At 68.1% G+C, this 55,635-nt stretch carries 55 protein-coding genes and 2 tRNA genes (1 of these 57 cut by a window edge); 23 read left to right on the forward strand and 34 right to left on the reverse strand.

Annotated features, from left to right (window positions below; all coding sequences use genetic code 11):
• Window positions 1-67, forward strand: the 3' portion of a protein-coding gene (locus ACH45N_RS08950; protein WP_397393044.1) for an aldo/keto reductase. 923 nt of this gene lie to the left of the window's left edge; 67 of the gene's 990 nt are visible here — the last part of the coding sequence; its start codon lies beyond the left edge, outside the window; the stop codon is at window positions 65-67.
• A 45-nt stretch (window positions 68-112) separates the two neighbouring features.
• Here ACH45N_RS08950 and ACH45N_RS08955 read toward each other — a convergent pair whose 3' ends face one another.
• From ACH45N_RS08955 to ACH45N_RS08975, 5 genes are all read right to left on the reverse strand, one after another.
• Window positions 113-751 (reverse strand): LysE family translocator, encoded by a 639-nt coding sequence (locus tag ACH45N_RS08955; RefSeq protein ID WP_397393837.1) that lies wholly within the window; start codon window positions 749-751, stop codon window positions 113-115.
• A gap of 752 nt (window positions 752-1,503) precedes the next feature.
• Entirely contained in the window at window positions 1,504-2,736 is a 1,233-nt protein-coding gene (locus ACH45N_RS08960) for an RES family NAD+ phosphorylase (RefSeq protein ID WP_397393045.1), read from the reverse strand.
• Window positions 2,737-2,925: 189 nt separating this feature from the next.
• A complete protein-coding gene (locus ACH45N_RS08965) occupies window positions 2,926-3,480 on the reverse strand; it encodes a hypothetical protein (RefSeq protein WP_397393046.1) in 555 nt (184 codons plus the stop codon).
• A 1,361-nt stretch (window positions 3,481-4,841) separates the two neighbouring features.
• Window positions 4,842-5,045 carry an alpha/beta hydrolase family protein gene (locus ACH45N_RS08970; RefSeq protein WP_397393047.1) on the reverse strand — a complete coding sequence of 68 codons (204 nt, stop codon included), beginning with the start codon at window positions 5,043-5,045 and terminating at the stop codon, window positions 4,842-4,844.
• Window positions 5,046-5,326: 281 nt separating this feature from the next.
• A complete protein-coding gene (locus ACH45N_RS08975; protein WP_397393048.1) occupies window positions 5,327-6,430 on the reverse strand; it encodes a HigA family addiction module antitoxin in 1,104 nt (367 codons plus the stop codon).
• On the opposite strand from ACH45N_RS08975, the gene ACH45N_RS08980 reads away from it, so the two are divergent.
• The 6 genes from ACH45N_RS08980 (at window position 6,411) to ACH45N_RS09005 (ending at window position 14,432) form a co-directional block, all read left to right on the forward strand.
• A complete protein-coding gene (locus ACH45N_RS08980) occupies window positions 6,411-6,737 on the forward strand; it encodes a hypothetical protein (RefSeq protein ID WP_397393049.1) in 327 nt (108 codons plus the stop codon). The two genes, ACH45N_RS08975 and ACH45N_RS08980, sit on opposite strands and share 20 nt — an antisense overlap.
• A 173-nt stretch (window positions 6,738-6,910) precedes the next feature.
• On the forward strand, window positions 6,911-7,348 hold the full coding sequence (locus ACH45N_RS08985; protein WP_397393050.1) for a multiubiquitin domain-containing protein: 438 nt from the start codon (window positions 6,911-6,913) through the stop codon (window positions 7,346-7,348).
• On the forward strand, window positions 7,345-7,725 hold the full coding sequence (locus ACH45N_RS08990; protein WP_397393051.1) for a hypothetical protein: 381 nt from the start codon (window positions 7,345-7,347) through the stop codon (window positions 7,723-7,725). Before ACH45N_RS08985 ends, ACH45N_RS08990 begins: the two co-directional genes overlap by 4 nt.
• A gap of 19 nt (window positions 7,726-7,744) precedes the next feature.
• Window positions 7,745-9,205 carry a ThiF family adenylyltransferase gene (locus tag ACH45N_RS08995; protein WP_397393052.1) on the forward strand — a complete coding sequence of 487 codons (1,461 nt, stop codon included), beginning with the start codon at window positions 7,745-7,747 and terminating at the stop codon, window positions 9,203-9,205.
• A 321-nt stretch (window positions 9,206-9,526) separates the two neighbouring features.
• Entirely contained in the window at window positions 9,527-12,571 is a 3,045-nt protein-coding gene (locus ACH45N_RS09000) for a DEAD/DEAH box helicase (RefSeq protein ID WP_397393054.1), read from the forward strand.
• A gap of 421 nt (window positions 12,572-12,992) precedes the next feature.
• Window positions 12,993-14,432, forward strand: a complete 1,440-nt coding sequence (locus ACH45N_RS09005; protein WP_397393056.1) for a hypothetical protein — start codon at window positions 12,993-12,995, stop codon at window positions 14,430-14,432.
• A gap of 116 nt (window positions 14,433-14,548) precedes the next feature.
• On the opposite strand, the gene ACH45N_RS09010 is transcribed toward ACH45N_RS09005, so the two are convergent.
• Entirely contained in the window at window positions 14,549-15,904 is a 1,356-nt protein-coding gene (locus ACH45N_RS09010; protein WP_397393058.1) for a hypothetical protein, read from the reverse strand.
• 203 nt (window positions 15,905-16,107) lie between these two features.
• Entirely contained in the window at window positions 16,108-16,941 is an 834-nt protein-coding gene (locus ACH45N_RS09015) for a phosphotransferase (RefSeq protein ID WP_397393060.1), read from the reverse strand.
• Window positions 16,942-16,976: 35 nt separating this feature from the next.
• Here ACH45N_RS09015 and ACH45N_RS09020 point away from each other — a divergent pair, with 35 nt between their 5' ends.
• Window positions 16,977-17,699 carry an ATP-binding cassette domain-containing protein gene (locus tag ACH45N_RS09020; RefSeq protein ID WP_397393062.1) on the forward strand — a complete coding sequence of 241 codons (723 nt, stop codon included), beginning with the start codon at window positions 16,977-16,979 and terminating at the stop codon, window positions 17,697-17,699.
• 2 nt (window positions 17,700-17,701) lie between these two features.
• Here the strand turns inward: ACH45N_RS09020 and ACH45N_RS09025 are convergent, their stop codons facing one another.
• A complete protein-coding gene (locus tag ACH45N_RS09025; RefSeq protein WP_397393064.1) occupies window positions 17,702-18,532 on the reverse strand; it encodes a radical SAM protein in 831 nt (276 codons plus the stop codon).
• A gap of 303 nt (window positions 18,533-18,835) precedes the next feature.
• On the reverse strand, window positions 18,836-19,957 hold the full coding sequence (locus tag ACH45N_RS09030; protein ID WP_397393065.1) for an HAD family hydrolase: 1,122 nt from the start codon (window positions 19,955-19,957) through the stop codon (window positions 18,836-18,838).
• Between the two features lie 507 nt (window positions 19,958-20,464).
• Between ACH45N_RS09030 and ACH45N_RS09035 the strand changes: the two genes are divergently transcribed.
• Window positions 20,465-21,673 carry a tetratricopeptide repeat protein gene (locus ACH45N_RS09035; RefSeq protein WP_397393066.1) on the forward strand — a complete coding sequence of 403 codons (1,209 nt, stop codon included), beginning with the start codon at window positions 20,465-20,467 and terminating at the stop codon, window positions 21,671-21,673.
• Between the two features lie 23 nt (window positions 21,674-21,696).
• On the opposite strand, the gene ACH45N_RS09040 is transcribed toward ACH45N_RS09035, so the two are convergent.
• Window positions 21,697-22,230: a flavoprotein gene (locus tag ACH45N_RS09040; RefSeq protein WP_397393067.1), complete on the reverse strand. Its 534-nt coding sequence runs from the start codon at window positions 22,228-22,230 to the stop codon at window positions 21,697-21,699.
• A 201-nt stretch (window positions 22,231-22,431) separates the two neighbouring features.
• Window positions 22,432-22,773 (reverse strand): divalent-cation tolerance protein CutA, encoded by a 342-nt coding sequence (gene cutA, locus ACH45N_RS09045; protein WP_397393068.1) that lies wholly within the window; start codon window positions 22,771-22,773, stop codon window positions 22,432-22,434.
• A gap of 264 nt (window positions 22,774-23,037) precedes the next feature.
• On the opposite strand from cutA, the gene ACH45N_RS09050 reads away from it, so the two are divergent.
• Window positions 23,038-23,520 carry a hypothetical protein gene (locus ACH45N_RS09050; RefSeq protein WP_397393069.1) on the forward strand — a complete coding sequence of 161 codons (483 nt, stop codon included), beginning with the start codon at window positions 23,038-23,040 and terminating at the stop codon, window positions 23,518-23,520.
• Window positions 23,521-23,670: 150 nt separating this feature from the next.
• Here ACH45N_RS09050 and ACH45N_RS09055 read toward each other — a convergent pair whose 3' ends face one another.
• The 5 genes from ACH45N_RS09055 to ACH45N_RS09075 all read right to left on the reverse strand — a co-directional run bounded on the left by ACH45N_RS09055 (window position 23,671) and on the right by ACH45N_RS09075 (window position 27,271).
• Window positions 23,671-24,471, reverse strand: a complete 801-nt coding sequence (locus ACH45N_RS09055; RefSeq protein ID WP_397393070.1) for a hypothetical protein — start codon at window positions 24,469-24,471, stop codon at window positions 23,671-23,673.
• Window positions 24,468-25,076, reverse strand: a complete 609-nt coding sequence (locus ACH45N_RS09060; protein ID WP_397393071.1) for a hypothetical protein — start codon at window positions 25,074-25,076, stop codon at window positions 24,468-24,470. The genes ACH45N_RS09055 and ACH45N_RS09060 overlap by 4 nt, the downstream gene beginning before the upstream one ends.
• A gap of 55 nt (window positions 25,077-25,131) precedes the next feature.
• Window positions 25,132-25,896: a hypothetical protein gene (locus ACH45N_RS09065; protein WP_397393072.1), complete on the reverse strand. Its 765-nt coding sequence runs from the start codon at window positions 25,894-25,896 to the stop codon at window positions 25,132-25,134.
• Window positions 25,871-26,377 (reverse strand): hypothetical protein, encoded by a 507-nt coding sequence (locus ACH45N_RS09070; protein WP_397393073.1) that lies wholly within the window; start codon window positions 26,375-26,377, stop codon window positions 25,871-25,873. The genes ACH45N_RS09065 and ACH45N_RS09070 overlap by 26 nt, the downstream gene beginning before the upstream one ends.
• An 87-nt stretch (window positions 26,378-26,464) precedes the next feature.
• Window positions 26,465-27,271, reverse strand: coding sequence for a hypothetical protein (locus tag ACH45N_RS09075; protein WP_397393074.1), 807 nt, complete (start codon window positions 27,269-27,271; stop codon window positions 26,465-26,467).
• A gap of 186 nt (window positions 27,272-27,457) precedes the next feature.
• Here ACH45N_RS09075 and ACH45N_RS09080 point away from each other — a divergent pair, with 186 nt between their 5' ends.
• A complete protein-coding gene (locus tag ACH45N_RS09080; protein ID WP_397393075.1) occupies window positions 27,458-27,964 on the forward strand; it encodes a hypothetical protein in 507 nt (168 codons plus the stop codon).
• A gap of 33 nt (window positions 27,965-27,997) precedes the next feature.
• Window positions 27,998-28,252, forward strand: coding sequence for a hypothetical protein (locus tag ACH45N_RS09085; protein WP_397393076.1), 255 nt, complete (start codon window positions 27,998-28,000; stop codon window positions 28,250-28,252).
• Between the two features lie 769 nt (window positions 28,253-29,021).
• Here ACH45N_RS09085 and ACH45N_RS09090 read toward each other — a convergent pair.
• From ACH45N_RS09090 to ACH45N_RS09115, 6 genes are all read right to left on the reverse strand, one after another.
• Window positions 29,022-29,441, reverse strand: a complete 420-nt coding sequence (locus ACH45N_RS09090; protein WP_397393077.1) for a helix-turn-helix domain-containing protein — start codon at window positions 29,439-29,441, stop codon at window positions 29,022-29,024.
• A 62-nt stretch (window positions 29,442-29,503) separates the two neighbouring features.
• A complete protein-coding gene (locus ACH45N_RS09095; protein ID WP_397393078.1) occupies window positions 29,504-30,286 on the reverse strand; it encodes a tyrosine-type recombinase/integrase in 783 nt (260 codons plus the stop codon).
• Between the two features lie 91 nt (window positions 30,287-30,377).
• Complete coding sequence (locus tag ACH45N_RS09100; RefSeq protein ID WP_397393079.1) at window positions 30,378-30,896, reverse strand: hypothetical protein; 519 nt, start codon at window positions 30,894-30,896, stop codon at window positions 30,378-30,380.
• A gap of 191 nt (window positions 30,897-31,087) precedes the next feature.
• Window positions 31,088-31,158 (reverse strand) — tRNA-Gly (locus tag ACH45N_RS09105).
• A 148-nt stretch (window positions 31,159-31,306) separates the two neighbouring features.
• Window positions 31,307-31,675 (reverse strand): nuclear transport factor 2 family protein, encoded by a 369-nt coding sequence (locus ACH45N_RS09110; protein ID WP_397393080.1) that lies wholly within the window; start codon window positions 31,673-31,675, stop codon window positions 31,307-31,309.
• A gap of 12 nt (window positions 31,676-31,687) precedes the next feature.
• The gene (locus ACH45N_RS09115; protein WP_397393081.1) at window positions 31,688-32,608 is read right to left on the reverse strand and encodes a LysR family transcriptional regulator; all 921 of its coding nucleotides are present in this window, start codon (window positions 32,606-32,608) and stop codon (window positions 31,688-31,690) included.
• A gap of 70 nt (window positions 32,609-32,678) precedes the next feature.
• Between ACH45N_RS09115 and ACH45N_RS09120 the strand changes: the two genes are divergently transcribed.
• A complete protein-coding gene (locus ACH45N_RS09120; protein WP_397393082.1) occupies window positions 32,679-33,602 on the forward strand; it encodes an EamA family transporter in 924 nt (307 codons plus the stop codon).
• Here the strand turns inward: ACH45N_RS09120 and ACH45N_RS09125 are convergent.
• The 4 genes from ACH45N_RS09125 to ACH45N_RS09140 all read right to left on the reverse strand — a co-directional run bounded on the left by ACH45N_RS09125 (window position 33,592) and on the right by ACH45N_RS09140 (window position 38,738).
• Window positions 33,592-34,515 (reverse strand): carbohydrate ABC transporter permease, encoded by a 924-nt coding sequence (locus ACH45N_RS09125; RefSeq protein WP_397393083.1) that lies wholly within the window; start codon window positions 34,513-34,515, stop codon window positions 33,592-33,594. The genes ACH45N_RS09120 and ACH45N_RS09125 overlap by 11 nt on opposite strands.
• 1 nt (window position 34,516) lies before the next feature.
• Window positions 34,517-35,404 carry a carbohydrate ABC transporter permease gene (locus tag ACH45N_RS09130; RefSeq protein ID WP_397393084.1) on the reverse strand — a complete coding sequence of 296 codons (888 nt, stop codon included), beginning with the start codon at window positions 35,402-35,404 and terminating at the stop codon, window positions 34,517-34,519.
• The gene (locus ACH45N_RS09135) at window positions 35,401-36,714 is read right to left on the reverse strand and encodes an extracellular solute-binding protein (protein ID WP_397393085.1); all 1,314 of its coding nucleotides are present in this window, start codon (window positions 36,712-36,714) and stop codon (window positions 35,401-35,403) included. The genes ACH45N_RS09130 and ACH45N_RS09135 overlap by 4 nt, the downstream gene beginning before the upstream one ends.
• 98 nt (window positions 36,715-36,812) lie before the next feature.
• Entirely contained in the window at window positions 36,813-38,738 is a 1,926-nt protein-coding gene (locus ACH45N_RS09140; protein ID WP_397393086.1) for a glycoside hydrolase family 127 protein, read from the reverse strand.
• 205 nt (window positions 38,739-38,943) lie between these two features.
• Here ACH45N_RS09140 and ACH45N_RS09145 point away from each other — a divergent pair, with 205 nt between their 5' ends.
• Window positions 38,944-39,999, forward strand: a complete 1,056-nt coding sequence (locus ACH45N_RS09145; protein ID WP_397393087.1) for a LacI family DNA-binding transcriptional regulator — start codon at window positions 38,944-38,946, stop codon at window positions 39,997-39,999.
• 450 nt (window positions 40,000-40,449) lie between these two features.
• On the opposite strand, the gene ACH45N_RS09150 is transcribed toward ACH45N_RS09145, so the two are convergent.
• On the reverse strand, window positions 40,450-40,929 hold the full coding sequence (locus tag ACH45N_RS09150; RefSeq protein WP_397393088.1) for a hypothetical protein: 480 nt from the start codon (window positions 40,927-40,929) through the stop codon (window positions 40,450-40,452).
• A 189-nt stretch (window positions 40,930-41,118) separates the two neighbouring features.
• Here ACH45N_RS09150 and ACH45N_RS09155 point away from each other — a divergent pair.
• Window positions 41,119-41,192 (forward strand) — tRNA-Pro (locus ACH45N_RS09155).
• A gap of 272 nt (window positions 41,193-41,464) precedes the next feature.
• On the opposite strand, the gene ACH45N_RS09160 is transcribed toward ACH45N_RS09155, so the two are convergent.
• Window positions 41,465-42,865 (reverse strand): TrkH family potassium uptake protein, encoded by a 1,401-nt coding sequence (locus ACH45N_RS09160; RefSeq protein ID WP_397393089.1) that lies wholly within the window; start codon window positions 42,863-42,865, stop codon window positions 41,465-41,467.
• Window positions 42,866-43,038: 173 nt separating this feature from the next.
• On the opposite strand from ACH45N_RS09160, the gene ACH45N_RS09165 reads away from it, so the two are divergent.
• From ACH45N_RS09165 to ACH45N_RS09185, 5 genes are all read left to right on the forward strand, one after another.
• On the forward strand, window positions 43,039-43,968 hold the full coding sequence (locus ACH45N_RS09165) for a DUF389 domain-containing protein (RefSeq protein ID WP_397393839.1): 930 nt from the start codon (window positions 43,039-43,041) through the stop codon (window positions 43,966-43,968).
• A gap of 77 nt (window positions 43,969-44,045) precedes the next feature.
• Window positions 44,046-45,992 carry an amino acid transporter gene (locus tag ACH45N_RS09170; RefSeq protein ID WP_397393090.1) on the forward strand — a complete coding sequence of 649 codons (1,947 nt, stop codon included), beginning with the start codon at window positions 44,046-44,048 and terminating at the stop codon, window positions 45,990-45,992.
• A gap of 214 nt (window positions 45,993-46,206) precedes the next feature.
• Window positions 46,207-46,773, forward strand: a complete 567-nt coding sequence (locus tag ACH45N_RS09175; protein ID WP_397393091.1) for a TetR/AcrR family transcriptional regulator — start codon at window positions 46,207-46,209, stop codon at window positions 46,771-46,773.
• Window positions 46,770-47,543 carry an ABC transporter ATP-binding protein gene (locus ACH45N_RS09180; RefSeq protein ID WP_397393092.1) on the forward strand — a complete coding sequence of 258 codons (774 nt, stop codon included), beginning with the start codon at window positions 46,770-46,772 and terminating at the stop codon, window positions 47,541-47,543. Before ACH45N_RS09175 ends, ACH45N_RS09180 begins: the two co-directional genes overlap by 4 nt.
• Complete coding sequence (locus ACH45N_RS09185) at window positions 47,540-48,331, forward strand: ABC transporter permease (RefSeq protein ID WP_397393093.1); 792 nt, start codon at window positions 47,540-47,542, stop codon at window positions 48,329-48,331. The genes ACH45N_RS09180 and ACH45N_RS09185 overlap by 4 nt, the downstream gene beginning before the upstream one ends.
• 12 nt (window positions 48,332-48,343) lie before the next feature.
• Here the strand turns inward: ACH45N_RS09185 and ACH45N_RS09190 are convergent, their stop codons facing one another.
• Window positions 48,344-48,976, reverse strand: a complete 633-nt coding sequence (locus ACH45N_RS09190; RefSeq protein ID WP_397393094.1) for a TetR/AcrR family transcriptional regulator — start codon at window positions 48,974-48,976, stop codon at window positions 48,344-48,346.
• Window positions 48,977-49,116: 140 nt separating this feature from the next.
• Here ACH45N_RS09190 and ACH45N_RS09195 point away from each other — a divergent pair, with 140 nt between their 5' ends.
• Entirely contained in the window at window positions 49,117-50,409 is a 1,293-nt protein-coding gene (locus tag ACH45N_RS09195) for a glycosyltransferase (RefSeq protein ID WP_397393095.1), read from the forward strand.
• A 306-nt stretch (window positions 50,410-50,715) separates the two neighbouring features.
• Here ACH45N_RS09195 and ACH45N_RS09200 read toward each other — a convergent pair whose 3' ends face one another.
• The 5 genes from ACH45N_RS09200 to ACH45N_RS09220 all read right to left on the reverse strand — a co-directional run bounded on the left by ACH45N_RS09200 (window position 50,716) and on the right by ACH45N_RS09220 (window position 54,098).
• On the reverse strand, window positions 50,716-51,171 hold the full coding sequence (locus tag ACH45N_RS09200) for a GyrI-like domain-containing protein (RefSeq protein WP_397393096.1): 456 nt from the start codon (window positions 51,169-51,171) through the stop codon (window positions 50,716-50,718).
• A gap of 326 nt (window positions 51,172-51,497) precedes the next feature.
• On the reverse strand, window positions 51,498-51,950 hold the full coding sequence (locus ACH45N_RS09205; RefSeq protein WP_397393097.1) for an Hsp20/alpha crystallin family protein: 453 nt from the start codon (window positions 51,948-51,950) through the stop codon (window positions 51,498-51,500).
• Between the two features lie 204 nt (window positions 51,951-52,154).
• A complete protein-coding gene (locus tag ACH45N_RS09210) occupies window positions 52,155-52,907 on the reverse strand; it encodes an SDR family NAD(P)-dependent oxidoreductase (RefSeq protein ID WP_397393098.1) in 753 nt (250 codons plus the stop codon).
• A gap of 22 nt (window positions 52,908-52,929) precedes the next feature.
• Window positions 52,930-53,796 (reverse strand): universal stress protein, encoded by an 867-nt coding sequence (locus tag ACH45N_RS09215; RefSeq protein ID WP_397393099.1) that lies wholly within the window; start codon window positions 53,794-53,796, stop codon window positions 52,930-52,932.
• 128 nt (window positions 53,797-53,924) lie between these two features.
• Window positions 53,925-54,098: a hypothetical protein gene (locus tag ACH45N_RS09220; RefSeq protein WP_397393100.1), complete on the reverse strand. Its 174-nt coding sequence runs from the start codon at window positions 54,096-54,098 to the stop codon at window positions 53,925-53,927.
• A gap of 167 nt (window positions 54,099-54,265) precedes the next feature.
• On the opposite strand from ACH45N_RS09220, the gene ACH45N_RS09225 reads away from it, so the two are divergent.
• A complete protein-coding gene (locus ACH45N_RS09225; RefSeq protein WP_397393101.1) occupies window positions 54,266-55,198 on the forward strand; it encodes a universal stress protein in 933 nt (310 codons plus the stop codon).
• Between the two features lie 31 nt (window positions 55,199-55,229).
• Window positions 55,230-55,556, forward strand: a complete 327-nt coding sequence (locus tag ACH45N_RS09230; protein ID WP_397393102.1) for a hypothetical protein — start codon at window positions 55,230-55,232, stop codon at window positions 55,554-55,556.
• Window positions 55,557-55,635 lie beyond the last annotated feature (79 nt).

The raw sequence follows: 55,635 nt of genomic DNA on the forward strand, positions 1-55,635 counted from the left end.
GGTGCCCGAGCAGCTCTGGAAGGAGCTGGCGGAGGACGGGCTGGTTGATGAGCGGTCGGTGGTTTGACCCAGCCTCACCCGTTCACACCTTTCGGGTCAGTACACGTAGCCGTCAGTGCTTGTTGCCGCTGGCCACCAGGACTCCGCCGAGGCCGACCATCATGACGCCGCCAGCGGCGCCCATCTGTGACAGCCGGCGCGGGTTGTGTCCGAGCCGCGTGCGAGCCGTGCCCGCGATCAGCGCCCAGATGCTGTCGCAGCACAAGGCGATCGCGGCGAACATGCAGCCGAGGACTGCGAGCTGCAAGGGCACCGAACCGGCGTCGCGGCTGACGAACTGGGGCAGTACCGCGACGAAGAACACGAGCGTCTTGGGGTTGGTGGCCGCCACGACGATGCCCTGCCAGAGCTGTCGACCGCTGCTGGGCGCATGCGTCGGACCCGTCGACAGCGCCGCGTGGTCGTGACGGTGCCGGATGGCTTGGACGCCGAGGTACATCAGGTACAGCGCTCCGGCGATCTTTACCGCGGTGAACACAACGATGGACTCGGCGATCAGTTGACCTAGCCCTAGCGTTACCAACGCCGTTGCGGGCAGCGTCCCGATGGCGTTGCCCAACACTGACAGCAGCCCACCGCGCCGCCCGTACGCCAGTGACCGACCGATGGTGAACAACACACTGGGACCAGGGATAGCGATGAGGACGAGAGCGGCGAGCGCGAACGCCCCCGCGTTGGCCAAAGGCAACATCAGCGGCTCCAACGGACGCGGGTCCCTGCACGGACGACACGGGCAGGCGCCGCTCACGATAACTCATCTGCCGGTCCGGCCCGGTCGCTACAGGGGTAGGGTGAGGCCGGGCAACTTCAGGCTTTCTGGCTCCGCCAGGCCGGGTTGGAACGTGGGCTTCCACACTCTGAGCGGGCGACGGGAATCGAACCCGCGTAATTGGTTTGGAAGCCTTGCCGGATGGCGTTCGGATGATGCGGGCCAACCGGCTGAAAATGGCCGCTGACCTGGTCTTATTGTAATGCTGGAGTGGGTCGGTGTGGGGTCGGGACTGGCCCTTATTGGCCCTAACTAGGGCCAGATTGGCGAGAGTTAGGGCCAATAAGGGCCAGTCGCGCACGTCCCGTGCACGACGCCGTCCCCCCGCTTCCTGGCTGCGGGCAATCACGTGCTGCTCGCTTCGGGGCGCTCCTTGATCGGGGACCTGCCGGTAGCCCGGAGCTTCGGTCTGGCCGACGAGTGGGTGATCGTCTCGAACAGTGTGGTAGCTGCCCGCCATCGACGAGCAGGCGCTGAATGGCTACGCGTTGACCAGGAGATCGCTCTGCCCCGGATCCGAAGCGGGTCGAAGTCTTCCCACAGGGTGAGGCTACGACGCGACGTCGAGCAGGGACCCAGCCGGTGACGCATTGATCGGCAACGTCCCCCAATTGAACTACAGATCGAATGCGGCTCGAGGGTGGGCCGCTCAGGTCGACAGCCCTTCACGCGTCTCATTCTGGCGTCCACAGTGCCCGGAGCGCGGGCTCAGATTCGACTCGCCGTCGTATCCGATAGACGTCGATGTCTTCCACCTTGAGGGTTAGTGGGACGTCGTCATGGTCGGGGGACGCGTGGTCAGTCGCGTCGTCGCGGCCGAAAAAGAGAACGTATGTTGGACGGCCGGTCTGCGCGCTGCGCATACGGATGCCGTCGATGTGTGGGTTCGGGAGCCACCGGACGAGTTCGGTGAGTACTTGGGTGGGGGCGTATTCGCGGTGCTCCCGGCCGTCCAAGCGAATCGGGCGTGTGATATCGGAGGCGAACGCCCGCAGGAAGCCGAAGTGGTTGCGTTCCTCCGCTCGGGACTGGTCGAACGCGCTAGGAAGGTCCAAGTTGTCAGGGTGAACGTCGAGTACAACGAGGCGGCGTGTCGCCCTGAAAGCTCCGACAATCGCCAGTTCACGCTGTTGCGCGTCGTGGGCGGCGATTTCAGCAACGGCCGTCTCCGGATCGCCTGATGCATAGAACATCGGTATGCCCGCTGGGCTCATCCGGTTTGCGCCCGCATGTTCTGACGGCGCAGCTCCGAGCTCTTGCGCTTTGGCCAACCTCTGCGCCTGGCTTAGGCGCCCGATCAGCCGTCCGCGGTACAGGGGTTCGCCGAGATCCAACCTGCGCACGAGTCGGTTGCTGTGCTGCCGGATCATCTGTTTGAAGTCTTCGACGAAGTAGGCCGCGGAGGGCCCGCCGTCAGGAAGACGGGTGTCACTTCCCTTCAGGAATATGAACCTAGACGTGTGCTGAACAAGGTCAGAGAACTGCCCCCAGCCGGCGGCGGGACTGAAGTGGTCAGATTCGCCATAAGGGCCGAGCCAATTGCGATCATTCCAGTCCGTAGAAGTGACTACGCTGGAAAACCGCTCCATAATCTCGTCCGATACATCTCCGGCGAAAACGTCGTCGAAATAGTTGCTCAGAATATCGCTCGTCTCGAACGCGGCGAACGGGTCGTGTGCGGGCTCCAAGTCGCGCCGCAGGATTGGCATCATCCTGTACAGAATTGCCTCAGCGGGCGCCTGATTGTCAGCATATTGACCGCAAACAAAGCAATGTCCAGCCGTGAGTTCCGTGACGAGGATACCTTGGAGATAGTCGTCGACTATGTGCGCTGTACACAGCACGTCGGTTATCTCGCCGAAGCCGCGCTCCTCCAACTCGTCCATCCAGCGCTTGACGAGACTCATGGACCAACTTTCCTGAGGCGTCCGTGTCGGTGGCAACTTGCGGCAGCTGCGCGCTGTGACCAGTTTCCGGGCTTCGATGAGTGGTGAGCTCTAGCCCCACCCGAATGGGCCGACGCACTATGGACCCGAGCACTGCCCAACCGCTGTAGCCCGGCGAGGACCGAAGCGTGCATCCCCCAAGACCGCGACCTACGCCGCGCTCGTACCCAGGTCACGACGCATCTCCGTCCGTAGGGTGGCAAGCTCGTCCCATGTTTGATTGATGGTCGCCCGGAGCTTGCCATGGTCGAGCGTTGTGGCACCGGCGCTCCGTATGGCCGCGGCAAGCGGTCCATAGATGTACCCCAGCTGCCTGTTCGTTGCTCGAACGTGGGGGAGCACGCTGTCAGGCACAAGCATCTGAGCGATCGCGTACTTGTGCCGGTACTCGGCTTTGACCGTGTCGACGTTCTCGAGAGCTTTCAGCAAGTTGACATCGACCGACTCCATCTCGTGATACAGGTCCTTCAGCCGCGCGAGATAGTGCCTAGCTGCCGCGTTGAATTCGACGTACACCTGACGCAGCTCCGAATCTCGGTCCTTGTCGCGGTGCGCGTTTAGTTCGAGCTGCCGCAGGAGTTTCTGATGCTCCCATGCCTCCCTGTTCGACGTTCGTACGGCGCGCTGAGATAACCAGCCGGATAGCACAGAGCCCGCGACCGCGACCACGGCGGTCAGCAGTCCGACAACCGTCGACCATTCCATCCTGTCACTCCTTCGCGCGGCCTACCGCCCTCATGCGGCTAGGCGGCCTACAGATCGAGCCACATCAGACTTGCGTCGTTGAGCAGTCCGTGATCCCGGGGCGGCATAGTAGCGGTGGCTGACCGAGCGTGGCCACAGGTCAGGGCGCGTCGCAAGGGCGCCGACGCTTTCGTCAAGTGCCCAACGCCCTGTGCGGCATGCTTCCTCACCCTTTATGCCCCAGGCCCAGCCCAACGGCCTGTCACACTGATCGGACCGGGCCCCGAGTGGACTGGGTGAAGTGCAGATTCACCCGAGCCTTTGTAGCGTCCTCGTGGACCCCGCCAGCCCGGTATCTGCAGCGTTGAAGGCGCGGATCCGAAGCTGTCCAGTTGGGGTGCCGGCTGGACCAGGACTGGACTGTCCGCCGCTGCTTGGGCTGCCCGCCCGGCCAGTTACCGGACGTCGGTAGTGCCTGCCACAGGTATCAGCGCCATGAGGCATTCCGGCGATGATGGCCTCTTCGCATGCCCCCGAGGAGGCTGTTCGCGTTTCCCAGAGGGGCCCATCGTCACGCCGCTCCAGTACTCGGCAGCGCGGACACGGGCGGCGAGCGGCCACGGCGACGCACTAGAACGCGACAACGCACGCGCGTGACTGGCCCGGCGGCGCGACGACCGTGGTGCGCGGCCAAGCGGATACACAGACGGGTCCCGCGGACCGCCCCGACGGAGGCCACACACCTACTGCACAAGCCGCGAGCGGTTCCGTCCGTACGAAACTTGGGTGGGAGTATGAGCGTCGACAAAGGTTCTGCCAGCTTCGGGGACAACGGGTCTCGTGCGCTCACGAAGCGGGGGCCCGCTGGGCGTCGCGCGGGGAGCGATAGCGCGTGTCCTCGGTGTGGGAGCCGAATCCCGGTCAGGGCGACCGGTAGGCCAGCGAGATGGTGCTCGCAGCGGTGCCGCCGCGCCGCATACGAGGAACGCCGCGCCGCGGCCGCCGGGGCCATCGCCGTCGAGGTCGTGGAGACCGTCACGACGACCGAGCATGGGATCGACGAGTGCGTCGGGCGGGTGCAGGCTTCTCCCGTCGCGGCACGCAGGGTACTTACCCACCTGACCAAGTTGCTGGCGGAGGATGGTCTGCGCGACCCGAGGTGGACGTCGACAGTGGACGCTGCGGTAATCCTGGTACGTGGGGTGGGGGCTGGTGCTCGAGGCTCCGCTCGCTTCCCTCCGCGGGGATACGTCAAGCCAAGTTGGTAGAGAGCTTCAGTCGCGATCCGGTGCCCCCAGCATGGTGCTCATACCGAAACGGTGCGGCACGTGTCACCTATTCGTGCAGCAGTCCCGAAACGCTCCAGTTCTGCGCCTGCGCGGTCACTGTTCGAGGTTCTCTTTCAGGAATTGGTCGACGATGTCCATGACGGGCTCGCCGAAGAACGCGCCCGCGCCGTGGCCGGCTCCCTCGAGCCGGTAGAACTCGATCCGGTGGCCTGCCGCCACCAGGGCGTCGCCGAGAACGACGCTCTGCTCGAACGGCACGACCTCGTCGTCACTGCCACGCATGATGTGGATCGTCATGCCTGCCCGGCTGCCAGGTCCATGGAATATCGGCACCCAGGACTGCGAGGCGGATCGGGCAACACCCGAACACTGACCCGGATGGTCCCGGCCGCACACCTCACCCCCTGAACGCGCCAAGGCTGCGGGCATTCGCCAACTCGAATAGGAGCCTGCGCCAGTAACGGCAGGTCACAAACGTGACCTGGAACCGCCTGACGAGTTTAGGGAGGGGATGGGACGCGATGATCGTTCCGGTACAGGCACACGGACAAGCAATCGCTCTCGGTGTAACACCGTCCTTACGCGAGTACCTCAGCGAGGTCAACCTTGTTGCGTAGCTTGGCGATCGGCCCGCCCCAAGTGCTGGTCCGGAAGGCCCACTGCCCTGCGACCACGCTGGGAGACACGCCAAGCGTGTCGGCGAGCGAGCGGATCGCCTCTGCTGTCGTTGTCGCGGAGAGGATGGCCTGGTAGTCCGGTGGAATTAGGTGGTTTTCAGCAAACGCGTTTGCGGCGGTCTCTTGCGAGTCCGCATCGTCGTTTGCCTTGAAGCCGTCATCTATAAAAGTGCTTCTCTTGGGGTGAAGAAGCACGTGAGCGATTTCATGCAGAATCGTAAACCACAGTCCGTCGAAAGACTTGTATCGGCTGGTCACCGCGATCATTGGCGTTCCGTGTATCCATCGTGAAACGCCGCTGATCCGCGTGTTTGGGATCTCTGGCACAAACACGAGAACGACGCCCGCGTCAAGCAGCAGACTCTGCGTTTCTTTGAATGCCCTCCCTGCGTCATGGACCGTGAGCCTGGGAATCATTGCAGCGGCGGCTCGCAGCCTTTCCGGATCATATGTTCGCGCGTTGGCGATGAGGCCAGCCGCGTGCAGTTCGGACAGCCGCAGCCAAAGCGCTGTTAAGTTCGGATCGATGGCATGGACTTGGCTTCTCTTGTAGGACGCTTGTGGCTCGAGCCAAGTTTTCGTGTACGCGCTCGGCGACGCTACCGAGAAGAAGGCGAGAAGTTTCGCCACGAGCTCGGCGCCTGAGTCTTCCGGATCGATCACGTTGCGGTCGACGAGAACTCGGCGAGGAAAGGCCTTCGCCCAGTCGACGAAACCTTCGAGAGCGTTGCGCTTCTCGTGCCGTGCCTCTTGCGCCTGATGCGCCGCTTCCAGTCGGAGCCAGGTTTCGGCAGATGTCCCAAGTACCTGTTCGAGGGTAACCGCGACATCGGGTGAAAGCGGGGCTGTTCCTTTGATGACGAGATTGATGTGCTTCGGGCTCAACCCGGTGCGCGCGGCTAGTTGCGCTTGGCTGATAGAGCGTGCGTCGAGCTCCCGTTGCAGCAAGCGACCAGGGCGAGGCGGGAAATCGAAGTGGGCGTCGGTGGCGGTGTACGTCGTCATGAGGTCCCGATCAGCTCCTGAGCCGGAGGATCGACTGGCCCTGAACGAGGAGATCTTGGATAAGGAGCGCTTGGGACAGGGCGTGATCGGGCAACGACGCCCGGTTCGCAAGGGCGTGCGGCGCACCATCGGGGCTGAGTGGCCGTGCGTGCATGTCAACCTCCTCGATCGAAAGGGTCAGATTTCCGGCGTCGACGTCGATTCGGACGCTTTGGAACGTAGCGAGGTGCTCGAGCCGGGGGGCCTGGGAGACGACGTGCAGAAGGTCCTCTGCGGCGTCGGCGTGCGCGCCGAGGGTAGCGCTTAGGCGCGCTCCGGTGAGACACCAGCCCTCGAGCCGAGGGTCTGACCACGCTAGTTGCAAGGCTTTACCTCTTTGGTAAACGGTACTTGTGGTACGGTGGGCTTTACCCGACAGGTACATGCTACCTGTATCCCATCTGGGAGCGGGAGCGACACGCTACAAGGAAGGAGGGCCAGATGGCCCCCTCAACCCCGACGGCCCTGCAGGTCGTCATCGATGACAAGACGTTCACCGTGCACGACGAGGACCAGGAAGCTTCCGCGCTTCTGCGACTCGCTGGTCGAGACCCGAAGGCCTTCGACCTCTTCCTCGTGAAGAACAACGGTGTCGAGGCCAGGATCGGTGACGGTCAGATCGTCAACCTCAAGGACGGCGCGCGGTTCGCCTCTCGCAAGAAGGTTCGATTCACCATCGACGGCGAATCCCATAGCTCATACGACGATGACCAGAGCGCAGCCGCCCTGCTTCGTCTGGCGGGCGTGGACCCTGCCGGCTACGACCTCGCCCGCATCCTGCCGTCTGGCGATACCGAACTGTTCCGCGACGAGCAGGTCGTCAGGATCAAGACCGGTGACGAGTTCGTCACCGCCAAGCACGTTGGCGGTGTCGCTTGAGCGGCACTGTCGTCCTGACCGGGGCGGCCCAGCAGTTCGTCGACGACATGACTGCTGTGGGTGCCCCGGCGCGGGCCGACGGCCCTCGGATTCTCTACGACGTGATGGCTGTGCACGGCGCACTTGCGGGGCAGATCGTGACCACCGGGGTGAGCGTGTCCGAGGTGCAGAGCTGGCCTGCCGTCCCGCCGCACTGGATCCACCTACCTGAGTCGGTCACGTTCACCCAGACGAACATGGATGGCACCGACTGCCCGCCCGGATGGAAGCGACACTCCCGCGAGTTCAACTACACCGACACGTCCGTGCCGCTGGCTCTCGCTTGGCTGAGGCACGTGCGCGGCTTCATATCCACGGCCATTCCGAAGGCTGCCTGATATGCGGTACTCCGTGGCCATGACGGGCGAGGTCGAAGCGACCATGCGGGATCACCTCCTCCGCGACGACGGACAGGAAGACGTGCTCATCGCGACCTACGTCCGTTCCACCGGCATTGAGCGCACGACGGCCCTCATCAAGTCGGTGATCTTCCCTCGTGAGGGCGAGCGCCACGTGCACGGCAACGCCTCCTTCACCAGCGGATACGTTCTGCGCGCATCGACGCAGGCACGTGCGCTTGGCCACGGAGTTGTGCTTCTCCACTCCCACCCACGCGGTAGCGGCTGGCAACAGCTCAGCGACATGGACCAGGAAACCGAGTCGGAGTACGAGCGCGTCGCACGCGGGATCGCGAAGATGCCACTCCTCGGCATGACGCTCGGCGGACGCGACATCTCCTGGTCGGCCCGCTTTTGGTTCGACCGAAGCGGGCCCACATGGGCGGAGTCAGTGCGGTCGGTCTCGCCGAAGCTCGCTGTCACCTGGAACGACGAGCTTCGTCGCATCCCCCGGGTGACGCGTTCACAGCAGCGCACGGTCTCATCGTGGGGCGAACGCACGCAGGCTTCGATCTCACGCCTGCGTGTCCTGGTCGTCGGCAGCGGCAGCGTCGGTCTCGACGTCGCGCAGCGCCTCGCCGCAACGGGCCTAGCGACGGTGGGCGTGATGGATTACGACGCGGTCGAGACGGTGAACCTGGATCGTATGATCGGCGCGACCCGTCTCGATGCCGCACTAGGACGGTCCAAGGTCGACGTTGCGGCGCGTCTGATGAAGTCGTCCGCGACTGCGGAGTCGTTCCAGGTTCGGCGCCACGAGCTCAGCATTACTGACCCCGTCGGCCTAAGTGCTGCACTCGACTACGACGTCATCTTCTCTTGCGTTGACGGACCCTGGCCGCGCGCGGCGCTCAACGCGATCGCCTATGCCGACCTCATCCCCGTCATTGATGGTGGGATCGCACTCGACACTCTCCCGGACGGGAGGATGCGCAACGGGATCTGGCGCGCGCACACCCTGGTGCCCGGCGGACCGTGCATGGTCTGCCTCGGACAGCTCGTCATGGGCGACATTTCCTTGGATAAGGAAGGGCTACTCAACGACCCGGAGTACATCGCTGGAGCTCATCGAGATGCGCCTTCCCGGCAGAACGTCGCCGCGCTCTCCGCGAGTGTCAGCGCCGCCTTGCTGGCACAGTTCGTCAGCCTGACCGCCCACCCGGGCGGCCGTGGCATCCCGGCACCACTGCGCTACATCCTGTCCACTCACTCTCTCGAGCACTCCCGGGCGAATACCGGCCTGCACTGTCCCTACGAGAACGCGACGGCCTCCGGCGACGCCCGTACTCCGATCGCCGAGCATCGTGAAGACTGGCGCACGGTCGTCCACGAGCGTGCGACCAAGAGGAACCCGCTCCGCCTGCGCGCCCTTGCGGCGGCCGAGGATCTCCTGCAGCACGCAATTTCCAGAATCAGATAGCGCTGTGGGGCTGAGGGGTTTGGGCAGCAAACTGTCCGAGCGATCGACGATCTGGCGGCGGACCACGGAAAGCACACCCTGTTAGGTCGTCGTCACACGCACCATCGCGCATACGAAGCCGCAGGCCAGGGCATGCAGCGGCCGGGCAGGAGTACGTCATCGCATCGACGATGCTCGGTCCGACGCGTCCGGTGTCACCTATCCACACGGCCGTCCCGCCTAGCGCACGGCTTGAGTGGCGCACACGATGAACGTGTGGCTGTCTACATATACCGATAGAGAGCGAAGTCACGACCGACCTCCGAAAGAACGGACGACAAGTTGGCTATCAACGGCGCGGCTGTCTTGCCTTTGTGGCCTCACCAGGACCGGGCGGTCGACACGTTCGAGCGCTACCTGGATGACACCGCCGCCGCTGCGGCCGGCTCGGCACTCGTCTCCATGCCAACGGGGACAGGAAAGACCGCCGTCATCGCCAGCCTCGTCACCACGGCCGGCGACCTAAGCCGCGACGTCATCGTCCTCACGCCCTGGAAGGGCTTGTCCAGCCAGTTGGCTGAAGACCTGTCGGCGCGCCAGTGGGCCAACCTAGGTGTCGACAAGCCAGCTGGTCTGGCGGTCCACCGCATCCCTTCAGCGAACAAGTGGTTCGACCTCCTCCAACAGAAGCCGCCGCACCGTCGCGTCTGGGTAGGTACCATTGCAAAGGTCCTGACGGCATGGAACCTCAAAGGTCGCAATGCTACGGACATGCAGGCGGCGTTCCGCAACGTCGGATTCGCTGTCGTAGACGAATGCCACTATCAACCGTCTGAGTTCTGGTCGCAGGCGATCCGGGCCATGAAGCTGAAGACCTGCCTACTTACCGCGACGGCGTTCCGCAACGACAACCGCTACTTCGAAATCGTGCCCAGTTACAACTACCGGTACGGCCACCGCGAGGCAGAGGCAGAACGCATCCTCCGCCGCCCCACGTTCGAGTCCCTGGGGCCAAGCTCCGATCACGCCGCCTTCGCCACCGCACTTCTCGCTGGCCTGGCGAAACACGGCGTCGGCCCGGAGGAGAAAGTCCTCATCCGCTGCGGGGACCACGAAGCCGTGCGAAACATTGTCGCGACCCTGAACGCGCGTGGCGAGACCGCCATCGGCTTCCATGACCGCTTCGACAAATCCGGGGACGCCAGCCTCCGGGTCTCGGTCCCTGCACCCCGCGATCGGCCACCCAGCCGGTTCTGGGTCCACCAGTACAAGCTCAGCGAAGGCTTCGACGATCCCAACCTCCGCGTGCTTGCCTTCCACAACGCCTTCCGCAACGACCGTTCCACCATCCAACAGATCGGGCGGATTCTGCGTAACCCCTCGCGCACGCCACCCGCACCCGCGCTCGTCTTCGCATCCAACGTCGACGATGTCTGCGGTACGTGGCAGCGCTACCTGGACTACGACCTGCACACACCTTCCGCAGCTGTTGCCACGTTCCCCTCGCTCGCGAGCGAGCTGCTCGAGGGACAACCACGCCACGTCTACTGGAGCGGTCAGTTCCGCCGCAATCTCGACCTGGGTTCATCGGATCTGTGGCGAGAGTTTGCGTACTCGACCAACGTCCGTGTGTGGCGGGACGAGCAGAAAGTCGAAAGCAACGCGCGCAAGCGCCTGACTCAGGAAAGCTTCGAGCTCCTCGTCGACTCCATCGCCCTTGAGTGGCGGCACGCGAGCCGGCTCGTCTACGACCCCGTCGCTCCCAACGATCTCCCCAACGCACGAGTCATCCCCTGGATCGCCCTGGCCAACTCCCCCGTACTGAAGAACGCCTCTCATATCGAGACACGCCTCGGCTACACAGCGCTGGTGTGGCACGACGGATTCGTCTTCCTCACCGACAGTGAGGGCGCCGCACCTCGTGCCCTCGTCGAAGCGTTCAGTCGGCCGGGGATAGCCAGTCTTCACCAGGCGCTACCCGCAGGTGCAACCGTCACCAGTGTGTCGCTAGTCAACTCCGACCTAGGACGAGACTCGATTCGGTCACGCAGCTTGCGGGCTCGCGACCTGGACAATGTGGCTTCCGAGATCGGCGAGTCGACGTACGCCTGGTCGAACGCTCAAGCCGTGGTGTCAGACGCCGGAGAGACGAGCGACGACGGCTCCGGGGGCGTCGCTCGCTATGTCGGCACCAAGAACAGTCGCATCCACGACCGTCACGCCTACTCCGGCTCCTTCGGGGACTACTACGCTTGGGTATGTGCCCGGGCAGCCGAGCTGAATGGCACTGCTGCCACGGCTCCCTCACTGGGCCGCTACGCGGCCGAAGCGACACCGCCCACCGACGCCAAGCCCCTGCATGTCCTCCTTGACCTTGACGCGGACTGGTTCGCCGACGACCCGACCGCCTTCGACTCGGGTGTGGTGGAAGAATCTGGTGGCGAAGTCGACGAAAGCGGACGCTTCGTGATCAAGGTAGCTGGCGCCACGATCGAGGCTTCAGTCGCCTGGGACAGCAGCCGGCGCCGGTACCGCATCTTGTCGCCCGAGCTTGATGCGAGCGCGCACAACGTTCCCGGAGGAAGTCGCCGCAGTTTGGTCGATTCCATCAACGTCAACCAGTCGTTCCGGGTGGCGACGCGTTCGGGTGCCGTCTACTCGCATGGATACTTCTGGGATCTCGCCAAGCGGCGTACCGGTGATGATGGGATCCTCGGGCTCCTCACCGCCGAGCAGGAACTGGCCAACGCCTACGAGGAGAAGGGAACCCCTGATTCGGGTGACGGTTGGCCGGTCGACTCTGTGTTCGGAATAATTGAGACCAAGCTCGTGCCGGACCAGTTTACAGCCGGTCCCCCTTTCCTCATCTGCACCGACCTGTACGCCGAAATTGCTGACTTCATCGCCTACGATGATTCCACAGTCGCCTTTATCCATGCTAAAGCCACCAAGAAAAAACAGGCGACCGGTGCTGTTGTCGGTAGCGAACTATCGGCTGCCGCATTCCATGAGGTCGCGAGCCAAGCAACTAAGAATCTGCGCTACCTGACACTCGGCAACACGGACTGTCCAAAGACCGAGTACTGGTCCAATCCATGGAAGGTCAAGGGCAGCCGTGGGGTCAGGCGGGTCCGCATTCCAGCGAAAGAACCCGGGTTAGCTAACCGCGCCCTTTGGGAGGAAATCAATCGGCGCATCCAGACCCACGCCTATCACCGCGAGGTGTGGGTCGTCGCGGGTGCATCATTGTCGAAGGCCAAGCTCAAAGAAGCGCTGGCCGACGAGCACCCAGAGCCACACACGGCGCAGGCCTACGTCCTACTCACCGGTCTGTGGAGTGCGGCCCAACAGTGCGGCATCCGCTTGCGCGTCTTCTGCTCGCCCTAAGATGAGAGGCGCCGGCTCGCCGACACAGGACGCGGCGACCGGCAGGCCAGGAGCGACGTCGTGGCTGTTCGTGCTCAACCACACGGAGGAGTCCGCGACCGTCGGCACGGAGCCGGCGCCGGTGACCGTGGCCGAGCTGTTCAGCTGCGAGGCCGTCACCGGCAGTCCGGGTCTGTTGCGGGCCCAGGGCCACCCGGGTGGTCGCCGACCGGCGACCACAAACGGTCGATGTGTTCGGCGCGTCGTCTCGCGAGGGTTGGCTTGCTGGCGTCGCATTCAGCGTAGGACGTGCTCGAGGAGCATGGCTTTGCCGACACGCGACCTGGCTGCACAACGCAGGGTTCACCCGCAGGGTTGCTGGCGACACCACGGTCCAGCCAACACAATCGACCAGTCGAGATAGTGGCGGAGGGCGACGTACATGGTGATCGAGCAGTTGGAATTCGGACAGGCTCTTGCGGGCCTACTTGTCGATGAAAGCGAGGAAACACCGTACGTCGGTGCAACCCTCACACTTGACGACGTTCGCGGCGTCCTTGTCGAGATCCCATTTTTCGCAGGCGACGAGACCGGCCAGTTCATGCACGTACAGGATTGGTTCGATTCCCGAACCCCACCTTCGAATCTCCTCTTCCAATCCGTTAAGGGTCCCATCTCGCTGTTCGACCTGCGCTGGAACGGGCATTCTTCGCCAAGTGGTCTCGCTGCAGGACGCGGGACATTCAGAGCGGGCGAGACCGTGCTCGGCCACCGCCTCGGCCCGCTCGCGGACCAACTCGAAATCCAGCAAGTCAGAAGTTGGCTTGACCAACTGAACGATTGGGCTGGATTGACGTCGATGACAACGAACTTCGCCAGCGACCCAGACAACCACACCAGCCGGGCGCACAGCTTTACCGTGAACCTCACGACTGATGAGCCGGTTACCTGGGAGCAGGGCGCAGCCACCTTGACCTTGAAGTCGACCTGGCGCTCCACGCGAGAAGACGACAGGCGTGGCCGCAGGCTCCTCGTAGTTGACGACGTGGTGCTTGACAGTTCGTTCCCCGAGCCGCGTCGGTTTGAAGACCACCTGGTTGAGCAGCGCAAGCTAACCAACCTTCTTGTGCTGCTCTACGGTGTGCGGATTGCATTGCGACGTCACCGACTCCGCGACGACCGTTTCGTCGACAATGCGGGCAGCGCGCAGTTCGTCGACCTACTTAGCGCGAGCACCATCCGCGAGCGTGCGCGTCCAATGCCCGAGGTGAAGGACAGGCCCATCGCCCATCTAGAACAGGTCGGACCTGACGGCCTGACAACATGGGCCGAGAACTACGAATCCTGGAAGCGGTTCATCCTCCCGGCCGTCAACACATTCGGGCGCCCAGATATGCTCGCCGAGGAAGTAGTAATGTCGACCTTCACAAGCATCGAGGCCGCAAGCCACAAGATCGGAAAACGCAGGGGCGAAGATTCCACGTACCGGCGCGGCCGTGTCACGACGGCGACCCACGCCTATCGGTGTCTCCACTTGCTTGGCATTAGCTGGCCAGTGCAGATCGCGAGCATCGAGGGCATGGCACAAGCGATCGCCAATAACTACAACACGATCAAGCATGCCGATCGAGGCGAGTTCCCCGATCCGCGCGAATCGATCCTCGTGAGCCAGATGAACCGGTGGATCATTCGCCTTCTCGCTGTGCACCTGACTGGCAAGGGCGACAGTGTTCTCGGCGACCACCGAAGTGGCACCACGAAGCTGTGGAAGCTCGAGCAAACCTTCGACACATACCAATTGCGCATCACGTCAGATGGCGTGTGGATGACCGGCGGTTCCACCGAGGCGGAGACCCTGCCCCGAGACCGAGGAGGGGCGTAAGGTGCACCAAACCGGAGGTCAGAGCACGCTGCGACCGTGGGCACCACGCTCTCGACAACCCGATGGTGATCACCCCATCTCATTTTTGGCACTTCTAGTGCTCCGCAGCCGCTGGATCATGGCTTTATGTGAATGTCACTGAACGGATCACGCCTCCACATCTGAGTTAATATCGATCCCTCAGATGCAGGAATGCGATTCCGCGGATCGGCTGCATCGACCAGCATTCTCGCGAGCCGGAAACACCCAGCCCGGACCTGATTCGGCACGCGGTCACTAGCGTCGACCGAAAGCGCCGCGTCGATCCGCTGACCAACACGTATCTTGTCGGAAGTATCCAAGCGGCCCTGATAGTCGCTCATCTTCACGTTAAAGGCGTGCCAGCGCACCGGGGCAAGTCCGCCCACAGCGTTGCGGAGAACGTCCTCACCGAACATAAACTCCATTGAGGCCGCGCGGCCGTTCACGTTCTCAGTTCCATGTCCCGACGGACCCAGCGTCGGATACTCGGCTACGTACGGCACTTCTGGGAGACACACAGCCACGACCTGCGGCGGGAGGCCGACATTCGACAGTTGCGCTGCAGCCTCGCGCCCCGCCGTGTCGTTGTCGAGCACGGCGATGATGCGGTTCATGATTCCCGCTGCAGCCATGCCCTTGGTGAGAGAAACGACGCGGTCGGTTCCGCCAGGAGGGCGCAAATCAAAGTCGAGAAACCTGAAGAGATGAGCCACCTCGGGCGCGGCAACCTCCAGCGACCGGCGCAAACGATGGGCATCACTTGAACCTTCGGTAACAACGATGACAGCTCCGTCGGCGGCAACAGAGGCGGACATCCGTGTGCGCGCCTCCCGATGAAGAGTCTCATCGGTCGCAAGCCAGCCGCCGAGCACGAGATCGGTGAGGTCGAGCCTGACCTCGGTAGCCGCGCGTGTCCGGCACAGCGAGAGCGCAAGCGCGAACCTCGGATCATCGAAAGCCTCTCGTAGCAGCTCCCATTGCTCGTATAGGAAGTAAGCCTCGGGCTGCTCTCGGAGATCAGGGTAGAAGCCCGCGCCAGCCGCGCGGCCAGAGCGGGTGGACAGCGCGGCCGTTATTGCAGCGCCGTCGGGATACGCTGCCGTGCCCCCCTGGCCTAGCGTGCGCAGGTCTCGCTGCTCGTCATCGTCGAAGAACGCCGTGCTCAGCCTGCGGACCCAATCGGACGAGAACCCTTGAAGCGCGAGACGCTTGCGCAGGGTTGGAGCCGTAGCCGAGTAGCCCATGAGGTCGCGGTACCACGATGCGGGCAACTCGTCAGGCTCTGGAGCGTCCGCGGTCCGGTTCTCGTATCCAGCCCAAGCCGCGAGCTTCGCGGCATCCACGAAGCGGTCCTCGTCGGCGAAAAGCAGCATCAGCTCGTCAGGCACGTAGTTCTTGCCCCATACCGGGATGGCCTGCCCGCCGACCTGAACACTCCACACCGATCCCACCCGCCAGACCCTAGCCGCCGGAGGAGCCGGGACAAATACCGAACACCGTTATTCGCCATGCCAGTACTGACAGTCAACGTGTCCGGATTCCGCTTGGCCTCGCGTACAAGACCCAACTGCACAGCTCCTGCCAGCCCGGGAGTCAGCGATGCCGACGGAGAACGCACGCTGGCGTGGTCCTGGCTGCTGCCCAGCAGGAGCCGCTACACCGCGAGGTGATCGCGGATGACCGTCTCCGCGTAGCACCGGATCGGGATGGCGATGGACGGGAACTCGCCGCTCTCAACGTGGTGAAGATACTTGGACGCGGCCGTGAGCACCGCCACCGCTCCGGAGTAGGTATCGAGCAATCCAGCGAACTCCGCCCGGACCCTGGCGACGATCGCTGGTTGGAGAATCGCGGAGCACAGGAGGTGTGCGGCGTCGTAACCGGCGGGCGCCCACCCCCAGTTCTCCCAGTCGAGGATGACCAGTTCGGGCGCGGTGAGGTTCCCGAAGTGCAGGTCGCCGTGGGACATGGCCATCTCGACGCGCTCGGGTTCGATCTTGACCCCGAAGGAAGCGAGAAAGTGGTTCCGGAAGGAACCTTCGCGGGGGTCCGCGGCCACGCGTTTGGTTGTGGTGATGCGTTGCAGAGGCTCCAGTCCGGTCTGCAGCGCCTGCCACCAGTGGTCACCAAGATCGACCTCACGGTCTAGAACAAGTCCTTTTCCGATTGCATGTTGACCGACGTAGGTGAGCAGGTCGGCGCGGACGACGAGGCCGTCGTCGGTCCAGATCACGGAGCGTACGTGTCGCGGCATAGGGATGTCGTCGAAGGGCTCACCGGTTGCTGCGGCGATGCCGTCCCACATGGTGTCCTTGTCGGTCCAGCGCGGCTGTTCCGTGGTGAGCCGGAGCCAGGCCGGCCCGGACACACGGGCGGCGATGGTGCGGTCGTAGAGCCCGTGCACCCTCTCGCTTTCGATCGCCACTCCGAGGCGGTCAGCGGCGTCGTGCAGGTAGGCGGCGAGCCGTTCGCGGTGCTCGTTGGTCATGTGCCTCTCCGCGCAGGCGTCGTTAGCCTGGTGGGGTGTTGATCGAACGGGTGGGTGTGGATTCTGGACTGGTGGCTGATCGGGGCGTGTGGCCGTGGACGGTCCCGGCGATCGGTCAGCTGTTGGACAAGGGCTTGGAGTTCACCAGCGACATCGTGATCCTGGTCGGGGGCAACGGAGCCGGCAAGTCCACCCTGCTGGAAGCGATCGCCGAGCAGTACGGCATCGACGTGCGCGGCGGGCACAGCGGTCGCGACTACCCGATCAACCAGGAGATGAGCCCGCTGGGCGAGGTCCTGACCCTGGAGCGCACGCTGGCGGGCCGGTTCATGACCAAGAGCAAGGCGACCGGGTTCTTCCTGCGGGCTGAGACGGCGCACGAGATGCTCGGGCGCATGACCGGTTACGGCGTGCCGGGCTATGGGAACGCGTCGTGGCAAGTTAGTCATGGTGAGTCCTACCTCCAGGCCATCGCTGGTCAGTTCAGCGGCCCCGGCCTCTATCTACTGGACGAGGCCGAGGGGCCGCTGTCGTTCGAGTCCACCCTGCAGCTTCTGTACCGGCTTCAGGACTTGGTGACCGAGCACCGTGCTCAGGTCATCTACGCCACCCACTCACCTCTTGTGGCCTCCATCCCCGGTGCCCAGCTCATCGAGCTGACCGATGAGGGAATTGGTGAGCGTGAGTGGGAGGACCTCGCCTCGGTGAACCTGTGGCGCAGGTTCTTGCGTGCACCGGGGTCCTTCTACGAACACTGAGGTCACTTGGTGGGTCCGCACCGCCATGGGTTGCAAGGCTCGCCGGGCTTCTTGTAGTTCGGGGAACAGGTCTTGTCGTGCGGGTTGCACGCCTGCGGGTTGCAGGAGGGGAACATCGGGTTGCACTTCGAGTTCGGCTGGCAGTCCGGGCCACATCCCCAGGCGTGTGGCTCGGCCCGGCGGTCGAACTCCGCCCGCAGCTCCCGAGTCGCGACCGCGTGAGCTTGTCCGTCGAGGATGTCGCTCAGGAGGGCGTCCTGGACGTTCCCAACGGGCATCCACCTCGTGAAGACGCACGGCCACACGGCGCCGTCGGGACCGATCGCTACGACGCCGTCACCGCACCCGCCGCACAGCTCGGCCACCGTGGCGTCTTGGTCGCGGATGCCACGCCCGACCTGTCGGAGATGGTCTACCCCGACATTCGCCACTCCAAGAGCTTCCAGCTCCGCGGTCGCCGCAGCGACGTTCTGGTCGTCGAGCATGCCGATGATTCCCGCACGGAGCGGGACGCCGTGGGAGAGGGCCTTGCTGATGTTCGCGCGGGTGCGGGCGTGTGTGTTCCGGCCCGTGATCAGCTGGTGCTGGGTGGGGTTGCTTGAGTACCAGGAGCACGCCAGCCGCACGCCGGGGCGGGTGAACGTGTCCCACATGCGTGTCGAGACGTGGACGAGGTTGGAGAAGACCTCGACCTCCAGGCCATGGTCCAGGGCGTACTCGACCAGATCTGCGAGGTCGGGGTGCAGGGTTGGCTCGCCGCCGATGAACTGCACCATCCCGACGCCGAGGTCGGCGCACTGGTCGATCACCCCGAGCCAGTCGGTGCGCTGCATCGCACCGTGGGGCCAGTAGGTCCGGACTCCGCGTAGCAGTGGATGCACTCCAGCTGGCACTTGCCGGTGATCTCCAACCAGACGAAGTCCAGGCCGGCCGCGCGGGAGACGGTCGTTGGTTCGGTCGTTGCGGTCATCTGTTCCTCCAGGTGATGTCGGTGGTGCCTGGGGGTGCGGGCCGAGACCAGGGCGATAGTCCCGGCCCGCGTTGGGGTACCCGCCCTGGGGGAGGCGGGCCTACGGCGGACAGCCCGCCCGAGGCGGGACAGGGATGCGCCCAGCCGCAAGATCAACAGGGCTCGGTCAGAGCGCGCTCAACGGAAGTTCGAACCCGGCAGGTCCGTCACCGGTGACGCTGCGCCACTGCGCCCGACGTCGTCCCTCATCCCCACGCGGATAGGGCAGCCCGGCCTCCAACGCGGCGGCCTCGATAGCACGCATGGTGGCCCCGACTCCGGACGGGATCGGCGCATGCCGAACCCAACGACCGCCCTGCAAGGTCCAGGCCTCGCACCGGGCCAGATCCGGCCCGCTGCCGTGCCACACCCGCAGCACGACGGGTCCCGGCGTGGTGCGCTCTGCGGTCGCGATCTGCGCGGCCAACGGTGACAACGCACCGTCGACCGCAGGGACCAGCGAGGCCAACACAGAGAGCACGCCGGCCTCGTCGATGGTGCCGGTCGTCTGATCCGCGGCGCTGCGCACGGTCTCTGGTGCTTGCCCCATCGCGACGGAGCGATCGGCCCAGGCCAGCATGTCGAGATCGTTGATGCCGTCCCCGACCGCGACCGTGCGATCCGCCGGGATACCCAGGTGGGCCCGCACGACGTCGAGCGCGACGGCCTTGTTCACGCCCGGAGCCGTGATGTCGAGCCAGTCGGGACGCTGTGGGGCGACGGTGACTCCCGTCGCGCGCAGATCACTCATGCAGCGGCGGATCTCACGCGCGTGGAGCGCGATCCGGGTTGCAGGCCATGACTTCAGCTCGGCCATCTGAACCGTCTTCTGTTGTCCGTTCAGCTCGTCGGGTTCGAATGCGCTGCTAGTGCGCCACCCCCATCCCACCTCCTCAACCGCGACACGCACGCCCGGTGCGACGTCCAGGGCTCGGCCGATGACGGGAGAGGGGGCAAAGGTGCGCGCCTCGACGACGTTGTAGCCCGACGGCGCACTCCGGTCTAGGCGAACCGTCAGGGCGCCGTTGGAGCACACAGCCCATCCCTGCGTGAGCCCGAGCCTGGTGGCGATCGGCAGCAGCCCTGCCAGCGATCTGCCTGTGGCGAGCACGACCTCATGGCCGGCCGCACGGACCAGCTCCAGCGCCTCGACCGTGCCAGGCGGAACCCGCCGATCGCTGTCGATCAGCGTTCCGTCGATATCGAGTGCAACAAGCACGCGAGCGGACGTGGTGGTCGCGGCGCTCATCGGACCGCTACCTGTCGCAGCGCTGACCGGACCTGGACCTCCAGGCCGTCGCGCTCACCGGTCCACAGCGTGTGCCCGGGAACGAACATGCGATGGTCCAGTGGGGCCTCACATCCCAAGGTTCGCGCGAGTTGCTCGCCCTGGTTGAGGTCGGTGGGCTGCAGACAGATCCGACCCCGAGTGAGCGTCACGATCTCGACGAGATCCGGCCCGACCAATCGAAGGCCCTCGACCGCAGTTCTCATCGCCAACATGAGCGGATCCAAGGCGTTCGACGTGTCGTCCTGTCGGTGAAGTTGAAGGCCCATCGTTGCTCCCCCTACGCACCCGCGCTCGGCTGTGCCGGTCATCGGCCCGAGGGATCACGGGCCGCCCAGGATCTACTGTCGGCGTGCTGGAAGACCCGGGAGTGACACACTCACGTGTCACCCGACGCTCATCTCTCGGCAGGCTCGGCCCCGAGGTTTAGGCTCGCGAACGTCACGCTCCCGGAGCAGGGATCAAACAATGGACGACGACGAAGCGATCGGCCGGCGCATCGCGCACTTCCGCAAGGCACGCGGAATGACGCAGGTTGCCCTGGCGCAACAGGCATCGATCAGCCTGTCGCTGCTCCGCAAGGTGGAGCAGGAGTCCCGAGACGCGACACCTGTCCTTATCGCCGCTGTGGCGAAACCTCTCGCGGTCGACGTGACGACCTTGACCGGGCAGCCCTACGACCTCAACGGACCGCACCGCGATGCGATCCACGAACTGATCCCGCCGGTCCGGCGCGTACTCAACTACTGGGACGTGCCCCCTGACCTGGAGACACCGCCCCGTTCTGCAGCGGAGATCCTTGCGGACGCCCGCGCCGTGGCCCATCTGCGCCAGGTGGACCGCAACGTGCAGGCGCTCGCGCGGGTACCTGCTCTGCTCATGGAGATGACCGCTGCGATCCACGCGACGACAGCAGCCGCAGAGAAAGAGCGGTTGTTCGACGCCGTCGCCACGGTGCTGCACCCGACCATGTCGATTCTGCACGCCACCGGATACGACGACCTGGCCACGATCGTCGCCGACCGGATCGCCTGGACGTCAGCCCAGTGGGGCAGCCCTCTGGCAGTCGGTCTCGCGGCCCATACCCGCACGTCGTCGATGCTCCGCCATGGGACATACGACGTCGGACTGCGGCTGATCGACAGCGCCAGAACCGTGCTCGACTCCGAACCCACACGAGACGTCGCAACTCTGCGGATGATCGGATCCCTGCATCTGCGGTCCGCGGACCTGTCCGCGCGCGCTGGCAGCGCCGCAGGGGCGAGTGCGCACATCTCCGAGGCTCGGGGCATTGCCGACCACCTCCGGGTCGAGACGGACCACCTCTGGCGCAATCTTGCGTTCGGTCCCACAAACACCGGGTTCCACGACGTGGCAACGGCTATCGAGCTCGGTGACGGGCCTCGGGCGCTTACCCTCGCTCGCGATCTCCGTATCCCCGACGGGTTCCCGCCCACTCGGACCGGGCATCACTTCATGGACATCGCCCGGGCCTATCTCTGGCAGGGCCGCCATGACCAGGCGCTGGCGAGCCTTCAGCGGGCTCGGGAACTTGCTCCGCAGCAGACGCGCCACCACCCGACCACCCGTGAAGTGCTGCGCATGCTCGTCCGTGCCCACCGGCATGCGAACAAGCCGTTGGCTCGGTTCAACGCCTGGATCGGCGCGAGCCCCTGACGGCTCGCGGTTCGACGGGCGCTCTACGTGTCCGCGGGCGTGAGCGTGTCCAGGATCTCTTCCCAAGGAAAGTCATCTGCGGCGCCCACACCCGACTCGTGTGGTTCGCTCGGGCCGATCACGACGTTCACGCCCCACTCCTTGAGAGTCGCCAGGCTGCCCTGATAGGTCGGGTGGTCAGCGAACTTCACGTTGATATACGGCCCGGCGGTGATCGGGATGTTGCGGCCGATCTGTTCGGCCAACCGGGTCAGCACGTAGGTGTCAGCGATGCCGAGCGCCCACTTCGTGAGCGTGTTGTACGTCGCCGGTGCCACGATCACGGCGTCCGCGTCAGGTAGCGAGTACCCGACCGTGGTGTGGAAGTCCGTCCGCACCGGACGCCCCAAGATCTCCTCGATCTGCCGCATCGTCTCGGGGAAGCTGCTCAGCGCTTGATCGGTCGCAAGAACGTGGATGTCCCAGCCTCGCTCGGCAGCCATGGGCAACAGCCGCGACGGAACTTGTCGGGTCGCGCCGGCACCGGTCACCACGACGTACAGCACACCCAAGCTCATAGTTCCGAGGCTACTGTGTTCCGCCTTGTAGCTGGGCTCTCGGCGCTCGTCATGGGAGCCGAGGATGAAGGCGGCAGGCGACGAGTTGGTGTGCGCACTCTGACCTGCATCGATACGGTCGCACACTCTGGTGTGCGGCCAACTTGGTGTGCGCAGAGCGTGCGCGCGGTCGTTACCCTCTCCGGTCGACCACGCGCATGATCACTCCTGCTGTGTCTCGTTCTGCACCCACTCCAGGTACTGCTGGTTTCCGCCGATCACGGGCGTCACCAGAACCTCCGGGACATCGTAGGAATGCTCCCGCATGATGTACTCGGTGAGCCGGTCAGCACGGGCGGCTGTGGTCTTGAATGTGACGCGCCATTCCTTGTCCTTCTGAACCGCGCCGTCCCACCGGTACACACTCGTGACCGGGCCCTCTGCCTGCGCGCATGCCGCGAGCCGCGCTTCGACAGCTGACGAGGCGAGAGCCTCGGCTTCCTCCACGGCATCAAACGTCGCCGCTACCTGGACGAACTTCACGTCGCCCGGATCGTTCGCCATGGCAGCGAGCGTACCGGCGTCGGGCAAGCGTGAGATGAGGGCACGCGTGCCCGCTATTCTCGCCTGGGCGCTGGTGCGGTGCCAGACGCGCGCTGGCGAGAAGGCAGAAGGACGGTGGGTGCGATCAAACGGCTTCTGGACCGCACGTCGGATGTTCGTCGTCTGGGCCGCGGCGTTGCGTGAGCTCGGGCAGGTCCCGGCCGAGGACCGCTCGTGGGTCGGCGTGTGAGGCGCGGACCAGGGCGGATCGACAGGCGCTTCGTCGTGCCGTTCTATCTGAAGATGAGCGGTGCCAGTGCGCCCGCGTATCTGCCCGACGTCGAACGGGGCCTTGTGCGCGCAAGCGGCAAGATCACCGCGGCCGAGGTGCGGTGGCTGCTGAGCACAGGGGACTGGCGGCGGATGGCTATGGGTGCGTGGTTTGCCCTGGCAGTCCCTGCGGAGGAGGTCCGCGACGCCGTCGTCGTCGGTATGGCCGAATCGCACCGTGATGACTCCGCGCTACCACTCGCGGCCGTCAGCTCGGTGCTCGCAGGGCTGGACGCTCCCGGAGCGATGGAGTCCTACCTCGAGCGGATCATCGATCAGCCTCGTCGGGACCAATCGTGTGAGATCGTGGCCGCCGCGATCGCCCACCTCGAAGGCACACCACCAATCGCTCCCGCAACGTGGGCTGTCGAGGCATTCGAAGAGCTACTCGCCACCGCGCAGGATCTTCAAAAGACATTCCGTTCGGCCCGTGCATAGCCATGCATCATGACGCGACGGTGCTAAGAGTTCTAGCAGAGTGATCGCGGCACGCACCGATCCGGAGCTGGCGAAATGGCTCCCAGATCCGAGATAACTGTGCGCGGTGATGCGGAGTACGACACCGGGGCACCGCGCTCTTAATGTCTCTCACATCCCTGTTGGGTGGCTAGAGAGCCAGCCAGCATGCTGGCTACGCAGGGCGTCACGATCCGCCGAGGTCCGAGCAATCACGTCCGCACCGCCGTCATAGGGCGCGTAGATCCACTCGACTGCCTCATTAGTGAACACGGTGCGATCGATGTCGTCGGCCACCCGACGTAAGAGCGGATCGAGCACATCGCGGTCTAGGGGAAGCTGCCGGACGAAGGCGTACAGCGTGGCTAAGTTGTCCGCCTCGTCCTCTTGCTCGTCGCTGAATATGCGCCAGAAATCCCAGTCCTGGGCGACGCGGCGGAACTCAGACGTGGCCTGGAAACGGCCGCGTGCGTCCCACCTCGCATGGACGGCGATGAGCTCGCTCCTGTCTTCGCCTCGCAGGGCCGTCAGCACTTGGAAATGGCGGTCGAGGAGAAGTTGGTACTCGTCCTCGGTATCGGCGTACCGCTTGGAGTCGGGAAGACTGTGGAACCGGACCCAACGCTCGGCGTTGTGCGGGCGCACCGACCACGACACCGGGATCGCGTCGCCTGCACCTGCCGTCCAAGCGCCGGTGAACCAGTCCCATGACCCGTCCGACTGCGGCATCTGGAGTCCCCGGACCCCTGCCACGATCTCACATGCGCGCGAGGGCACCCGCGCCCACCAGCGTCGCGCATCCCAGAGCAGGTTCGAGGCGCCCATCAAGTTCCATCCCTTCCATCGACCGTCGCGCTTCTCGCGGGCCGCATGCCGGATCCTCCTGGACCAACCGTGCTCGGCCAGGTCGCTCAGCGTGACGTGTGAGGTCACCTCTCGATGAGACGGCGCTGGCACCATGGTGTGAGGTCCGGCAGGTCGCTTGCGATGTCTCGTGGGCGGTTCACGACCTCACGGATGAGCGCCCATTCCCGCAGGCGGCGCTCCGCGAAGTCGCGGCCCTGGCCCTGCGGCAGCAGGTCGACCCAGGTGCGACCTTCGCTCTCGTCGACATACTTCAGGGCCTCGACGACGATCTGCCGTGACAGTTCCTCTCCCTCGCCGGCGACCTCCTTGAGGAGCACGCGTAGGTCCTCGTGCGGCACGGCATCCCAGTACACCCGCCACCGGTCGTGCTCATCGTCGACATCCATGTCTCCGGCACCGACCGCCTCAACGATCTGCCGCAGCAACGCCTTGCCATGCTCGGTCAACCCGGGAATGTCCGACGGTCTTGACGACAAGCGGAGCTGCCTACTTGGTCCGCTGTACCCGAGTACCACCGCTCGGATCCGCGTGCCGATCGGCGGGAAGTCCTCGGCGCTGCGGATGCCTCCGTCTCGGATCGCGGGGACGTTCACGTGGCCGAACTGGTCATGACCAGCGGCCCAGACGCCCATGCCGAACTGGTGATGGCACACCACAGTGGACTCCACCACGGTCCCGAGCGGTATCCCGACCTCGGCGACGGGTGCGTGATCCGCATCGTGCAGATCAACGCGATGCCCGCTCGGTTCGGTCTCGGCGTCTTCGTCGAGAACCGACCCCGTGCGTTATTACATGGAGTGCTGGCGCCGCGAGCTCGCGGATCCGTAGTGCCCAATTGGACGCAAGGAGATCGCTGGGGCTGGGGCCGGCGATCTCGTGTCGAGACACAATGGTTATGGTCTGGACATCCTTCAGCAGTTCCTCCTCTGCGGCACTGAAGACGCTCGATGACGTCCACGCCCAAGGAGCCGCGTCATCGACCCAACTGCTGATCGCTGCCTGCCAGAGCTCGTCGCCTCCTCCGCGAACGCCGTTGTCACAGGCTGCCAATGGTGCAAGGGCATCCATCAGGCGGTTTCGCCCGCGTTGCTCAGCAAGTCGCTTGTCGGTGCTCCCAGACGCCGGGTGTGCCTCGTCGATACCGCCGCGCGGCAGAGGACGCCACTCAAGTTCAGCGAGCAGCGGTACGTCGTCGACAGGACCAACTGCGGCCAGGGTGTTGTGCCGCACGTAGAGGGCGATGCGTCCGTCATGGTCGCAGCTTGGGCATTCGCACAACCAGGCGTCGACGACGACGTCGGACGCAGCAGGATCGCCGACGTCGTTGTGTCCCCAGCGCAGGACGTCGCCCAGGTGATAGCGGTACTGCCACACCGCGCCGTACCGGAACTGGATTTCGCGTGAGGCGATCACCTGGCAGGAAGGGCAGGCGATCGTCACATCGAGCGAGTTGAACGCGCCCATGTCAGTCCGTGTGGTCTTCCAGCTCATTAGCTTCATCGTGTGGATCGCGAGGGCTCTCCGGGCCAGCATTTCTGCGCCAGCCAGCCGTCAGGTCGCGCGCGACCACGGTGATGGTGCCGCCGGTGAACTCCAGCTCGTGCCTCACGCCGTCAGGATGGGGTAGCAGCTCGTCGACAAGTAGTCCCGAATGCGGGCGGCCGCCGTGGTCGCCGTCGGCCTCGACATGGGACACACCGTGGTACCGCAGGACGAACTCCGGTGGAGCCCCGCCCCAGGCGGCCAGGACGAGGATGACCTCAACACCGTCGTCGGTAAATCGCATAGACATTTGGTCGAGCGACGCACTGCGCGGGGACCACGTATGGGAAAAGTCGTAGTGCTCCGGGTCGAGCGCGAAGGCCCGGGCACCAGGAGGCAGCTCGTGGGCATGTTCGCCGAGCCACTCGAGATAGGGATGGACGTCGGTCATCGTCCCGCCGTTGGACGACTGCACGGTCACGTAGCGCACGGGGGAGTTTCCCACGGTGTCTTTGGCCGAGCACTACCCACGGGCGCGTGGAGTCGAGCTCTGCGGATGATGTCGATGCGAGAGCTGTTACAGGCCGACGTAGTTGTCGGTGAAGTATCCGTCGCGACGTGCGCCTCTGGGGGAGAAGTACATGCGGACGTCGAAGCGCTCGTCGATCACCACGATGGCTCGTCGGTCGCGGTCGAAGTCGTGTAGTACCAGTCCTCCCAGGCTCAGTGCGCTGGACGGGCCACCGTCTCCCTGCGACCGTTCGGGCCACCAGAAGGTCTCGATCTGAGAGATCGTGCGCGGACCGCGCCGGCGCCAGTGGCGAGTGACGTTCCAGATCCGGGCGAACTGCAGGTGGTTAGGCATGAGCGGCTCGGTCCAGATCCCGAGGCCAGCGCTATCTTCCTGCTGTTCCCAGATCACCGACCAGGTCGCGCCGTCGTCGAGGTCGAGCTCCAGTCCGTGCCCGACAGTGTCTCGGTCGCCCTCGTGCCAATACGGGTGCTCGCCCTCATAGTCCAGGTCCGCGTAGCGCACCGCTGTGATGGCTCTACCTGTCAGCAGGTGTCGGAGGGCGTCTGTGACCCTGACTGCGTCGGCACCGTTCGTGACCCAGGCCGTCCAACGGAGCAGCGGGCGAACCCACGCATCCGGCGGCGGCTCCTTACCTGCGAGACCCGCGGCTTCGTACAGCCGACGGGTACACGTGCGGCAGTCGGCGCGGCCACGGCCGTTGAACGGATGCCGGTAGACGTCGATCAGGTTCGCCGACAAGCCACAGAGTGTGACGCCGTCGTCGGTGACGCCGTGTTCCTGCCCGGTCTGCTCGCGATCAACGACGAGCCGCGCGGCTGCCGTCCAGGGGCCGTCGGCGTCCATGATCATCTGTACAATCCTTCGGTCCGAGCACCGGCGCTGAGCCGGAGAGTACAGGGCCTGGCCGACGCTGGTCCGGCCCCGTACCTACCAATGTTCGGACAGGCCCACAACAGAGGTATCACCGATCCGATCAACGATGAATGTCCCTGGTATCGCCAGGGGCTGATGTGCTCGGCCGGTAGGTTCGTCCCCATGGGAAGAAAGACACGGAAGCCGCGTCCCGAACTGCGCTTCCGCGGCGCGCCCACGCTGGACCCCAGCGCACTCGACCGCGGGCTGGCAAGAGCAGCCCGGGCTGAGGTCGGCATAGGCGGCAGCCTCATCTTCGCCGTCGATCCCGACCAGGACGTACTTGCAGATGAGACTTTCAAGCGCGTGGCAGTTCTCCGGCGCGGGCCGGTCATCAACACCACGGGCATGGCAGACCTAGCGGCGCTTGTCAGCGCGCTGGCGGTCAACGAGGTCACTGACCTCTTGTGCATGTGCACTGGTGACCTTGCCATTGAGTTCTTCGACGCCGAGGGCACGCTGATCGAGGTCGTCCGGGTCGACCTGCCGGGGTCTATCGAGTGCCACCGCTGGCCGGGCCGAGCCAAGCTTGCGGAACCCGAACGGCTCGCTACATGGCTCCGTGCCCATGACTTGCCTGCAGACCGCGAGGATCTGCGTGCTCGTCTTGCGGCCGCCGCCGCTGAGTAGGTTCGCTCACGATGGATGCCGAAAGGATGGCGGGTGACGATTAACGAGCTGCGGGCGGACTTGCAGCGCAGGCAGGTGCCAGAACTCGCGTACAGCATCGGGCGCGACGAGAACGAGAGCTACTGCCTAATCCGGGAGCGTGACGGCTGGCACATTTACTACAGCGAACGAGGCAACCGGAACGCAGAGACGGTCTTCGCATCGGAATCGGCAGCCTGTGAGGAACTCTTACGCTGGCTGCTCAACGACCGTACCGTCCGCGAATGGATCGACGAGCACAACACATGAGCGCGTTCGCGTTTCGGGAGCGCTGAGTTGTAACCAACTAACTTCGATGGTCGCGATGAGTTGGTGTGCGCATCCTGACCTGCGCAATCACGGCGCACACCTGCGGGTGTGCGGCAGGGTGGTGTGCGCAGAACGCGCGCTCACTTGCCATCATTGAGAGGCAACCTGGGCATGTGTTCTTCGTGCTCAGCACGATGGCACCGTCTGCGAGGTCGGGGACTGATCGAACCGGGTCGTCGAGCAGTCCATCTCAACTGCACAGTGACGGATGCGGGATCCAGCGGACGTTCGCAGCGGGCTAATCCGGACATGCTCGGTGGAGGCTAATTGCCACCACCGAGCGACCTGCGGGTTCGCTCCGGCCCGCCGCGGAGTCAGAGGGGCTGCCGCCGGCCTCAGGGCTAATCCGGACAGCTGCGGTGGTGCCAATTCGGCACCACCGCGTGACCTGGGGTTCTACCGAACCACTGACGCGCCAACGGCCCGTTCCGGTTCTGGAGAACAAACCGGACAACAATGGTTCTGCCAAATTGGCAGGACCATATGACCTGGGCAGGCGCTCGAGGAGCCATCGGGATTACTGGGCCAGGTGTCGATGTAGGCGCCGATCATCGGCTACCACACCAGGACGACCGCCGGCCGATGCGAGTTGTGGAAGGATCCACGCCACGCCCTCGACCGATCCCGAGAAACAAACGGGACAAGTACGGTCCCGCCAATTTGGCGGGACCGTACGACCTGGGCGAACGCCCTGGCGCCAGTGCTGGATCTACCCCGTGCAGGCCTCGATGTAGACCTCTACCGCAGACCGTCGCACCACGACCCGTCGGCCGACCCGAGTTCCGGGTAGCAGCCCACGCCGCACCAGCTCGCCGGCAGTCCACGACGAGACGCCGAGATACGCACCGATGTCCTCGTACGTCAGGTACGGGTCCTCAGGGTCGCCCGCCTGTTCGGCCCGGTAGCGGTCCAGCACCGACCGCCGCACCCGCAGCCGGCCACCGACCCGCGCGCACGGCCCGACGCGCCCACGGCGCACCAGCTCGCCCAACCACCAGCGAGATACTCCCAGCACCTCGGCGGCCTCGGCCGATGTGAGCAGGGGATCGTCAACAGTAAACGGCAGCACACCCTCTGTATCCATCTCTGTCTCCTGTCCGATCGCGGTCATCGACAGGTAGGTGTGCACGAACCTCCAAGCACCCGCCGCTGCCCGGCCCCACAGAAAGAGCCGGGCAGCGGCAGGCAGCCTCACCCGCTCAGCCCGGGGAACTCCACGACATTGGACGCCCGCCTCGCCGCCTGGATCTCGGCCATCCGTGCCGCGAGCCGTTCGTCGCCGTCGTCGGTGGCGTGCTGGTAGACCATGGCGGCGGCGACCGTCGAGTGCCCGATGCGCCGTTGCAGCTCGGCCAGCGTCGCCCCTGCTTCGGCGGCGCGGGTCGCCGCCAGGTGCCGCAGGTCGTGCCAGCGCAGCTCAAGAGGCGCCCCGGCACGCCTCTTGGCCCGAGAGAACATCGACGACCGGTTCCCACCACGTACCGGCCGCCCGGCGGCCGTCGCGAACACCAGAGCCCGCGGGCCGGGCCCGGTGTAGCGGTCCAGATGCGCCAGGAGAGCTCGGGCTGCTTCGGGCGGGAGGTGGACCTTGCGGCGTCCGGCGTCGGACTTGGGAGGGCCGAACGCGACCGGCTTGCCCGGCACGTCCACGAGCGTCTGCCGCACGTTGAGCCGCACGCCGCCCTGTGGCGTCCGCTCGACGTGCTGGCGTTCGAGCGCGAACAGCTCGCCCGCACGCAGCCCGGAGTGCGCCGCGACGATCACGGCCGCGCGGTACCGCTCCGACGGCCCGTCGAAGGCCGCCGCGATCGCGTCGACCACGGAGTCGCCGGGGACCACGCGTTCCGCCGGTCGGGTCTGGCCCGCGCCACGGATGCTGCACGGGTTCGCCTCGATGAGCCGGTCGCGGACGGCGTCCCCGCAGATGGTCCGAAGCAACGCGTAGGCGTGCGCAGCCTGGGTGCGACCGGTCACCGTCCCGGCATGCCGCGACTCGACCGACGCGGCACGCGGCTCTCCAGCAGACCGCCACGCTTGCCACACCGCCGACGGCATCCGTCCGGAGTCACCGACCGGCAGACCAATCGAACGCGCCCACGCCCGCACATGCGCGGCGTCGCTCGGCCCGCCGCCGCGTGCCAGCCACGCCGCAGCGGAGTCCGCCGTCGCCACCAGTAGCGCCGCGTACCACTCGCTCACCATGGTGTGACAGCGACCGCAGGGGGAGCGAGCCCAGGTCGAGCTGTCGCGCACTGCCCGGGCTCGGCAGCGGCGTCAAGATCCAGCGCCGCAGCAGTCGCTCGTAGCCATCGTGGGTCGAGGGCTTGAGGTCGCGCGTGGCGAGCCAGCGTCGCGCATACTCGCGCACCGGCACGTCGCCGGTCGCGGGTTCGCGGTAGGTGCCCTGGTAGACGTCGCTGAGCACGCGGGCCAGGGCTGCGTTCGCTGCCTTCTCGGACTCGAACGTTCCGATGGGACGGCGCACACCGTCGGGTCCGGTGTACCTGGCCTGCCAGCGGTTCGGGCCGCGCTGCCGGATGTTGCCGTAGGCGCGACGGACGCTGCGACGAGGACGCTTGGTCATGCTTCGAGGTGTGCGAACCTCCCCAGAGGGAGCGCTCCGCGGATCGGGTGAAGCGGACATTGTGACTCCGGCTCCTGGCCCCGTCCCAGAGGACTTAGGGCCATTTAGGGCCACTCGGCGCCGCTTCCAGCCCTCCAGAATGCACGAAGCCCAGGTCAGAAACACTCTCTGACCTGGGCTTCCGCACTCTGAGCGGGCGACGGGAATCGAACCCGCGTAATTAGTTTGGAAGACTAAGGCTCTACCATTGAGCTACGCCCGCAAGCCCGCGCTCGAAGTACGGTGCGGGCGTTACCTTAGCAAACCTCGCGCCCTGTCAGCGGCTTCGTCCGCGGGGCGTCCCGCCGTCGGACAGCGAGCCGCGGCCACGAAGCCGGCCCACCGCAGGGAAGCTGAGGAAGCCACGCACCTCAAGAAGGCCGCGTCCCCTCCGGCGCCACCTGGTCGACGTCGGCCCACACCTCCGTCATCTCCACGATCACCCCGTCGCGCACCGTGATGAACGTCGCCACCTCGAAGTGCTGCACCACACCGTCGGCCACCCCGGTCACGTGCGCCCGCCCGGCAGCCCGATCGCCCTCGGCCACGCAGTCCTCGAGCCGGAAGTTCTGGAAACCCGGGTACTCCGCGTTGAGCCGCACCCAGGCGTCGGCGTCGAACGTCTCCCCGGTATGCACGTAGCGGCAGGTAAATGAAGGATCGAGCAGCCCCGGCAGGTCGTCCCACCGGTGCCCGTCGATGACCTCAGCGAGCCGCTCCATCACCTCTCGTGCCGACATCCCCGCAGGATGTCACACGTCACCGACCTCCGACCCCACCGCCCGGAACGCCTCCAACACCGTCCGCACCGCGAGCCGTTCCGCATGGTCCGGCCGCAGGATCGCCACGATCCATCGCGCCGCGTCCATCCCGTGCACCGGCCGCAGCACCAGCCCAGCCCCAGGCGCCGTCGAGTACCGCGGCAGCACACCCACCCGGTCGCTCGCCGCGACCAGCGCCTCGATGAGCCGGTTGTCCCGCAGCCGCTGCGCCACGCGCACGGGCCGCCCCGCCGCCGTCTCGACGGCGATGCGCAGCCCGTCGAACGGGTACCCGAGCGGGACGCCGTACCACTCGTACTCGACCAGGTCCCGCGCCGTCACCCGCGACTTCGCGGCGAGCGGGTGGCCGGCACGCAGCGCGATGTCCAGCGGCTCGCGCAGCAGCGCCGCCGTCACCAGATGCTCGGCTCCGGCAGGCACAGGCCCGGCGAAGCTGTGCCCGATGACGATGTCGTGGTCCGCGACCATCCCCGAGTACTCCGACTCCGCGATGTCCATGTCGCTGCACTCGAGCGAGACGTCCGTCGAAGCGAGCCGCTCCAGCACCCCCGGCAGCAGCACCGTCGCCGCGCTCGGCAGCGTCGCCACCCGCACGGTGCCCGACGGCGAGCCCACGAACTCGTCCCACCGCGCCTGCACCTGGGCGACGGTCCGGGAAAGCTCACGACCGCCGTCGGCCAGCAGGCGGCCCGCCTCCGTGAGGCGCAGGCCGCGGCCGTGCGGCTCGACGAGCGGGACGCCGCGCAGCTCGCGCTGCGCGGTGCGCAGCTGCTGCGACACCGCCGACGGCGTCCGGTGGGTCGCCCTGGCCACGGCCGTGACGGTCCCTCGGTCGGCGAGCTCGCGCAGCAGGTCGAGGTGACGCGGGTCGACGCGAGAGAGGTCATTCATGTAGCCAGCCTACAAGGACGCGTAGAACATTTCGCTTGTCCTTCAGGGCCGCGAGCGCGAGGCTCGGGCCATGCCGATCTCCCACCGCCTGCTCGCCGTGTCCGTCGCGGTCATGTGGGGACTCAACTTCATCGCGATCCACGCGTCGCTGGGGCAGTTCCCGCCGTTCCTGCTCGCGGCGCTGCGGTTCGCGGTCATCGCGATCCCCACCCTCCTGCTGGTGCCGCGCCCGAAGGTGCCGGTGCGGTGGCTGCTGGGCTACGGCATCGGGTTCGGCACCCTGCAGTTCCTCTTCCTCTACTGGGGCATGGCGGTCGGCATGCCGACGGGCCTCGCGTCGCTCGTGCTGCAGTCGTCGGCGCCGTTCACGGTGCTGCTCGGCGCGGTCGTGTTCCGCGACCGGGTGTCCGCCCGGCAGGTCGTGGGGCTCTCGGGCGCGACGCTCGGGCTCGCCGTCGTGGGTTGGTCCCAGGCGCAGGCCGCGGCGTTCGCGCCGTTCCTGCTGGTGCTGGCCGGCGGGTTCGGCTGGGCCATCGGCAACGTGTCCAGCGCGCGGGCCAAGGCGCCCAACCCGCTGCACCTGACGCTGTGGATGTCGGTGGTGCCGCCGATACCCATGCTGGCGCTGTCGCTGGTCATCGAGGGGCCCGACGCCATCGCGCAGTCCTTCGTCCCCGGGCCGGCACTGGTCCCCGCACTCCTGGGGCTCGCCTACACCGTGCTGATCGGCACGCTGGCCGGCTCCGGCATCTGGACCTGGCTCATGGCCCGGCACCCCGCGGGCGTCGTCGCGCCGTTCTCCATGCTGGTGCCCGTGGTGGGCCTGAGCGCGTCGGCGGTGCTGCTCGGCGAGCAGATCGGCCTGTGGACGGCGGTGGGCGCGGCGCTCGTGATCGCCGGCGTGCTCTGGGGCGCGCGGCGCAAGAACGTGCGGCAGGCCCGCGGCGCGGTGCCCCGACCTGATGAGCACCGCGCCGCCGTCCTCACCCCTTGACCGACCCCGACGCCAGCCCTGCCACGTAATACCGCTGCAGCGCCACGTACAGGATCACGCACGGGATCATCGCGATGACCGACCCGGCCGCGAGCAGCCCGAAGTTGACCTGCCCGTACGCCCCCTGCTGCAGGTTCACCAGCGAGACGGGCAGCGTGTACAGGCTGGAGTCGGTCAGGAAAGTCAGCGCCCCGAGGAACTCCGTCCACGACGCGAGGAACGCGTACAGCGCTGCGGTCGCCGTCCCCGGCACCACGAGGGGCCGCAGCACCGACACCAGAATCCGCACGGTCCCCGCCCCGTCCACGTGCGCGGAGTCCTCCAGCTCCGCCGGCACGGCCGCGAACGTGTTGCGCATGACGAAGATGCCGAACGGCAGGTTCACCGTCGTGTAGAACAGCACGAGCCCGAGCAGGCTGTCCGTGAGCCCCATGACGTTCATCTGCAGGTAGAGCGGGGTGAGGATCGCCTGGAACGGGATCATCAGGGTGACCAGCACCAGCCCGAACAGCACCGTCCGGCCCCGGAACGGGAACCGTGCGAAGCCGTACCCGGCGAGCGTGGCCAGCACCGCGGTGAGCACCGCCGTCGACACGGACACGATCGCCGAGTTGAGGATGCCGCGCCAGACCTCTGGCTGGTCGATCACGGCCTGGAAGTTGACCCAGGACAGGTCGAAGAACCGGTCGTCGGGGGCGGCGACGATCACGTCGCCCGGCTGCCCGGCCCGCACGAACGCGACCACGAGCGGCACCAGGAAGACCAGCGCGGCCAGCGTGCCGCCCACCACGTAGAGCGTCCGCTTGGCCCGGGTGTCCCGCTCGGGCCCGGACGGGCGCGCGGCAGGCACGGAGCCAGCAGGACGGCGCGCAGCACGTGCGCCCGCGGGCGCGGCAGAAGTGACGGTAGCCATGTCAGCTCCTCTCCCGCAGCAGCCAGAACTGGGCCGCGGTGACCAGACCGGTGATGACCACGAGCACGAGCGACATCGCGGTCGCCGCCCCGAGCTGGAGCTGGACGAATGCGCGGCGGTAGATGGCCATGACGATCGTCGTGGTCTCGGATCCCGGCCCGCCCTGGGTCAGGATGTAGAACTGCGTGAACGCGAGGAACGAGCCGATGACCGACAGGATCACGGTCATCGCGATGGTCCGCCGCAGCATCGGCACCGTGATCTGCAGCTCCCGCTGCCACCACGAGGCGCCGTCGATCTCCGCCGACTCGTACACCTCGCGCGGGATGCCCTGCATGCCGGACATGAGCAGCACCATCGTCAGCCCGGACACGCCCCAGATCACCATGACGCACAGCAGCCCGGTGGCCAGCGGCCCGTTCACGAGCCACGCCGTGGTCCCGTCGGTGATCCCGAGCCCCTTGAGCACCACGTTGACCAGGCCGCTGTTGGGCTGCGCCTCCAGCAGCATGAGGAAGCTGAGCGTCGTCAGCCCGATGACGAACGGGACGAAGAAGATGGTGCGCAGCAGCGTGGCGCCCCGCCGGTTGGACCGCACCAGCACCGCCAGCCCGTACCCGAGCAGCAGGATGGGCAGCGTGACGATCGCCGTGTAGAGCAGCGTGTAGCCCAGCGCGCTCCAGAACGTCGGGTCCGTGAGCACGGATGCGTAGTTGTCGAGCCCGATGAACCGGTAGGGCCCGATGAGCGGGAAGTTGGTCAGCGAGATGTAGACCGCCACGACCAGCGGCACGAACACGAACACCACCACCAGCGCGACCGCCGGCGTGACGAGCGCGAGCCCGGTGCGGCTCGGGTGCGTGAGGGTCCCGTACCTGCGCGCGCTCATGCCTGCGCCTGCCGCAGGATGCGGTCATACGTGGTCTGGGCCTCCTGCATGGCGGCATCGACCTCCCCGTCGAAGACGGCAGAGCGGAACATGCGCAACCATGGCCCGTCCTGCTGGTTGTAGATCAGGTTGTAGGCGAGCGTGGTGGGGGCGTAGCCCCGGTCGAGGGACTCCAGGGGCGGCAGCACGAACGGGTTCTCCCGCGCGAACTCCGGTGTCACGACGTCGGACCGCACGGGGGAGTAGAACCCCTCCGGCATCCGGGTCTGCTGTTCCACGGCCACGGCGAACTTCATGAACTCCCACGCCGCCGAGGGGTTCTTCGCGCCGTTGAGCATGCAGAGGTTGTCGCCGCCGTCGAAGAAGGCGCGGCCGCCGTCCGGCCCGGGCAGCAGCACCACCTGGGTGCGGTCCAGCAGCGCCTGGTCGGCGTTGGGCACCACCACACCGAACCCCGCGGGGAACATCCCGAGGCGGCCGGCGACGTAGTCGGCCGACCAGCGGGAGGCGTCGTCGGAGAAGCTGCCCGGCGGCACGAGCTGCTCCGCCCACAGCGTCCGTTCGAGCTCCAGCGTGCGGCGCAGCGCGTCGTTGCCGGCGACGTCGCCGCGCTGGTCGCCGACGTCGCCCGCGATGAGGTCGCGGTCGGTCGCCCAGATGTGCGGCTGCACGGTGAAGCCGAGCGCGCCCGACGCGTTGCCGGGGAACGACCAGCCGTAGAGGTCGTCGTCGAGCGCGGTGATCGCGCGGGCCGCCTCCAGGATGCCGTCGAAGTCCCGCGTGTGCTCCTCCACGGACAGGCCCGCGCGCTCGAACAGCTCGGTGTTGCAGAACAGCACCGAGAAGTCGCCGATGAACGGGAGGCCGTAGTGCCGCCCGTCCTTGGTGCTCAGGGCGAGGTGCCCGGGGCTCAGCGCGTCGCCGATGCCGAGGTCCTCGATGAGCGGGGTCAGGTCCGTGAAGGCGCCGCGGTAGGCGAACAGGGTCGAGTAGATGTCGTCGATGTCGATGACGTCGGGCACCCGGCCGCCGCGGATCGCGGTGGCGAGCTTGGTCACGTACTGCCCGTTCTGGATGGGCGTGACCTGCACGCGGATCCGGTTCTGGGCCTGGTGGAACGCGTCGACGACGGCCTGGGTGCCGTTGACGGTGTCGGACCGGCACCACAGGTTGAGCGTGCCCGTGGCGTTCTCGCCGAAGCCCGCGGCCTCGACGTCCGGCGGCCGCAGCGTGCCGCCGCAGCCGGCCAGCGCGGCGGCGACCGTCGCCGAGCCGGCGAGGGTGAGCAGCTGGCGTCTGGTGAGCTCCATCGCTCTCCTTCCTTACGCATCGTTACGCAGGGTGAGACGTACTGGGGGTGGTGCTGCCCCGAGGGGCCGGGCGGGCCCGGCCCCTCGGGGCAGTGGGGTCAGCGGGTCGGGATCCAGACCCGCATCGGCTGCGGGCCGCGGTTGGCCCACGCGTAGTAGGGGATGGCGGTCAGGGTCACGTCCCGTACCGGGGCGGCCGGCGGCGTCGTCGCCGGCCCGTACGGCGTCGTCGCCCCGGCGTCGGGTCCGGGGACGACGGCGCCGCTGGCGCGGACCACCGTCATGCCGCCCAGGAGCTCCGGGCGGAACTCGTCGGACAGCGCACCGGAGACGTCGATCCGCAGGTCGTCGACCACGGCGCCGGCCTCCTGGTCGGGCTGCTCCAGGGCGTAGACCAGGGGCCCGCGCTCGATGGCGACGCTGCCGCGCACGGCGTCGACCCGGGGGTCGGCGGTGGTCAGGCGCGGCGTCATCGGCAGGTCGAGCAGGACGGTGTCGCCCGCGGCGAGGCGGCGGGTCACGCGGGCGTAGGTGCCGGCGGCCACGGGTGCGCCGTCGAGCGTGGCGCCGTCGGCCCAGGCGGGGACGCGCAGGGCGAGGGACACCTCGCCGTCGGGCGCCTCCTCGACGTGCAGCGCGATGCTGCCCTCGTCCGGGTAGGCGGTCTCGACACGCAGGCGCAGCGTGCCGCCGTCGAGCGGGGCGGTGACGGTGCCCGGCGCGTACTGGTGGAGCTGGAGGCCCGGCCCGTCGGCCGTGGCCACGTAGCCGGAGAAGCTGGAGACGGTGCGCATGATGTTGGGCGGGCAGCAGGCGCAGTCGAACCAGCCGCGGCGGCCGTGCGCGGGGCTGCGGTCCTCGTCGGCGTGCGCGTCGCCGCGGAGCTGGAGCGGGTTCACGTAGAAGTACTCGGTGCCGCTCAGGGAGACACCCGCGAGGAAGCCGTTGAGCAGCATGCGCTCGATCTGGTCGGCATAGCGGGCCTCACCCGTCGCGAGCAGCATGCGCCACGCCCACTGCACGCCGCCGATCGCGGCGCAGGTCTCGGCGTACCCGCGGTCGGTCGGCAGCTCGTAGGGGTCGCCGAACGCCTCGCCCTCCCAGCGCGCCCCGAGGCCGCCGGTCAGGTACTGCTTGCCGCGCTCCATGGCGCGGTACTGGGTGTCGAGAGCGGCGAGCAGCTCGGCGTCGCCGGTCTCGATGGCGACGTCGGCCGCGCCGGCGCCCAGGTAGACGGCGCGGACGGCGTGACCCTCCACCGTCGTGGCCTCGCGCACCTTGACCCGGTCGGAGAAGTAGGTGGGCTGCTTGCCGTGCCCCTCGATGATGCCGGTGCCGCGGGCCTCGACGAACCAGCTCGCCAGGTCCAGGTAGGCGCGCGTGCCGGTCTCGCGGTAGAGCTCGACCAGGGCCATCTCGATCACGGGGTGGCCGTCCACCTCGCGGAGCTGGTCCGGACCGTCGCCGAACGTGGCGACGAGGTGGTCGGCGAGCTTGACCGCGACGTCGAGCAGCTCGGTGTGGCCCGTGCCGCGTACCTGCGCGACGGCGGCCTGGAACAGGTGCCCCGCGCAGTACAGCTCGTGGCTCCACGGCAGGTCGCTGTAGCGCGGCACGTTCCGCAGGGCCGGCACGGAGTCGAGGTAGCCGTCGTCGGCCTGGGCCGCGGCGAGCAGGCTCGTGACGCGGAGCTGGTCGGCCAGGAGCTGCTCGTCGGGCTCACGGGCGTACTCCCAGGCGGCGGCCTCCAGCCACTTGTGCACGTCGGAGTCGGCGAAGATCGGGCCGATCGCCTCGCCGTCCGCCACGCCCGCGGCGATCTCCAGGTTGCGCAGGTTGCCGGCCTTGCCGAGCTGCTCGAGCCCGCCGGGGATGGCGGCGGCCCGGTTGACGTCGGCGGTGCGGCGCCACAGCCCGCCGTCCACGGTGACGTGTCCGGGAGCGAGGGGCCGCAGCAGCACCCGGGCATCGCTCGTGGGGGCGGCCGGTCCGCTCGTCGTACGGCTGGGCGTCGGGGTCGTCATCGATGCTCTCCTCCGGGACGGAAATTAGGAATCCGATTTCCTGATCGTAGGGAACCGCGTTGGCGGCGTCAAAGGTCTGGACACAACTCACTTCAAACTGGGCTCTGATCTGGGAGGGGAGGTACGATGGCGCTGCGTTCCGCGTCCGCACCGCTGGTGTGGCGGAAACCGCGGAAGGAAACCAGATCGAGAAGGGGCGGTGCGGATGGACCGGGGAGCGGTCGTACGGATCACGGACGTCGCGGCGCTCGCGGGCGTCTCGCCGAGCACGGTGTCCAAGGCGCTCAACGACACCGGCTCGCTGCGGGAGAGCACGCGGGCGCGCGTGCGGGAGGCGGCCGAGCGGCTCGGCTTCGTGCCCGACGCGACCGCGCGCTCCCTCTCGGCCCGGCGCAGCTTCACCGTGGGCCTGCTGAGCACCGACTCCGCGGGCCGGTTCTCGCTGCCGGTGGTGCTCGGCGCGGAGAACGCGCTGGTCGGCGGGGAGCTCTCGGCACTGCTGGCGACGGCGCGCCACGACCCGGTGCGCGAGCAGCACCACGTGCGCGCGCTCGTGGCCCGGCGGGTCGACGGGATCATCGTGACCGGCCGCACCACCGAGCCCCGCGAGCCCATCCGGGTGCCGATGCCGGTGGTCTACGCGTTCGCGCCGTCGTCCGACGCCGAGGACGCCTCCGTGGTGCCCGACGACGCGTTCGGCATGCGGCTGCTCGTCGAGCACCTGGCCGGGCTCGGCCGCCGTCGGATCGCCTACGTGGGCGGGCGCGCCGAGCAGGCGGCGTCGCTGGTGCGGTACGAGACGTTGGCCGCTGAACTCGCGGCGCGGGGCCTGGAGCTGGTCGGCTCGCCGCTGTACGGCGACTGGTCGGAGCAGTGGGGACGGCGCGCCGTGGACCTGGTCCTGGGCGGTGCGGGCCGGTCGGCGGATGCGGGTGGGTCGGGCCGTGGTGGGTCAGGTGCCGAGCTGCCCGTGGACGCGATCGTGTTCGCGTCCGACCAGATCGCGCGCGGCGGGTGCGACCGGCTGCGGGAGCTCGGGATCCGCGTGCCCGACGACGTCGCCGTGACCGGGTACGACGACTGGGAGGTCATGTCGCTGGCCAGCCGCCCGCCGCTGACCACCGTGGACATGCAGCTCGAACGGCTCGGCCAGCGCGCGGCGGAGCTGCTCATCGCGGCGATCGAGGGCGAGCCGGCGCGCGGCGTGGAGCGGCTGGCGCCCCGGCTGGTGGCGCGGGCGTCGACGCTGGGGGACGGGTAAGGGCGACGGCGGCGGCCGGTGCGCGGTCGGCTGCGCGCCGTCGTCGTCGCCCCCGGCTGCGCGCCGCCGTCGTCGTCACGGGGCTGCGCACTCCCGTCGTGGTCCCCTTTCCTTTGAGGCCCGGGTTTCTCACTTTTCAAGATCCGCAAAGACAAGTAACCCGGGCCTCAAAGGGGAGGTGCCCCAGGGCTGAACTGGCTGGGCTGCGGCTCGACGACGTGCGGCGACCTTGTCGACAGAGTTCCCGCGCTCTAAATTTCGCCCGGACCCCGGGACGGTCCGGGATGCCGAGCCTCAGCAGAGCCATCGCCATGACGCAGTCGTCCACCTCACCCGGTGCGGCCAGGAGCGGCCCGACGGCGGGGTCGGCCCCGCTGCTCGGCGAACCGAGGGGCGCCCGCCGCTGCACGCGGGGTAGATGGCCCGGCCCGGCCGGGCCGGCGGGCGCGGCTACTGCCGGAACGCGAAGGCCACCGAGGCGTCGTCGACCCGCACGGTCCGCACCTCGTCGGCGGGGTGGTCCACCGGCAGGACGACGACCTGGCTCACCGCCAGGTGCTCGGCCGTGCACCGGGTCTCGTCGCTCGGGGCGGTCGTGACGTGCACTGTCCAGGGGTCGTACCAGACGACCGCGACGGGGTACGGCATGCAGCCCGGAGTGCCCCACATCGTCACGGTGAGACGCGCCGGCCGGACCGTCGCGTCGACGATCGCGTTGGTCATCCCCTCGACGGGCGGCCCCGGCGGCGACTCCTCGGCGGGCTCGGCGGGGAAGCTCTCGACGACGATCGAGCGCGGCGTGTCCTGCGGCGGCAGGACGGCGCCGTTCCCGGCGCAGGCCCCGAGGCCGACCGTGAGCACCGCCGCGATCAGGAGCGCGAGCCCGAGCACCCGCGGGAGGGTGAGCGCCGTCGTCCGCTGCCGGAGCATGCTCGGTCCCTCCCGATACGAGTGGTGTCGTATCGACCATGGCAGGGGTGCCGAGGGAAGTTCAATGGATTACTTCGCTGCTCGCGGCCCGAAACACCCGGCCGCCGGAGGTGCCGATCGGATACACTCGGGGCGTCCTGCCGGGAGTCTCCCGGTCCGGCCCGGAGACTTCGGGCCGACGCGGACCCACGGGGTGTAGCGCAGCTTGGTAGCGCATCTGCTTTGGGAGCAGAGGGTCGCAGGTTCAAATCCTGTCACCCCGACACATCTGTCCTGGTGAGCCTCTGGTTCGCCAGGCCAGAACCGACCCGAGACTTGAACTCCCCGACAGAATCCCGTGTCCGGGAGACCCGTCCTGCGACCTGGTTCGCAGAGCGTGACGGTCGCCTCCGATTCCTGCCCGTTGACGAGTCCGTCGCCGTGCCGGTGCCCACGGCTCCGGGACCGTCGGCTACTTTCTCGTGACAGCGGTCTCGCACCAGGTCCACCCGACTCATGAGCAGCGCAGGGTCGCGAGCCGTGACCTCCCCGCGCCTCAGCCGATGACCATCGTGCTCTCCGGGCGGCGGTAGAGCCGCTGGCGGGCACGCAGCGCGATGGTGGTGCCGAGGGTGACGGGGCCCAGCCGGCCCAGGAACATCAGCAGCACGAGCAGGACCTGGTGCCACGGCTCGAGGTCCGCCGTGATCCCGGTCGACAGGCCGGTCGTCGAGAACGCGGAGGTCGTCTCGAACAGGATCTGGTCCAGCGTGAACTGCCGCGTGGACAGCGTGATGGTCAGCGTCGCCAGCACGACGGCGGCGACGCTGAGGAGGGCCACGGCCAGGGCCTGACGCTGGGTGGCCACGGCGACGCGCCTGTCGAACACGCTGGAGTCCGGGTCCCCGCGCAGCTCGGACCAGATGATGAACGCGAGGATCGCGAACGTGCCCACCTTGATGCCGCCGGCCGTTCCCGCCGACCCGCCGCCGATGAACATCAGCACGTCCGTGCCCAGCCAGGTCCCGTTGTTCATCGCTGAGGTGTCGAGAGAGTTGAACCCGGCGGTGCGCGCCATCGCGGACTGCGTGAACGAGGCCAGCACCTGCGTGCCCGCGTCCATGCCCGCCAGGGTGTAGGTCCGTTCGGCGAGCAGGAAGAACAGCGTGCCGCCGCCCAGGAGGACCGCGGTGGCCAGGGTCGTGACCTTGAAGTGCAGGCTCCAGCGGTGCGGGTTCGTCAGCCCGAGCCACCGTTCGCGCCGGTGCTGCCAGACCTCGACCCAGACCGGGAAGCCGAGGCCGCCGACGATCACGGCCAGACACAGGGGCAGGCAGATCCAGGGGTCGGCGACGAACTGGACGAGGTTGTCGGGGTACAGCGCGAAGCCGGCGTTGTTGAACGCGGACACCGCGTGGAACACGCCGAGCCACAGTGCTCGGCCCACGGGTTCGTCATAGGCGATCGCCAGGCGGGCGGCGAGCAGCAGCGCGACCGTCAGCTCCGCGACCAGGGTGACCCGTACCGCACCGAGCATGACGGCGCGCACGTCGCCCAGGTGCACGCTGCGGGTCGACTCCGCGGCCACCATCCGGGTCTGTATCCCCAGCCGCCGGGAGACCAGCAGGCCGAGCAGCGCGGCCACGGTCATCACGCCGAAGCCGCCGATCTGGATCAGGGCCACGATGACCACTTGCCCGAACGGGCTCCAGAACGTGCCGGTGTCGACCACGGCAAGGCCGGTGACGCAGGCCGCGGACGTCGCGGTGAACAGGGCTTCGACGAGCGAGGGGAGACGACCGGTCGAGGACACCGGCAGGAGCAGCAGGGCCGTGCCCGCGGCGATGGCCCCGATGAACCCGGTGACGACAAGCTGGGCGGGGCGGCGACGAAGCCCGGCCGCCGCCGATCGACGTGCCCCCGGCGTCCGCCCTGCTGGTCCGGAGGTGAATCGCATGGTGACCGATTGTGCAGCACCCGGCCGCTAGTGATCCGTCAGGAAACCGCGGCGGAGCGCTAGGGTTCCGTCAACGTCGGCCGGCCCTCACCTGACCGCCGGGCCTGTCCCCGGACGCGTCGAGAGTTGTCTGTGCTCCGTGGATGTCCTTCCCCGGTACGGTGACCGGCGTGATGCAGCACTTGCGGGTGGTCAGCCCGTCCGACACCACTGCCGACGTCGTGGACCTCCTCCGTGCCGACCCCGCCGCCACGAACGTGGTGGTGCTCGCGGGCTGCGCGGTCGATCCGCCCGGCGACGTCGTCATGGCGGACGTCGCGCGCGAGGGGCTCAGCCCCGTCCTCGACCGGCTGACCGGCATGGGCCTGGACCGTGAGGGCTCCCTTGCGGTGGAGGCGGTGGACACGTCGCTCTCGCACCGTGCCACGCGCGCGGAGGCCGCAGCTCCGGGCTTGTCGGAGGACGCGCTCGTGTGGCACGAGGTGGTGGACCGCACCGAGGCCGAGTCGCGGATCTCGCTGGGCTATCTGGCGCTCATGGCCCTGGCCACGACGATCGGGATGATCGGTGTCCTGTTCGACCAGCCGATCCTGGTCGTCGGGGCGATGGTGGTCGGCCCCGACTTCGGCCCGCTCGCCGCGATCTCGGTGGCGCTCGTCGGGCGTCGCTGGCGCGTCGCCGGGCGCGCGGTGGCGACGCTCGCCGCCGGGTTCGGCGCCGGCTTCGCGGCGTCGGTCCTCATGGCGCTCCTGCTCCAGGCGTGGGGGCTGGCCGACCAGGCCACACTCCTGGCCGACCGGCCGCAGACGTCGTTCATCTGGGCGCCCGACGCCCTGAGCTGGATAGTCGGTGCCCTGGCCGGGGCGGCCGGCATGATCTCGCTGACCACGGGGCGGTCCGGCGTGCTCGTGGGCGTGCTGATCTCGGTGACCACCGTCCCGGCGGTGGGCAACGCGGCGGTCGCCCTGGCCTACGGCGTCGCCGAGGAGGCCACCGGCTCGCTGGCGCAGTTCGCCATCAACGTGGCCATGATCGTGGCCGGCGCCGTTGTCTGCCTCGTGATCCAGCGGAGCTGGTGGCGCGTGCGCGTCTGGCGGACCTGACCGGCTGGGTCGCGACCCAGCGCTAGCGTTCCGTTAACGTCGCCTCGCGGCGTCGGGCCCGCTGCTTTACTTTCCGGATGACCACCGCTCCACCGCGTCCAGCGACCCGGTTCCGCACCTGGTTCTTCGCGGACAGCTCCACGCGTGCGGAGCACCTGGGGCCGCACGCGGACGTGCGGGAGCCCGCCAGGACCCACGCCTGGTGGAAGGTCCTGTGTCTGACCGGTGTCGACTACTTCTCGACGCTGGGCTATCAACCGGGTATCGCGGCGCTTGCCGCCGGGGTGCTGTCGCCGATCGCGACGCTCGTCCTGATCGCGCTCACCCTCCTGGGCGCACTCCCGGTCTACCGGCGCGTGGCCGCCGAGAGCCCGCACGGTCAGGGATCGATCGCCATGCTCGAACGCCTGCTCACCTTCTGGAGCGGCAAGCTCTTCGTCCTGGTGCTGCTGGGGTTCGCCGCCACCGACTTCGTCATCACGATCACCTTGTCGGCGGCCGACGCAGCGGCGCACGTCGTGGAGAACCCGCACGTCGAGAGCTTCATGGCGGGCGGGGAACTGTGGATCACGCTCGGCCTGGTCGCCGCGCTCGGTGCCGTGTTCCTGCGCGGGTTCACCGAGGCGATCGGCGTCGCGGTCGTGATCGTCGCGACCTACCTGGCCCTGAACGTCGTGGTCGTCGCGGTGTCGTTCGCGCACGTCTTCACCGAGCCACAGGTGGTCACCGACTGGGTCACGGCCCTGACGGCGCAACACGGCAACCCCGTCATGATCGTCGCGCTCGCGCTGCTCGTGTTCCCCAAGCTGGCCCTGGGCATGTCCGGGTTCGAGACGGGCGTTGCCGTGATGACGCACGTCAAGGGCAGCCCGCAGGACACCGAGGAGCGGCCCACGGGCCGGATCCGCAACACGAAGAAGCTCCTCACTGCCGCGGCGATCACGATGAGCTGCTTCCTGCTCACCAGCAGCCTGGTCACCACCTGGCTCATTCCCGCCGAGGAGTTCACCGACGGCGGTGCGGCGTCCGGGCGTGCCCTGGCGTACCTCGCGCACCAGTACCTGGGGGATGGTTTCGGCACGGTCTACGACCTGTCGACCATCGCGATCCTGTGGTTCGCCGGGGCCTCGGCGATGGCAGGACTGCTCAACATCATCCCGCGCTACCTGCCGCGGTACGGCATGGCGCCCGAGTGGGCCGCGGCGGTGCGCCCGCTGGTCGTGGTCATCATCGCGATCGCGTTCTTCATCACCTGGATCTTCGACGCCGATGTCAACGCCCAGGGCGGGGCGTACGCCACCGGCGTGCTGGTGCTGTTCACCTCGGCGTGCGTGGCCGTGACCCTCGCGGCCCGTCGTGCGGGCCAGCGCCGCCGCACGTGGGGCTTCGCCGTCATCACACTCGTCTTCCTGTACACGACGGTCGCCAACGTGTTCGAGCGGCCCGACGGCGTGAAGATCGGCGCCTGCTTCATCCTGGGCATCGTGGCCGTCTCCCTGGCCTCGCGCGTGAGGCGCGCCCTCGAGCTGCGCACGACCGACGTGGTGCTGGACCACCGCGCCGAGTCGTTCCTGCGGGACCGGTCCCGCCGTGAGGTGCGCATCATCGCCAACGAGCCGGAGGGCCGCGACAGCGCCGAGTACGTGGCGAAGATCGAGCAGATTGCCGAGGACAACGACCTCACCGGCGGGGACGACGTGATCTTCGTCGAGGTCACAGTGACCGACCCGTCCGACTTCGAGTCCGTGGTCGAGGGACGCGGCGAGGTCCGTGAGGGCCGGTTCCATGTCATCACGCTGCGTTCTCCGTCGGTCCCCAACGCCATTGCTGCGCTGCTCCTGACCGTGCAGGAACGGACTGGTGCCCGTCCGCACGTGTACTTCGAGTGGACCGAGGGCAGTCCCGTCTCGAACCTCCTGCGCTTCCTGCTGTTCGGCTCCGGCGAGGTCGCACCCGTGACCCGTGAGATCTTGCGCCGTGCTCAGCCCGACCGGGCGCTACGGCCCCACGTGCACGTGGGCTGACCGGAGAGGGCCGCCGGTGAACGGATCCCTGGAGTGCTGCGACCTCGGGAAGCGCTACGAGGCCGTGCCGAACGGCCGTCCGTGCAAGACGGTCGTCCACGCGCCGGCCTGGTCGCCTCGGGGTCATCGGTATGACGGCGAACCGACCGGACGATGCATGGCCGGTCTGGCGGGCCTTTTGCGCGCCTCGAATGTTAGTGACTAACATTTGAGTGTGGCTACCCCCCGCACGCTCCGTACCAGGGCCCGCATCCTCGACGCGGCGCTCGACCTGTTCGAGCGTCAGGGTTACGACGCCACGACGGTGAACCAGATTGCCGACGCCGCGGGCGTCACGTCCATGACGTTCTTCCGGCACTTCCCGACCAAGGATGCCGTGCTGGTCACCGACCCGTATGACCCTCTCATCGCTGAAGCGGTGGCGGCCCAGCCCGCGGACCTGCCGGCCCTGGAGCGCACCCGTCTCGGCCTGCTCGCCGCGCTCGGCGACATCACGCCGACCGAGGATGCGACGGCAAGGCGCCGGGTGGCTCTCGTCGCCCAGTCCCCGTCGCTGCGCGCAGCGACGGCCGTCGGCACGGACGCGACAGGTGAAGCGATCGTGCAACGCCTGGTGGGTGACGGTGTCGACCCTCTCGACGCCGCCGTCGCCGCCTCCGCCTGCCTCGCTGCCATCACGGCGGCCCTGTTGACCTGGGGCTCGGCGCACGACGACGTCACGCTCGCCGACCTCGTCCGGCGCGCCCTGGCGCAGCTCGCCCCCGCAGGAGCGACCCCGTGACCGTGCCCGCCCTGCTGCTCGACGACGTCTCGCACGCCTTCGGCGAGCGGGTCGCCCTCGATCACTTCACCCTCGCCGTCCAGTCGGGCCGGGTCACCGCCCTGATCGGCTTGAACGGAGCCGGCAAGACGACGGCGCTGCGCGCGCTCGCCGGGCGCCTGCGCCCCACACAGGGTGCGGTCCGCGTCCTCGGACACGAACCTGCTGGCCTGCCCACCCAGGTGGCGATGCGGTTCGGTCAGCTCGTCGACACACCACTGGTCTACCCGGAGCTGACCGTCGTCGAAAATCTCCGCTGCGCCGCCCTGCTGCATGGGCTGACAGGACGAACGGCCGCGCGGGAAGCGAGTGCCTCCGTGGATCGCCTGGGTCTCGACCCGTGGCGGGGCGTCCGGGCTCGTGCGCTGTCCATGGGCAACCGGCAGCGTCTCGGGATCGCCTGCGCGACTCTCCACCGACCAGTGGCGCTCGTGCTCGACGAGCCGACCAGTGCCCTCGACCCGCAGGGCGTGATCCTGGTCCGTGAGCTGGTGCGTGACCTGGCCGGCGGCGGCGCGGCGGTGCTCGTCTCCAGTCATCACCTCGACGAGGTCGCCCGCATCGCCGAGGAGATCGTGGTGCTGCACGGCGGGCGCGACGTCGGGCGGCTGGAGCCGGGCGGGACGGACCTTGAGCAGCGGTTCTTCGCGGTGGTGCTGGACGCCGACACCCGGGCGGCGAACAACCTGGCAGGGGATGCTCGTGCGACCGGGACGAGGAGGAGAACATGACCGCAGGCGCCGCGCTCCGAGCCGCGCTGGCCGTCGAGTCACTGAAGCTGCGCCGCTCCGTCGTCGCACGGCTGGCGACGGCGCTGGTCGTGGTACTTGTGCCGTTGGGCAGCGTGGGCATGGTGGCGCTGGCGCGGTCGCCCCGGGCCGTCGGGCCTGCGGCGGCCAAGCTCGCGGACTATGCGACGGGCGACCTGACCGCCACCCACCTGCTGGTCTGTGCCCAGGTCCTCTCCGTCGCCGCGCTGGCCGCTTGCGGGTTCTACGTCGCGTGGTCGTTCGGCCGCGAGCTGGAGAGCGGAACCGCCGGGGCGCTGTTCGGCCTGGCCGTGCCGCGCGGCATGATCGCCCTGGCCAAGTCCCTGGTCGCCCTGGCCTGGATCGCGAGCTGCGTCCTGCTTGCCGTGGCCGTGACCGTCGCCGCCTCGGCCGCGGTCGCCGCTGCCTCGGGAGGGTCGTTCGGGGCCTGGAGCGGGATGTGGACCGCCTTGGCAGCCGGGCTCCTCGGCGGTGGGCTGGCGCTGCCGTTCGCCTGGGTCGCGACCGTGACCCGCAGCCAGCTCGGCACTGTCGGAGCACTCGTCGGCGTCGTCGCACTGACCCAGATCGTGGTGCTGCTCGGGGGTGGCACCTGGTTCCCCTACGCGTCGCCGTCGTTGTGGGCGGGCATGGGCGGGGCCGACGCCGCTGCCGCGGTCGGCCCGCCGCAGCTGCTCCTCGCCGCTGCAGTCGGCCCGCTCGCGATCGCCGCCGTTGTGCAGTCCTGGCGACGGCTCACCAACGTCTGAGGCGGTGCCTGCTCACACCCGGTGTTCCGGGCGAGCGGTCAGCCCCGTCGCCACGATGTCGACGAGCAGGTCCAGTGACGCGCGGTAGACGCGGGTGTCCCCGGCCGCGATGTGCGCGGCGCCGAACGGAACGACCAGCACCGACTGCAACACACCGATGACGGCTTCGGGGCTGTCTCCGACCAGCTCTCCGCGCCGATGCCGTTCGGCCACGTAGGCCGTGAGTGCTGTCGCGGGGTTCTGATCGCTCAGCGACTCCGTTCGTCGCGGGTCCAGGCGTGTCGCCACCGCGGCCATCTCGTCCGGGTGGGTCACCAGCCGCCGCCACAACGGGTTGGTCTCCAGCACCTTCAGCGTCACGTGCAGGAAGCGGCGCAGCCCCTCGCGGGTGTCGTCGGTCGACAACAATGCCTGATCGATGACCCGGGTCCTGACCTCACCGGCCTCGTCCAGCATGAGCTGGAGGTAGAGCGCTTCCTTCGAGTCGAAGAACTGATAGAAGCTGCTCTTCGCGACCCCGGCCGGAGCGACGAGCTCCTCCAGCGCCGTCTTGCGCAGCCCCTGCCTGACGAACAGGTCGCGGCCCGTGTCCAGCAGCGACTGCCTGATCCGGTCGCGCTCCCGCGTGGTGAATCCCCGTGGCACTGTTGCTCCTCTCTCCCTGCGACTATGAAAACACAATCGGCGATTTGTTTTGACGGGCCACGCTCGCAGGTCTACTGTCTCTACTGGTGTGCCGGGAAGCCTGGTCGGCGTTCATGTCGTCGACCCCGAAAGGCCTCCCGATGAAGGCACTGATCATGACCCTCGGCACCCGCGGAGACGTGCAGCCGTTCGTCGCGCTCGCACAGGCACTGGACGCCGCCGGCCACGAAGCGGTGCTCTGCGCGCCGCACCGCTTCGCCGACCTCGTCACCGGCAACGGCGTGACGTTCGCCGGGGTCGACGACGGCCCGATGAGACAGCTCGACTCGCCCGCGGAGGCCGGCCTGGCATTCGGGGGCGGGCTTCGCGCGCGCGTGCGACAGATCCGCGAGATGCCGTCGATGTTCGACCAGGTCCTGTCCGACTCATGGCACGTCGCGTCCGGCGGCGCCGGATCAGGCGCGGACGTCGTGATCCACAACGGGCAGATCTTGTCAGGCCAGCACGTCGCCGAGGCGCTCGGGATCCCGGCGGTCCTGGGGCTGCCCCTGCCCATGTACGTCCCCACCCGTGAGTACCCGTGGCCGGGCCAGTCGCTGTCCTTCGGGCTGCCCGGCTGGCTGAACCGAGCCACGTTCGCCGGGATGCGGCTGCCCGCGTCGATGTTCGGCCGGGTGATCGACCGGTGGCGCCGCGACACGCTGGGGCTGTCGCCCAGGCCGGGCCGGCATGACCCCACGGTGCGGCCCGACGGCCGCCCGGCACCGGTCCTGCACGCCTACAGTCCCGCGGTCCTGCCTCGGCCCGAGGACTGGCCCGGAACGGCCGAGGTGACCGGATACTGGTTCCTCTCGTCAGCGTCCCGACTTCCGGCCGACGTCGAGCAGTTCCTTGCCGCCGGCCCGGCTCCACTGTTCGCCGGGTTCGGCTCCATGTCGGGACTGGACCCACAGGCACTCACCCGCGCCGTCGTCCAGGCCGCCGCACTGACCGGCCACCGGCTCGTCATGGCCACGGGCTGGGGCGGGCTCGACGCCGGGACTGCGAAGGCCGCGGCGGTCGAGCACGGTATGGAGCTGCTGGTCGTGGCCGACGTCGACTACCAGGCGCTGTTCCCGCGTATGGCGGCGATCGTCCACCACGGTGGCGCGGGCACGGTCGGCACGGCGTTCGCCGCGGGGCGACCGCAGGTCGTGTGCCCGTTCGTCGCCGACCAGCCCTTCTGGGGACGTGTGGCCCACGCCCGTGGGGTCGCGCCGATGCCGCTGACGCAGCGCAGGCTCAGCGGCTCTGCACTGGCCGCCCGGATCGCCCAGGCAGACGCGCCGGCGTCGGTTGCGGCGGCCACGTCGCTCAGCGATCGCATCGCGGGGGAGCGAGGTCTGGACCGGGCGGTCGCCCTCACCGAACAGGTCGTCCTGGCTGGCCAATGACCGTCGAGCGGCTTGCGGCCGGCTAGTTGTGGTATCCGAGGTCCGCGCTCCAGTGGTGCGCACCGGGGAGCAGGTCCGAGTCGACTGACGGGCTCCGTCGGATCGTGGGGGGAGAACGTGAGTTCTGCGAACTCGCGGCCGGGGACAGATCGTCTTCACCCGAGACCTCGCCAAGGGACGCCGCGCGGCACACGGTCAGGGGCGAGCCGGCGGGACCACGGCCACGGGGCAGGCTGATGCAGGTGCACCGGGCGGTATTCGATCTGGGCGACGTCGTCCGACGTGGCACCGAGACCGAAGGGCGGGTCAGTCGACGGGGTACACGATGCGAGTCCGCCACCGACCTGGGTCTGCCTCGGCTTCAGGCCCGAGGACATACTCCTCCCACATCAACGATGGCTGGGTCATGCCGTTCTGCGAGAACCAGGCCGTCAGTTCCTCGTACGCAGCGGGCAGGGTCTCGTAGGGGCCCTCGTGGACGGCCTCCACGGTCGCCCCGCCGGGGAGCATGGCGGCGACCACGTCGTCCGACGGCGCGGCCCCTGCGGGGACCGGGTATCCGGCCGTCACGTCGAATCGTTCCTCGGACATGCCCTCGTAGAAGGCGACGGGCGGCCCGGCCGGCTCCACACCACGCTCCCTGAGCGCCTCGGCCGCCACGGTCATCGCCCGTGGAAAGAATTCCCCGAGTTCGTCCAGCCGTACCTTCTGGTGCAGACCGACAATCTCCTGCGCTGCGCGTTCGCCTCGAACGATCTCCATCTCGTCCGCCTCCTCCAGCGTGCCGAACCGTCCCTCGTCCCCAGCATCGGACCCCGGGTTCGATGGGCGCACCCGGGGGCCCCGGTCCATCAGAGAGTTCACCCATGGCGGGTCCCGGACGGCGCGCGGTGGCAGTATCCGTCGCGAGCGGGCCAAGCCGGGTCTGATGGACCGGTGACGCTCGTGGCCAGCGGGTGGAGCCCGGGCGCCCCCGTCGGCCCGGGCGCGACCCTGCACCATGCCGCGCTCGTGACGGTGCCGGTCCTCCAGCGCGTGTTCGGCACGGCAGTGCCGCCCGCACAGAGCCTCGCGCTCCTGGTGCCTCGTCAGCCCTCGATGGTGTGCCGCTCCTCGGAGCCCTGGCCGATCGCCGTCGTGGAGGCGGAGTGCGCCACCTCGATCTTGCGCGGCTTGGCCTCCTCGGTGACCGGGATGGTCAGCGAGAGGACGCCGTCGGCGTACGACGCGGAGAGCTGGTCCAGCGAGAGCCCGCGCCCGACCGTGAGCTGCCGGGCGAACGTGCCCGTGGGCCGCTCCCGCACGAGCCACTGCGTGTCGTCGCCCGAGCGTTGGGTGCGTTCGGCCCGGATGGTCAGTGTCCGGTCCTCGACGGAGACGTCGATCGTCCCCGGGTCGACGCCGGGCAGGTCCATGGCCAGGACGTAGTGGTCGCCCGCGCGGAACAGGTCCATGGGCAGGCCCCCGGCCTGTCGTGCGTTGCCGGCGTACGAGCCGAACAGCCGGTCCATCTCCTGGAACGGGTCCCCATAGGTAGCCATCGCGCATCACCTCCTGTGCTGATGCGGCCCCGGCCGGTCCGAGGCCTCGGCGCTCGACGGCGGCCCTCGCCGCCGCCCGGCTACACCTCCAGTGATAACACCCGCGCGCTGCGGAAGCTCGCCGACCGGCTCCTGCGGCCCACGTCCGACGGCATGGCCCAGTTTGGCCACCGGCCGGTGCGGCTGCATCCCTGACCTGGTGGTTCAACGCGCGATGTACCCGCCGTCGACGTAGAGCTCGGCGCCGGTGACGAACGACGCGTCGTCGCTCGCCAGGTACGCCACCGCGGCAGCGATCTCCTCCGGCCTGCCCAGCCTGCCCATCGGGGTCATGTCGATCATCGCCGTCTCGAACTCGGTACCACGGGCGGCATCCAGGATGGGCGTGTCGACGAATCCCGGGTGGATCGAGTTGACCCGTACGCCGGCCCGAGCCCAGGCCAGCGCCACGTTCTTCGTGAGCGTGCGCACGGCGCCCTTGGCGGCGTGGTAGGCCGGTGACGTGCCCATGCCCCCGCTGGTACCGAAGATCGAGCTGATGTTGATCACCGCACCGTGACCGGACCGCTTGAGAGCGTCCGCCGCGGCCCTGGTGCCCAGGAAGACACCGGTCTGGTCCACTGCCACCGTGCGTTCGTACTGCTCCAGGGTGGTGTCCTCGATGGTGCCCAGATCGCCGATACCGGCGTTGTTCACCAGCACGTCCAGTCCGCCGAACTCCGAGACGGCGCGCTCCACCGCTGCGTCCCAGGCGTCCTCGTCGGCGACGTCGTGATGCAGGAACTCGGCGCGGCCACCCTTCTCGACGATCTCGTCGGCCACCTTCTGCCCTGCGGCGTCCTGGACGTCGGTGACCAGCACCGCGGCCCCTTCCTCGGCGAGGCGCAGGGCGCTTGCCCGGCCGATGCCGCTCGCCGCGCCGGTCACCAGCGCCGTCCTGCCCTGTAGCCGTCCCATGATCGTGCCCTCACTGGTCGAGTCAGTCCTGGTGGTGCGCAACGATGACGGGGTTGTGCGACCGGCGGAGCACGGCGTCCGCGACGGAGTACCGCAGGCGCCCGACCGTCTGCGAGTGCGGGCGGCCGCCGAGCACCACCAGGTCGTCCGGCCCGAGTTCGTCCAGGAGGACGTCCACCGGATTCCCGCCGCCGAAGACGACGGTGTCGGACACCGAGGGGTACTTCTCGGCCCATCGGTCGACCTGTCGCCGCACGCCGTCCCGCTCCGCCTCCTGGTGCCCCGTGTCGGGGCCGCCGAAGTCGAGGCCCCCCGTGAAGTCGGGCTCCCGCACGTGCACCGCCACCAGCGGGCAGGCCCGCTGGTGGGCTTCCGCGAACCCCAGGTCGAGCTGCGGGCCGGCGTCGTCGTTGCTCACGGCGACCACTACCCGGCTCGGCTCGCCTCTCGCCGCACCTGCCGGGACCACGGCCACGGGTCCGGGCGCCGCCGCGGCGAGCGCGCCCGACACGGAGCCGAGCACCGCCCGGTCCAGCGCGCCGAGGCCTCGCCGTCCGACCACTACCAGGTCGGCGGCCGCGGACCGCTGCGCGAGCACCCGGGCCGGGTCGCCGTGCACGACCTGCTCCTCGACCCCGTGCCCGCCGGGGTGTGCGCCGTCAAGACGGGCGGCGGCGTGCTCGACGGCGTCGTGCGCGTCCGCCCGCAGGTCCGCGACGGAGACCCCCATGGTCCCGGCCATGTTCGACGGCGGCGTGACGTACGCGCTCAGCACGGTCAGCGCTGCCCCGTGCCGGTCCGCCGTCAGTGCCGCCCAGTCGACGGCGGCCATGCTTTCCGGCGACCCGTCGACTCCGACGACGATGCCGCGCTGCCACGTGCTGCCCATGATCCGCTCCTCGGTCCGGCACCCGCCCGGGGTGCTGCCTCCAGCCGACCATCTCGCGTGCACCCCGGGGCAGGGCCGACGGTCACGTGTTCACGGGACCTTCGGCCGGGTGAGTACGGCGGGCGCGGTCACGCCGAGGACGTCACCAGGACCCCCGTCCCGTGCACGCGGTCGGCCACGAGGTCGCGCAGCGCGACGTCGGCGCGATCCAGGCGGCGGGCGTGCGTGGTGGCTTCGGCACGATCGTCGGCGTCGACCGGTACGGTCCGCTCCGCGAGGCGATGCTCGATGCCGGGGCGCACCTGGTGGTCGGCGACCCGGCGGACATCACGTGGCCGGCCCGGCCGGGCGGGAACGGCGTAGGGGCGAAGGTCCTCGGGACGCGTGACCCTAGGCCCTCCCGGCCGGGTCACCGGCAACGGCAGCCTGGCAAGGAGAAGGCGGTCCGCGCGCCGAGAGGATGTTCGTCATGAGCACGACCCGGGATCTCGATCCAGTCGTCGTCGCTGTGGACGGGACTGAGCGAAGCGCAGGCGCCGTCCGGTACGCGATCCACGAAGCCCGGCTCCGGGGCACCGGGGTCCGCATGGTGCACGTCGCACCCGACCCGCTCCCGGAGGGCGGTCTGTGGCCTTCCGCCGGCCGTGATGTCGAGGATCTCCGGAGCTCGGGCGAGCTGATCCTGGACCGGGCGGTGTCGCAGGCGCGGGCCTCGGCACCCGACGTCGCCGTCGAGTCGCTGCTCGGCCGGGGCCCCCGCGCGACCGAGCTGGTCGCGGCGGCCGCAACCGGTGGTCTGCTCGTGGTGGGCCGTGAGACGCGACGTGGGCTGGAGCGGGTCGTCGCCGGCGCTCTGACGGCGGCGGTGGTTGCTCGTGTTGCGGTCCCGGTGGTGGTCGTCCCGGCGGATTGGCAGGGAACCGGCCGGAACGGCGTCGTGGCGGGGGTCAAGTCCTACCCGGACGACGGCGAGCTGCTGGCCAGGGCGTTCGCCGCGGCGACCCTCCGGCACACCGCGCTGCACCTGGTCCAGGTGGCCGACATCAGCGACCTCGCACCCGATGCCGTCACGGACGCCGACCTCGACGCGCTGGTCGACGCCGGCGGCCGGATGCTGCGCCAGGCCGTGCGCGACTGGTCCACCGCCTTCCCGGAGACCCAGGTGGAGAGCGTGGTGCTCCCGGGACGACCGGCCGAGGTCCTGGTCGAGGTAGCTGCCGGCGCGCACCTCCTGCTGCTCGCTCGCCCCCACCGCGACCTGCGCCACCCGGTCCGCCTGGGACGGACACCGCGGGACGTCCTGGCGAGCTCCGACACCCCGGTCGGGGTCGTCCCGCTGCGCGGGGACCCGACCATCGCACCCCTCGTGCTCGAGAGCTCGGGCGAGTTCCTCAAGAACTGACGACCTGAGCGGGACTGGCGGGATGCGGCCGTTGCGGGCGTTGCTGCGCTATTCGGCGTTCACGGCGACAGCCGTCGTGCTCGTGCTCGTGCTCCGGGCGGGGGACCAGCCCGCCGCGGCGCGGTGGGTCGCGACCGCCTGGGTGGGCGGGTTCGTCGTGTGGACGCTCGTCGGGATGGTGCGCGACGTCCTGCGCGGCCACGTCGGTCTCGACGTCCTGGCGGTGGTGGCGATGGTCGCGACGCTGGCGGTGCACGAGTATGTCGCCTCCGTTCCGACAGCGGAAACTACGAGTTTCCCTTCGCGCAGTTCTCCAGCGGTTTCGGCGAGCCCCAACCTCGCGCGACGGGAGAGGTGATGGCGTCGGTCGTGGTCTCGCCCGGCGGTCAAGATGTCTACAACCCGCAGGACAAGACCTGGGCGTTCGCCTGGGTTAT

Origin of the sequence: Promicromonospora sp. NPDC019610 (assembly GCF_044389365.1) — a bacterium.
Lineage (GTDB): Bacteria > Actinomycetota > Actinomycetes > Actinomycetales > Cellulomonadaceae > Promicromonospora.

Bases quoted from the DNA above. Each gene is read 5' to 3' on its own strand.
- ACH45N_RS08955 (WP_397393837.1), bottom strand. From the start codon at position 751: ATGTTGCCTTTGGCCAACGCGGGGGCGTTCGCGCTCGCCGCTCTCGTC.
- ACH45N_RS08960 (WP_397393045.1), bottom strand. From the start codon at position 2,736: ATGAGTCTCGTCAAGCGCTGGATGGACGAGTTGGAGGAGCGCGGCTTC.
- ACH45N_RS08965 (WP_397393046.1), bottom strand. From the start codon at position 3,480: ATGGAATGGTCGACGGTTGTCGGACTGCTGACCGCCGTGGTCGCGGTC.
- ACH45N_RS08970 (WP_397393047.1), bottom strand. From the start codon at position 5,045: ATGACGATCCACATCATGCGTGGCAGTGACGACGAGGTCGTGCCGTTC.
- ACH45N_RS08975 (WP_397393048.1), bottom strand. From the start codon at position 6,430: ATGACGACGTACACCGCCACCGACGCCCACTTCGATTTCCCGCCTCGC.
- ACH45N_RS08985 (WP_397393050.1), top strand. From the start codon at position 6,911: ATGGCCCCCTCAACCCCGACGGCCCTGCAGGTCGTCATCGATGACAAG.
- ACH45N_RS08995 (WP_397393052.1), top strand. From the start codon at position 7,745: ATGACGGGCGAGGTCGAAGCGACCATGCGGGATCACCTCCTCCGCGAC.
- ACH45N_RS09005 (WP_397393056.1), top strand. From the start codon at position 12,993: ATGGTGATCGAGCAGTTGGAATTCGGACAGGCTCTTGCGGGCCTACTT.
- ACH45N_RS09015 (WP_397393060.1), bottom strand. From the start codon at position 16,941: ATGACCAACGAGCACCGCGAACGGCTCGCCGCCTACCTGCACGACGCC.
- ACH45N_RS09025 (WP_397393064.1), bottom strand. From the start codon at position 18,532: ATGCAGCGCACCGACTGGCTCGGGGTGATCGACCAGTGCGCCGACCTC.
- ACH45N_RS09030 (WP_397393065.1), bottom strand. From the start codon at position 19,957: ATGAGCGCCGCGACCACCACGTCCGCTCGCGTGCTTGTTGCACTCGAT.
- ACH45N_RS09035 (WP_397393066.1), top strand. From the start codon at position 20,465: ATGGACGACGACGAAGCGATCGGCCGGCGCATCGCGCACTTCCGCAAG.
- ACH45N_RS09040 (WP_397393067.1), bottom strand. From the start codon at position 22,230: ATGAGCTTGGGTGTGCTGTACGTCGTGGTGACCGGTGCCGGCGCGACC.
- cutA (WP_397393068.1), bottom strand. From the start codon at position 22,773: ATGGCGAACGATCCGGGCGACGTGAAGTTCGTCCAGGTAGCGGCGACG.
- ACH45N_RS09065 (WP_397393072.1), bottom strand. From the start codon at position 25,896: ATGAGCTGGAAGACCACACGGACTGACATGGGCGCGTTCAACTCGCTC.
- ACH45N_RS09075 (WP_397393074.1), bottom strand. From the start codon at position 27,271: ATGATCATGGACGCCGACGGCCCCTGGACGGCAGCCGCGCGGCTCGTC.
- ACH45N_RS09080 (WP_397393075.1), top strand. From the start codon at position 27,458: ATGGGAAGAAAGACACGGAAGCCGCGTCCCGAACTGCGCTTCCGCGGC.
- ACH45N_RS09100 (WP_397393079.1), bottom strand. From the start codon at position 30,896: ATGACCAAGCGTCCTCGTCGCAGCGTCCGTCGCGCCTACGGCAACATC.
- ACH45N_RS09110 (WP_397393080.1), bottom strand. From the start codon at position 31,675: ATGTCGGCACGAGAGGTGATGGAGCGGCTCGCTGAGGTCATCGACGGG.
- ACH45N_RS09115 (WP_397393081.1), bottom strand. From the start codon at position 32,608: ATGAATGACCTCTCTCGCGTCGACCCGCGTCACCTCGACCTGCTGCGC.
- ACH45N_RS09120 (WP_397393082.1), top strand. From the start codon at position 32,679: ATGCCGATCTCCCACCGCCTGCTCGCCGTGTCCGTCGCGGTCATGTGG.
- ACH45N_RS09125 (WP_397393083.1), bottom strand. From the start codon at position 34,515: ATGGCTACCGTCACTTCTGCCGCGCCCGCGGGCGCACGTGCTGCGCGC.
- ACH45N_RS09130 (WP_397393084.1), bottom strand. From the start codon at position 35,404: ATGAGCGCGCGCAGGTACGGGACCCTCACGCACCCGAGCCGCACCGGG.
- ACH45N_RS09135 (WP_397393085.1), bottom strand. From the start codon at position 36,714: ATGGAGCTCACCAGACGCCAGCTGCTCACCCTCGCCGGCTCGGCGACG.
- ACH45N_RS09140 (WP_397393086.1), bottom strand. From the start codon at position 38,738: ATGACGACCCCGACGCCCAGCCGTACGACGAGCGGACCGGCCGCCCCC.
- ACH45N_RS09145 (WP_397393087.1), top strand. From the start codon at position 38,944: ATGGACCGGGGAGCGGTCGTACGGATCACGGACGTCGCGGCGCTCGCG.
- ACH45N_RS09150 (WP_397393088.1), bottom strand. From the start codon at position 40,929: ATGCTCCGGCAGCGGACGACGGCGCTCACCCTCCCGCGGGTGCTCGGG.
- ACH45N_RS09160 (WP_397393089.1), bottom strand. From the start codon at position 42,865: ATGCGATTCACCTCCGGACCAGCAGGGCGGACGCCGGGGGCACGTCGA.
- ACH45N_RS09165 (WP_397393839.1), top strand. From the start codon at position 43,039: ATGCAGCACTTGCGGGTGGTCAGCCCGTCCGACACCACTGCCGACGTC.
- ACH45N_RS09170 (WP_397393090.1), top strand. From the start codon at position 44,046: ATGACCACCGCTCCACCGCGTCCAGCGACCCGGTTCCGCACCTGGTTC.
- ACH45N_RS09185 (WP_397393093.1), top strand. From the start codon at position 47,540: ATGACCGCAGGCGCCGCGCTCCGAGCCGCGCTGGCCGTCGAGTCACTG.
- ACH45N_RS09195 (WP_397393095.1), top strand. From the start codon at position 49,117: ATGAAGGCACTGATCATGACCCTCGGCACCCGCGGAGACGTGCAGCCG.
- ACH45N_RS09200 (WP_397393096.1), bottom strand. From the start codon at position 51,171: ATGGAGATCGTTCGAGGCGAACGCGCAGCGCAGGAGATTGTCGGTCTG.
- ACH45N_RS09205 (WP_397393097.1), bottom strand. From the start codon at position 51,950: ATGGCTACCTATGGGGACCCGTTCCAGGAGATGGACCGGCTGTTCGGC.
- ACH45N_RS09210 (WP_397393098.1), bottom strand. From the start codon at position 52,907: ATGGGACGGCTACAGGGCAGGACGGCGCTGGTGACCGGCGCGGCGAGC.
- ACH45N_RS09215 (WP_397393099.1), bottom strand. From the start codon at position 53,796: ATGGGCAGCACGTGGCAGCGCGGCATCGTCGTCGGAGTCGACGGGTCG.
- ACH45N_RS09225 (WP_397393101.1), top strand. From the start codon at position 54,266: ATGAGCACGACCCGGGATCTCGATCCAGTCGTCGTCGCTGTGGACGGG.